A 52,610-nucleotide genomic window follows, 5' to 3' on the forward strand; every position below is an offset into this window, starting at 1 on the left:
ATCCCTTTTCCTGCGGAAAAGGGATCTGACCCCGGAAGCCGCCGGCTGTTGCCTTTGTTTCTGCACTCTTTTTTTTTGATCTTCCGTGGCTGGCGCACACGGAACCTGTCAAAGGCCGGGTGGGGTGGGTTCGCGGGGGTGTCCGCGGCATGGATGCCGCGACCGAGCTTACATGGACGTACTTGCAGCGGCCCCTGCGCAGTCCATCCCGCCCGGCCAAGCACGGCTGTTGCTTTCACGCCCCCCAGCCAGCCACGAGGGGCTCCGCCGTTGGCCGTATCCGCGCCGAAGGCGCGATAATGACCGTATGGAAACTGTCCGCATCGCTACCCGCAAGAGCCCGCTCGCCCTCTGGCAGAGCGAACACGTCGCCGACCGCCTGCGCCAGGCCCACCCCGGCCTGCACGTGGAACTGGTGCCGATGAGCACCCGCGGTGACGAGGTGCTGGACCGCTCGCTGGCCGCCATCGGTGGCAAGGGCCTGTTCCTGAAGGAACTGGAGCTGGCCATGCTGCGGGGTGAGGCCGACTGCGCCGTGCACTCGCTGAAGGATGTGCCGATGGAACTGGACGCGCCCTTCGCGCTGCCGGCGATGCTGACCCGGCACGACCCGGCCGATGGTTTCGTCTCCAACCTGTACGCCTCGCTGGACGCGCTGCCGATCGGCGCGCGGGTCGGCACCTCGTCGCTGCGCCGCCAGGCCCAGCTGCGCGCGCTGCGCCCGGACCTGGAGCTGCTGGACCTGCGTGGCAACGTCAACACCCGCCTGGCCAAGCTCGACAACGGTGGCTACGACGCCATCGTGCTGGCGGTGGCCGGCCTCGAGCGCCTGGGCCTGGGCGAGCGCATCGTCGCGCGCCTGCAACCGCCGCAGTGGTTGCCGGCGCCGGCGCAGGGCGCGGTGGCGGTAGAGTGCGACGGAGGCAACACGCGCCTGATGGCGCTGTTCGCCACGCTTGATGACGCCGCCACGCGCGCCTGCGTGGAAGCCGAGCGGGCCATGAACCGCGCGCTGCATGGCAGCTGCCACGTGCCGGTGGCGGCGATCGCGCAGTGGCAGGGCGACGACCTGCACCTGCAGGGCCTGGTCGGCAGCGCCAGTGATGGCCGCGCCGTGCGTGCCGAAGCGGTGGGCCCGGCCCGTGATCCGGAAGCGCTGGGCCAGCGGGTGGCGAAGCTGCTGCTGGACGCTGGTGCTGGCGAACTGCTGAACGTCTGAGGCACCGCAGGTAGTGCCGGCCGCTGGCCGGCAACCTCATGCCGCCGATTGAACGCTGTTGCCGGCCAGCGGCCGGCACTACCGAAATGAAGAACGGGCGCCCTGGGCACCCGTTCTGCTTATTTGAACTTGTAGACCACGTTCATCGTGGTCAGCGTATCGGTCTTGCGCTTGTCGACAGCGACGTCGCTGTTGTAACGCGCCTGCCAGCCGGCCTTCAGCGCCAGGTGCTCGTTCATGCTCACCGATACACCGAAGTCGTTCTGGCCGAAGGTGTTGTACGAACCGGACTCGACCAGCAGCGTGTTCACCAGGTCGGTGTTGTCGGTCAGCGAGTACTTCAGGTCGAACAGGCCACGGCCGATCATGCCGGTACGGGTGCGGTCATCCTCGGTGCTGTGCGTACGGCGCACGCCGGGGCCGATCTGCGCGTCGAACGAGAAGCGCTCGGTGTTCCACAGGCGGGTGCCGTAGCCCAGACCGAACGAGCTCTGGCGGTCGTAGGTGGCGAAGTCGTCGCGCTCGGTACGCACCGTGGCGGTCAGCTGGCGGTGCTCGCCCAGCTGCAGCGCGCTGCCCGCACTGCCGGTGTAGCGGTTGGCGGTGGTGTTGCTGCGGCGGGTGGTGGTGCCGTCGTCGTTGGTCTCGGTCACCTTGGAGCTGGAGCGCAGGCCGAACAGGTCCATGCTGTGCACCCAGTCGCCGTCGGTGTAGCGCAGGCGCAGGCGGCCGTTGAAGCTCTCGGTGCTGCTGTTGCCGCGTGCCGAGGCAAAGCCGAGCTCGCCGCCGCTGCCACTCCACGGCGAGGACATCGCCGCCAGTTCGGAGGCATCCTGCGCGTATGCGAGCGGCGCACACAGCAGCAGGGGGATCAGCAGGGACACGCGCAGGGACATCGAGGCTTCTCCGGAACGGTTAACAGCCGGTGATGATACTGGAAGCGTGATGGCGGTCCGAATCGATCCAAAGCGTGCTTCAGCGAACGTTGCCGCGATCGCCTATTCAGGGCAGATCGACACGCAATGCGGGGTCGTTGAAGCGCGAATAGCGCAGGCGCAGCTGGAAGCTGCGGCCATTGCTGCTGCCGCTGCGCACGATCTGGCGTGGCAGGCCCTGGGCATCCACCCAGTACTCCAGGCGTTCGCCGGGCTGGTTGCCGCGCAGCCGGTAGTGACGGGTCTCGACCCCGTCCAGCGCCTGGCTGCCGAGATCTTCGGCCTTCAGGTCGGCGGGCAGGGCGTCGGCCGGCAGCGGGTTGCGCCACTGCTCGAGCAGGCCGGGCGGGGCCGGCACCTGGCGGATCGCACCGTCGGCCTGCAGGAACAGGGTGTCGCCGATGATGGTCTGCGGCCCGGCCGGGGTCTCCACCCGGAAACGGTCGGGTGCAACGAAGTCCATGGCGCTGCGTACCCGCTGCGGCGCGCCCAGCACTTCCAGTTCGGCGTGGAAGCTGCGCAGGGCGGCGAAACGCTGGCTGGCACCCAGCACCGCCTGTGCCGGATCGGCGGCGGGTACCGGGGCCTCGGTGCGCGCCGGCGCCGGCGCGCGATCGCAGGCGGCCAGCAGCAGGCAGGCCAGCAGGGACAGGGCAGGCAACCGGCGCATCGGGCATTCCATGGGGTGGGGGCGACCACGATAGCCCAAACGTCCCACACAAGACCCGCGACTCGGACATAATCGGGGGTATGGACCGATACGAACGCATCACCGCCCTGCATCGTCTGCTCAAGTCCGCGCGCTATCCGGTGACGGTGGCGACCCTGCAGGACAAGCTCGGTTGTTCCCGTGCCACCGTCTACCGCGACCTGGCCTTCCTGCGCGATGCGCTGATGGCACCGATCGAGGGCGACGGCGAGGCCGGCTTCCGCTACCAGGCCGACGAGAGCGATCGCTTCGAGCTGCCCGGCCTGTGGCTCAGCTCGGAGGAGCTGCATGCCCTGCTGGCCTCGCAGCACCTGCTGGCGCGTACCGGCGGCGGCGTGTTGTCGTCGGTGCTGGCCCCGCTGCAGCAGCGCATCGAGAGCCTGTTGGCAGCCCAGGCCGGTGTCTCCAGCTGGCCGGTCGACCGCGTGCGGGTGATTCCGCACCGTGGCCGCAAGTTCGATGAAGGCAGCTTCCGCAGCGTGGCCTCGGCGGTGCTGGAGCGCCGTCAGCTGGCGTTCGAGTACCGCGCCCGCTCCACCGACGAGCCGACCAAGCGCACCGTCTCGCCGCAGCGCCTGACCCATTATCGCGACAACTGGTACCTGGATGCCTGGGACCATGACCGCGAGGCGCTGCGCAGTTTCGCGGTGGACCGCATCCACAAGGCACGGGTAATCGACAGTGCCGCCCGCGATGTCGCCGACAGCGAGCTGGACGAGCAGCTCGGCGCCAGCTATGGCATTTTTTCGGGTGCGCCGAAGGGCTGGGCGACCATCCTGTTCAGCGCCAAGGCTGCGCGCTGGGTGGCCGACGAGCACTGGCATTCCAAGCAGCAGGGTCGTTTCCTGGCCGATGGCCGCTACGAACTGAAGGTGCCGTACAGCGTCTCGCGAGAGTTGCTGATGGACGTGCTGCACTATGGTTCGGATGCCGAGATCATCGAGCCGATCATGCTGCGCGAGCAGGCCAAGGCGCTGCTTGAGCTGGCCCTGAGCAACTACGAAAAATCCTGACACTCCCCCCGAGAACCCCGTCCCCCATGAAGAAGACCCTGTTGCTGTCCCTGCTCGCCGCTGCGCTGGCCCTGACCGCCTGCGGCAAGTCCGGTGAGCCCTCGCAGAAGCTGGTGGTGGCCGCCACGGCCGTGCCGCATGCCGAGATCCTCGAGGTGGTCAAGCCGATCCTCAAGCAGGAAGGCGTGGACCTGGACGTGCGCGTATTCAACGACTACGTGCAGCCCAACGACCAGCTGGTGCAGAAGCAGGTGGACGCCAACTACTTCCAGACCGAGCCGTACCTGGATGCCTACAACCGCGACCGCAAGACCGACCTGGTGAAGGTGATCGGCGTGCACATCGAGCCGTTCGGTGCGTACTCGCGCAAGGTCAAGTCGCTGGCCGAGCTGCGCGACGGTGCCGACGTGGTGATCCCGAACGATCCGAGCAACAACAGCCGCGCGCTGATCCTGCTGCACAAGGCCGGCGTGATCGAGCTTAAGGACCCGGCCAACGCGCTGTCGACCCAGCGTGACATCACCGCCAACCCGAAGAACCTGAAGTTCCGCGAGCTGGACTCGGCGATGCTGCCGCGCGTGCTGGACCAGGTCGATCTGGCCCTGATCAACACCAACTATGCGCTGGACGCCGGCCTCAACCCGACCAAGGATGCGCTGGCGATCGAGAGCAAGGATTCGCCGTACGTGAACTTCCTGGTCGCGCGCCCGGACAACAAGGACGACGCCCGTGTGCAGAAGCTGGCCAAGGCCCTGACCAGCCCGCAGGTGAAGGCCTTCATCGAGAGCAAGTACAAGGGCGCGGTGCTGCCGGCGTTCTGATTGCGGCTGATCTGTTGATTTGAATGGTGGGTGTCGACCTTGGTCGACACTGCCTGCCCTGTAGAGCCGAGCCCACGCTCGGCTCTGCTGTTTCCGGCATTTCACCAACGGCAGCCGAGCATCGCTCGGCTCTTCCGTGTCACTCCACGTGCCGCAGCAGGGCAGGGCATTGCAGTTTCAATCGACGTGGAAGGCGAGGGTGGCGGCAACTGCCTGCTGCCATCCCGCATACAGCTTCTCGCGCCGCGACACCTCCATCTGTGGCTCGAAGCGCCGGTCCAGGCCCCACTGTGCAGCGATCTGTTCGCGGCTTGACCAGAACCCGACGGCCAGGCCGGCCAGATAGGCCGCACCGAGCGCGGTGGTTTCGGTCAACCGCGGCCGCAGCAGCGGCACACCGAGGATGTCTGCCTGGAAGCCGGCCAGGAAGTCGTTGCCGATCGCACCGCCATCAGCGCGCAGCTCGGTCAGTGCGATGCCCGCATCGGACTGCATGGCATCGAGCACGTCGCGCGTCTGGTAGGCCATCGCTTCCAGCGCGGCGCGCACGAGATGCGCCTTGCCCGTGCCACGGGTCAAGCCAAACATCGCACCGCGCACATCACTGCGCCAATAGGGCGCACCCAGGCCGACAAACGCCGGCACCAGATAGGCGCCGCCGCTGTCGGGCACCTGCGCGGCCAGTGCCTGGCTGTCGCTGGCGCGTTCGATCATGCGCAGTCCGTCGCGCAGCCACTGCACCACCGAGCCGGCGATGAAGATCGACCCTTCCAGCGCATACTCCACGCGCCCGTCCAGGCCCCAGGCAATGGTGGTCAGCAGGCCGTTGCGCGACCGCACCGCCTGCGCGCCGGTATGCATCAACATGAAGCAACCGGTGCCATAGGTGTTCTTGACCATGCCCGGCTGGAAACAGGCCTGGCCGAACAGTGCCGCCTGCTGGTCACCGGCGATGCCGGCGATCGGGATCGGGTGGTCGAAGAAGAACTGCGGCCGGGTGTGTGCGTACACCGCACTGGAGTCGCGCACCTGCGGCAGCATCGCGCGCGGGATGTCGAGCAGGGCCAGCAGATCGTCATCCCAGTCCAGCGTGTGGATGTTGAACAACAGCGTGCGCGCCGCGTTGCTGTAGTCGGTCACATGCGCCTGGCCACCGCTGAGGTTCCACACCAACCAGGTGTCGATGGTGCCAAACAGCAGCTCGCCACGTTCGGCGCGCTGCTGCGCACCTTCCACGTGGTCGAGGATCCAGCGCACCTTGGTCGCAGAGAAATAGGCATCGATCAGCAGGCCGGTCCGCTCGCGGATCAGCGCTTCATGGCCTTCGGACTTCAGTCGTTCACAGATGGCGTGGCTCTGCCGCGATTGCCAGACGATGGCGTTGTGGATCGGCTGGCCGGTGGCACGGTCCCAGACCACGGTGGTTTCGCGCTGGTTGGTGATGCCCAGTGCGGCGATATGGCGCGGGTCGATCTGCCCGCGACTGAGCAGTTCGGTCAGCGTGGCATAGACGCTGGTGAGGATCTCGCGCGGGTCATGCTCGACCCATCCGGGTTGCGGGAAGATCTGCGCGAACTCGCGCTGCGCGCTGCCGATGATGTCGCCGGCACGGTCGAACAGGATCGCGCGCGAACTGGTGGTGCCCTGGTCGATGGCCAGCACGTAGCGGGGCGTCATGCAGCGTCTCCGGTAGAGCAGTCAGGGTAACTTACCTTTCTCTGTAGAGCCGAGCCATGCTCGGCTGCATTTGCACAACGCAGCCGAGCATGGCTCGGCTCTACAGAGTGGAGTGTTCGATCCACGCCTGCAGCCGTGTCACCTGCGCAGCGTCCAGCCGCAACCCCAGCTTGCTCCTTCGCCACAGCACGTCCTCGGCAGTGCGCGCCCACTCATGCTCGCGTAGAAAGGCCACTTCCCGGGCATGCAGGCCGCCGCCAAACGCCTCGCCAAGATCGTGCAGGCCCCGTACACCCTGCAGCAGTTCCGCGCTTCGACTGCCATAGGCCCCGGCCCAGCGTCGCGCGATACCTGCGGGCAACCAGGGTGCCGATACCTGCAGATGCGCGCCCGCCTGCGCGGCGTCGCCCCAGTCGCTGCCTGGCAGCGGGTCCCCGTGTGCTGTCCACGCCGCTCCCATCTGCGGCAGGGCGGGCCGCAGCAGCTCCAGCGCTTCCTCGGCCAGCACCCGGTAGGTGGTCAGCTTGCCGCCCAGCACATGCAGCGCCGGTGCCGGGTCCACCTGCAGCTGCAGGCGGTAATCGCGGCTGAGTCTTGCCGCGCGCGGATCGGGATCAGCCAGCAGCGGGCGGACACCGGCGAACTGCCAGACCACATCTTCCGGCGCGATGGGTTCATGCAGGTAGCGGTTGGCCGCTTCGCACAGGTACGCCACCTCTGAAGGCAGCACGCTGCAGTGCGCCGGGTCGCCGCGATAGTCGGTGTCGGTGGTGCCAACCAGCAGGTGGTCGTGGGCGAAGGGCAGCAGGAACACCACGCGTCCATCGGGTTGCTGCAGCAGGCACGCGCTGTCATCGGGCCAGGGCCGGCGCAGGACGATGTGGCTGCCTTGTACCAGCCGCAGCGCGGGGCCGCCACTGCGTGCCTCCATCCGTTCCAGCAGGCCGCCGGCCCACGGCCCTGCCGCATTGGCGACGGCGCGCGCGGTCACCTGCTGCTGGCCATCAGCGGATTCCAGCACCGCCTGCCACCGGCCCGGCAAGGGCTGCAGGTCGACGCAGCGGCTGCGCACACGCACCTGTGCGCCCCGCTGCGCGGCATCCAGAGCGTTGAGCAGCACCAGTCGCGCGTCATCGACCTGCGCGTCGGCGTAGCTGAAGGCCTGCCGCAGATCCGGGGAAAGCCAGGGGCCGAGCGGATCGCGCTGAAGGTCCAGGGCGCGCGAGGCGGGAAATGCCGGGCTGCGACGGCCCAGGTGGTCATACAGCCACAGTCCCGCGCGTAGCATCCAGCGTGGGCGCAGATGGGGTTCCCACGGCAGCACGAAGCGCAATGGATGGACCAGATGGGGCGCCTGCCGGCGTACCACCTCGCGTTCGCCCAGCGCCTTGCGCACCAGCCCGAGCTCGCCCTGTTCCAGGTAGCGCAGGCCGCCGTGGATCAGCTTGCTGCTGGCGCTGGAAGTATGCGCGGCAAGGTCGTGCTGCTCGCACAGCAGCACGCGCAGGCCGCGGCCGCTGGCGTCACGGGCGATGCCGGCACCGTTGATGCCGCCACCGATCACCAGCAGGTCGACGTCGTCCATCGTGTCTTCGCGTCCTGTGTCTGTGTGGAGCCGAGCCGCGCCACCATTGACCGTGGGCGCCATTGAACGTAACGCATCGCAATGCGCGCGGAGCCCGCCGCTCGACTCGGGATAGGGGCTTGGCTCGACTCTACATAAAAGGCAGTCGGGCTTGGCTCGACTCTACAGACAGCGGGTGACGGAAACGACGACGGGCCCCGAAGGGCCCGTCGCGTTGCATCAGTGAAGCAGGTGCAGCCTGGATCAGAAGCGGGCGCCGATGCCGAAGCCGACGGTCCACGGATCCATCTTGGCTTCGCCGATCTTCTCGCCGCCAACCTTGATGTCCGGGCGGGCGCGCATGTAGCGGGCGTCAGCACGGGCGAACCAGGTGGAGTTGATGTTCATGTCGACGCCGACGGTGCCGATCACGCCCTTGGCATCCTTGAAGCGGATGTCGGTGTCAGCGCCGTTGCCCAGCTTCTCGTTGCTGAAGCTCGACTGGTAGTAGCCGACGCCCACGAACGGACGGAACACGTTGTCAGCCTGGCCGAAGTGGTACTGGCCGCTCAGCGCGACCGGCTGCTGCTCGACCGAGCCCAGGCGGGCATTGTTCGGGCCCTTGAACTTGTTGTCGAACTTGTCAGCGGCGCCCCACAGTTCAACGGCCCAGTTGTCGTTGATGTAGTAGCTGAAGCTGACGGTCGGCGCCGGGCCACCATCGGTCTTCTTCACGCCGGAGATCGGGTCGTTCTTCGGTTCCAGCAGCGAGATGCCGCCAACAACGGCAAAATGCTTGCCCGACGCGGTGTCGGTGCTGCTGCTGTCCTGGGCGAAAGCGGCCGGCGCGAAGGCGGCGGAGGTCAGCAGGGCGAGACTCAGGATACGGATGGAGCGCATGGGGGTATCTCCTAATGTTTCTTGTTTTGGGCCCCCGGTTGCGGGGCGAGCACACCGTAGTCGCCCCAACATGAATCGAATCCGACGCACGTTAAAAAATAGTTTTCCTTGTTCAGCGACGGGTACGGAACGCCTGTATTCATGGGGTTTCTGGCGCTCGGGGACATTCATGCAGTTGGAGAAGATGTGAGCACAGCAACGTTGTGCATTGGCCTGCAAGCGCAGGTGAACGTGGAGTGCAGGGTGCTGCTGCTGGGCTCGATGCCGGGCGTGGCGTCCCTGCAGGAGCAGCGCTATTACGCCCATCCGCGCAACCGCTTCTGGCCGCTGATGGCCGACATCTGTGGTTTCGACGCGGATCTGGCCTACGCCGCGCGGCTGCAGGCATTGAATGCCGCGGGCATCGGTCTGTGGGATGTGATCGGCCGCTGCGAGCGCCGAGGCAGCCTGGACGCGGACATCGTGCGTGGCACGGAAGTGGCCAATGCACTGCCGGAACTGATCGCCACGTTGCCTGAGCTGACGCTGATCGGCTGCAATGGCGCTGCATCATGGCAGGCGTTCCAGCGCTGGGTGCTGCCGCAGCTGCTGGAGGCCCCGCCACAGGTGGTTGCATTGCCCTCGACCAGCCCGGCCAATGCGGCGTGGTCGTTGCCGCGCCTGCGCCAGGCCTGGCAGCCGGTTGCAGACGCACTGGCGACATGAAGCGGACATCGTCCGGACAATACGCTACCGACTGGTCGCGGCCGGGACCCGTGGGCAACAGCCTGTCCCGGCTGCGTGCGTACTGAAAACACCTGTAACGGTTGGCGCTGGACCCCGCTGGCCGCACAATAGACGTTTCCCTACACCAGATTGCCGGAGTTATCCCCATGGCCGAAATCAAGGAAGCACTTGTCCCCGATATCGGTGACTACAGCGATATCCCGGTAATCGAGGTGCTTGTCGCCGTCGGCGACACGGTCAAGAAGGACCAGGGCCTGGTCACGCTGGAAAGCGACAAGGCCACGATGGAGGTGCCGTCGTCAGTGGCCGGTGTGGTCAAGGAGATCAAGGTCAAGGTGGGCGACAACCTGTCGCAGGGCGACGTGGTTGCCATCATTGAAGCCGAAGGCGCTGCCGCGCCGGCACCGACCAAGGCGGCGGCTGCCGCTGCTCCGGCTGCCGCCGAGACCGCCACCAAGGTCGAGCCGGTCGCTGTGCCGGCACAGCCGGACAAGCTGGCGGCGCGCGAGATCGCTTCGGCCGGCACCCCGTCCAGCCCGCCGGTGCAGTTCAACGCCGATGGCGTGCTGCCGGCCAAGGTGCCGTACGCCACCCCGGCGGTGCGCGTGTTCGCCCGCGAGCTGGGCGTGGACCTGCTGCAGATCAACGGCACCGAGAAGGGGGGCCGCATCACCAAGGCTGACGTGCAGAAGTTCGTCAAGGCCGCGCTCAGCGGTGGCGTGCCGGCTGCCGGCGGTGCTGCCGTCGCTGCCGGTGGTGGCCTGAACCTGCTGCCGTGGCCGAAGGTCGACTTCAGCAAGTTCGGCGAGACCGAAGTCCAGCCGCTGTCGCGCATCAAGAAGATCTCCGGCGCGAACCTGGCCCGCAACTGGGCGATGATCCCGCACGTCACCCAGTTCGACCAGGCCGACATCACCGACCTGGAAGCGCTGCGCGTGGCGCTGAACAAGGAGAACGAGAAGGCCGGCATCAAGCTGACCATGCTTGCTTTCCTGATCAAGGCCAGCGCCGCGGCGCTGAAGAAGTTCCCGGAATTCAACGCCTCGCTCGATGCCAGCGGCGAGAACCTGACCCTGAAGAAGTACTTCCACATCGGCTTCGCCGCCGACACGCCGAACGGCCTGGTCGTGCCGGTCATCCGCGACGTGGACAAGAAGGGCGTGGTGCAGATCGCGCAGGAAACCGGCGAACTGGCCAAGAAGGCGCGCGACGGCAAGCTGGGCCCGGCCGACATGAGCGGCGGCTGCTTCTCGATCAGCTCGCTGGGCGGCATTGGCGGCACCGCGTTCACTCCGATCGTCAATGCACCGGAAGTGGCCATCCTGGGCGTGTCCAAGTCCTCCATCCAGCCGGTCTGGAATGGCAAGGAGTTCGCGCCGAAGTTGATGCTGCCGCTGTCGCTGAGCTACGACCACCGCGTCATCGACGGCGCCCTGGCCGCACGCTTCACCACGTACCTGTCGCAGGTGCTGGCCGACATGCGCCGCGTGCTGCTGTAAGGCATCGCTTTGCCCCCACCGTGCGGCCGCTGCCCCTGGCGCGGCCGCGTGAACAGATGCAGTGACAGCCCGCCGGTCATGCCGGCCGGGCACAAGGAAAACCACCATGGCCACGATTGAAGTCAAGGTTCCCGACATCGGCGATTACAGCGATGTTCCGGTGATCGAAGTGTTGGTCGCCGTCGGCGACACGGTGAAGAAGGACCAGGGCCTGGTGACCCTGGAGTCGGACAAGGCCACCCTGGAAGTGCCGTCCTCGGCGGCCGGCGTGGTCAAGGAGATCAAGGTCAAGCTGGGCGATACCCTGTCCGAAGGCGCCGTGGTCGTGGTGCTGGACGCTGAAGGCGCCGCCGATGCCCCGGCCAAGGCCGCTGCGCCGGCTCCGGCTGCGGCTGCGGCCGCTCCGGCCAGCAAGCCGCCGGTGACCCCCTCGCACCGCGCCCCGGCCGAGCCGGTTGCACCGAAGCCGGCGCTGTCCAGTGGCAAGCCGGCCGACATCGAGTGCGAAATGGTCGTGCTGGGCTCCGGCCCGGGCGGCTACACCGCCGCCTTCCGCGCCGCCGACGTCGGCCTGGATACGGTGCTGGTCGAGCGCTACGCCAGCCTCGGCGGCGTCTGCCTCAACGTCGGTTGCATTCCGTCCAAGGCGCTGCTGCACGCTGCCGCGGTGATCGACGAAGTGGCCCACGCCGGCGATTTCGGCGTCGAGTTCGGCAAGCCGACCATCACCCTGGACAAGCTGCGCCAGTACAAGGAAAAGGTCGTCAACCAGCTGACCAAGGGCCTGGCCGGCATGGCCAAGCAGCGCAAGGTCCGCAACGTGCAGGGCGTCGGCAGGTTCCTCTCGGCCAACGAACTGGAGATCACCGCCGCAGACGGCAGCACCCAGCTGCTGCGCTTCCAGAAGTGCATCATTGCCGCTGGTTCGCAGGCGGTGAAGCTGCCGAACTTCCCGTGGGACGACAAGCGCGTGATGGATTCCACCGACGCGCTGGAGCTGGCCGAAGTGCCGGGCTCGCTGCTGGTCGTCGGCGGCGGCATCATCGGCCTGGAAATGGCCACTGTGTACAGCGCACTGGGCAGCAAGGTCACCGTGGTCGAGTTCATGGACCAGCTGATGCCGGGCGCCGACAAGGACCTGGTCAAGCCGCTGGCCGACCGCCTGAAGAAGCAGGGCATCGAAGTGCACCTGAAGACCAAGGCCTCGGGCGTCACCGCCGATGCCAAGGGCATCACCGTGACCTTCGAGGCGGCCGAGGAAGGCCAGGCACCGGCGCTGGCGCAGGGCACTTTCGACCGTGTTCTGGTGGCCGTCGGGCGTTCGCCGAACGGCAAGAAGATCGATGCCGAGAAGGCCGGTGTGCAGGTCACCGAGCGTGGCTTCATCCCGGTTGATCGCCAGATGCGCACCAACGTGCCGCACATCTTTGCCATCGGCGACATCGTCGGCAACCCGATGCTGGCCCACAAGGCAACGCACGAAGGCAAGCTGGCTGCTGAAGTGGCTGCTGGCCACAAGAAGGAATGGGTCGCCCGTGTGATTCCGTCGGTGGCCTACACCAACCCGGAAATCGCCTGGGTGGGCGTGACCGAGACCGAAGCCAAGGCCAAGGGCCTGAAGGTCGGCGTGGCCAAGTTCCCGTGGGCCGCCAGCGGCCGCGCGATCGGCATCGGTCGCACCGAGGGCTTCACCAAGCTGATCTTCGATGAGGAGACCCACCGCATCATCGGCGGCGCGATCGTCGGCGTGCATGCCGGTGACCTGCTGGCGGAGATCGGCCTGGCCATCGAGATGGGTGCCGAAGCCGAAGACATCGGCCACACCATCCATGCGCACCCGACGCTGAGCGAATCGGTGGCGATGGCCTCGGAAATCTACGACGGCACGATCACCGATCTGTACATGCCGAAGAAGAAGTAAGGCGCCCGCGCCGTTCCGAACGAAAAGCCCCGGCATCTGCCGGGGTTTTTTGTTGAGCTTCGATCACTCTCATTGCGAGCGTTCGGGCCACCCACGCAGCGGCTCGGCTTGCGGGTAGTCGAGAGCCACTGCCTGGGCCGCCTGGATGCCTGACACGCGGAGGGAGCGGGGGCTGGGTGCGAAGTAAAGGAGGAGGTGACGGCCGCAGGCCGGCGCCGGGGGACATTCGCACGCAAGCCCCTCTGCCCCCCGCGCTCGACCAACCCGCTTCTGCTTGACCGTGCAATCAAAAAAGCGCGGCCCCGATGTTCCGGAGGCCGCGCCAGGAGAGAGAGTGCCGTGGAAGGGGCGGGTGTCAGAACACGAAGCTGACGCCGGCCACCGGGCCCTTGAACTCCTGCTTCAGGCCGATGGTGCCGTCGCTGCCCTTCTTGTCCGCATCGAGCTTGAACCAGTCGTAGCCGGCGAACACACCGAAGTTCCTGGTGAAGCGGTAATCGACGATGGCGTTGGCGCGGCTCAGATCGCCCTTGTAGTCATCGAAGCTGCCCCAGCGCGTGTTGAGGTACTGGCCCTGCAGGGTGATCATCCACTTCTCGGACGGGGTGAAGCTCAATCGCGCACCGACCACCGGCGCCACGCCATCGGTCTTCTCGTTGAGGAACTGGCCTTCGTACACGGTGCCGAGGTCGGCGTAGGCCTTGGTGCTGACCTTGGCGTACTCGGCACCCAGCTGCAGGCCGAGGTCGAACGTATCAGTGTCCACCACCGAGTAGTCATAGACCAGGCTGGCCACCTGGTACTTCAGTTCGCCCTTGACGAAGCTGCCGGACGGCACGTTGACGTCACCGAAGGAGATGTCCTGGCCGAGGGTCTCGCGGCGGTCCTTGTCGTACTTGAAATAGTTGAACAGCAGGCGCTGGCGGTTGCTGATGCGGAACATGCCGTCAATGCGCGGCTCCCACTCCTTGCCACCCAGCTTGAAGTCCTCGGAGAAGCCGATGTCCTGCCCGGCGACATTGGTCTTGCCGCGGAGCGTGTTGTCCGAGTCGATGTTCATCGCACCCAGGCGCAGGGCAAAGCGGTCGTCGCCTTCGGCGGCGTGGGCAGCGGTGGCGAACGAGGCGCCGGCGGCGATCAGGGAGAGAGCGAGCAGGGTGGGTACGGGGCGCATCGAAGAGTCCTTGCAGTGGTTCATCAGAATGAAGACCACTGTGCCGGACAGGCCCGTCCACCATCCGTGAACGTATGGTCCACGGCATGTGCACGGTTCAGTGCTGTCGCGACGATGCAAAAAGATGGCCCCGGAGACGGGCTTCGGGGCCATCGTGGGACCTGCGGGGTGGAGCCGACGAGGATGCTGCAGGCAGGTCGAAAGATCGGACCCGCGCATCCGGCGAAAGTTCCTCGCCTGCGACCAAAGTTCAATACTGCGGTGCAGCATCATGCGGACGTCATTGTCCCCCGGGTGGTACGCAAAAATGTAACCGTTACCGCAACTTGCGGCTTCCCGGGATGAACAGGCAGCGGTTGTCTCGCAAATTGTCCCATTGCTATAATTTGGCGGCTCGATGAGGCCCCCCTGCTGTAGCCGCCTCAGCCTTCCACTTGCAACCACGCGGGACGTCCTGTGCTGAACTCCGTTGATGCGGGTCGGCGACTGATGCTGCGCGCCGCGGTCTACCCGCTGGCCGCGGTCGCTGTCCTGGCCCTGGCCTTCCTGCTGGTCGGTCCGAAATATGCCCTCGGCGCGCTGGCGTCCGGTGTGGCCATTTCGGCCGGTGGCTGGGTGGCGGCAAGGATGGCGCTGGGGGGTGGTGCGGTGGCCGCAGGATCGGCGATGGCTCGCCTGATCATTGCGATCGTGGCCAAGTGGGTCGTGGTTTTCGGCGTCCTGCTGGTGGGGTTCCTGGTCTTCAAGCTGCCTGCATTGGCGCTGTTGGCCGGTATCGCCGTCGGCTTGATGTTCCAGGTCCTGGCGATGGCCAGGCGTTGACAGAATTCAATTAACTGAAGGTTCCGGACACATGGCGGGCGAGGCTCTAACCCCTACCAGCTACATCCAGCATCACCTGCACAACCTGACCGCGCCGGTCGGCAAGGGTGAGGGTATGTTCTGGCATATCCACGTCGATACCTTCCTCACCGCGGTCCTGATGGGCCTGGTGATCGTTGTCGCGTTCTGGCTGGGCACCCGCAAGGCCACCGCCGGCGTGCCGGGCAAGTGGCAGGCCTTCGTCGAGATCTGCCTGGAGTTCGTCGACCGCCAGGCCAAGGACACCTACCACGGCAAGAGCAAGCTGGTCACGCCGATCGCCATCACCATCTTCTTCTGGATTCTGCTGATGAATCTGCTGAAGATGATCCCGGCCGATTTCATCGCCAAGCCGCTGGAATGGGCGGGCGTGCACTACTGGAAGCCGGTCCCGACCGCTGACGTCAATGCCACCCTGGGCATGGCCATCAGCGTGTTCTTCCTGATGCTGTTCTTCGCACTGAAGTCGAAGGGCCTGGGCGGCTTCATCAAGGAATTCCTGACGGCGCCGTTCGGCAAGTGGATGATGCCGTTCAACCTGATCCTCAACATCGTCGAGTGGCTGAGCAAGCCGATCTCGCTGGCGATGCGACTGTTCGGCAACATGTTCGGCGGCGAAATCGTGTTCCTGCTGATCTGGGTGCTGGGTGGTGCCGGTTTCTTCGGTGCCATTGCCGGTGGTGTGTTCGGCCTCGGCTGGATGCTGTTCCACCTGCTGGTGATCCCGCTGCAGGCCTTCATCTTCATGATGCTGTCGATCGTGTACCTGAGCCTGTCGGAAGACGCTCACTGAGTTTCAAGCTTCAACGCGTTTCAACCTTCATCCGTTTCATCACCCTTAGCAACTTAAGTTCCTGGAGATAACCATGTACTTCGCCGTCCTGACCAACTTCGCGCAGATTCAGAGCTCCACCGCCCTTGCCGTCGGCATCATGATCGGCCTGGCCGCGCTGGGCGCCGGTCTGGGTCTGGCCATCATGGCTGGTAAGTTCCTGGAGTCGGCCGCCCGCCAGCCGGAACTGATCCCGGTCCTGCAGGTCCGCATGTTCATCACCGCCGGCCTGATCGACGCCGCGTTCATCATCTCGGTCGCCGTTGGCCTGCTGCTGGCCTTCGCCAACCCGCTGTCGGCTGCCTTCGCTGGCGCCGTCACCAAGGCTCTGGCCGGCTGATACAGCGGTTTGAGACGACCGGGTGCTGATGCACCCGGTTTCGGATGAAGGCCGGATGTGCCGCTTCGGCGGCGCGTCCACCCCGAAACCAGCGATCGAGCTAACCATGAATATCAATTTCACCCTTCTTGCGCAGGCGCTGGCCTTCGCTGGTCTGATCTGGATCATCGCGACCAAGATCTGGCCGCCGCTGATGAACGCGATCGAAGAGCGCCAGCAGAAGATTGCTGAAGGCCTCGCTGCTGCCGACCGCAGCCAGAAAGATCTGGCCCAGGCGCAGGAGAAGGTCAACGAAGCGCTGAAGGAAGCCCGCACCAAGGCCAACGAGATCATCGATCAGGCCCATGCGCGTGCCAACCAGATCGTTGATGCTGCCCGCAACGAAGCGATCACCGAAGCCACCCGTCAGAAGGAACTGGCCCAGGCTGAAATCGACGCCGCCGCCAACCGTGCCCGTGAAGATCTGCGCAAGCAGGTGTCCGCGCTGGCCGTGACCGGTGCCGAAAAGCTGCTCAAGCGCGAAATCGACGCCAACGCCCACAAGGCGCTGCTCGACGAGCTGGCCTCGGAGATCTAAGGATGAGCCAGGCCCTCACGCTTGCCCGCCCGTACGCCCGCGCCGCGTTCGCGACCGCGCGCGACGAAGGCGCGTTCGCGCCGTGGTCGGACGCCCTGGCGTTCTCCGCCCACGTCGCCGCCGACCCGCGCGTGGCGGCCCTGCTCGCCAACCCGGAGCTGGGTCGTGACGACGCCGTCGCCCTGCTGGCGCCGGTGTCCCACGGCGAGACCTACTCGCGCTTCCTGGCCATCCTGGCCGAATCGCATCGTCTGCCGCTGCTGCCGGAAATCTCCGGCATGTTCGACGCCCTGCGCGCCGAAGCCGAGCACGTGGTCAAGGCCACCGTCACCTCGGCTGCCGAGCTGTCGGCCGGCGAGCTGGACGCGATCAAGGTCGCGCTGCGCAAGCGCTTCAACCGCGAGGTCGACGTGACCACTGCGGTCGATGCTTCGCTGATCGGCGGCGCCGTGATCGACGCCGGCGACGTGGTCATCGATGGTTCGCTGAAGGGCAAGCTGGCCCGTCTGCAGACCGCGCTCGCTAACTGAATTCATTTAACGTCCGGCCCCGCTGCCGGCACTAGGACTTGACGATGGCAACCACGCTCAACCCCTCCGAAATCAGCGAACTGATCAAGAACCGCATCGAGAAGGTCAAGCTGGCCGCGGAATCGCGCAACGAAGGCACCGTGACCAGCGTGTCCGACGGCATCGTGCGCATCTTCGGTCTGGCCGACGTGATGCAGGGCGAAATGATCGAACTGCCGAACAACACCTTCGCCCTGGCCCTGAACCTGGAGCGCGACTCGGTCGGCGCCGTGGTCCTGGGTGACTACGAGCACCTGCGCGAAGGCGACGTCGCCAAGACCACCGGCCGCATCCTGGAAGTGCCGGTCGGTCCGGAACTGCTGGGCCGCGTCGTGAACGCGCTGGGCGAGCCGATCGACGGCAAGGGCCCGCTGGGCACCGACCTGACCGCTCCGGTGGAGCGCGTTGCTCCGGGCGTGATCTGGCGCAAGTCGGTCGACCAGCCGGTGCAGACCGGTTACAAGTCGGTCGACTCGATGATCCCGATCGGCCGTGGCCAGCGCGAGCTGATCATCGGTGACCGCCAGACCGGCAAGACCGCCATGGCGATCGATGCGGTGATCAACCAGAAGGGCACCGGCATCAAGTGCGTGTACGTTGCGATCGGCCAGAAGGCGTCGACCATCGCCAACATCGTGCGCAAGCTGGAAGAGAACGGCGCGCTGGCCCACACCATCGTGGTGGCCGCGACCGCTTCCGAATCGGCTGCCATGCAGTACATCAGCGCCTACTCGGGCTGCACCATGGGTGAGTACTTCATGGACCGCGGCGAAGACGCGCTGATCGTGTACGACGATCTGTCCAAGCAGGCCGTCGCCTACCGCCAGATCTCCCTGCTGCTGAAGCGTCCGCCGGGCCGCGAAGCCTACCCGGGTGACGTGTTCTACCTGCACTCGCGCCTGCTGGAACGCGCTGCCCGCGTGTCCGAGGAATACGTCGAGAAGTTCACCGAAGGCAAGGTCACCGGCAAGACCGGCTCGCTGACCGCGCTGCCGATCATCGAAACCCAGGCCGGCGACGTGTCCGCCTTCGTTCCGACCAACGTGATCTCGATCACCGACGGCCAGATCTTCCTGGAAACCGACCTGTTCAACGCCGGCATCCGCCCGGCCGTGAACGCCGGTATCTCGGTGTCGCGCGTCGGTGGCTCGGCCCAGACCAAGATCATCAAGAAGCTGTCGGGCGGTATCCGTATCTCGCTGGCCCAGTACCGTGAGCTGGCTGCGTTCGCGCAGTTCGCCTCGGACCTGGACGAAGCGACCCGCAAGCAGCTGGAGCGTGGCCAGCGCGTCACCGAGCTGATGAAGCAGAAGCAGTACGCGCCCATGTCGATCGCCAACCAGGCGCTGTCGATCTACGCCGTCAACGAGGGCTACCTCGATGACGTGCCGGTCAACAAGCTGCTGGCGTTCGAAGAAGGCCTGCACGCCCACTTCGCCAATACCCAGGGCGAGCTGATCAGCAAGGTCAACGCTACCGGCGGTTGGGACAACGACATCGAAGGTGCCTTCAAGAAGGGCATCGCCGAGTTCAAGACCACCGGCAGCTGGTAATCGCGGTCCTGTAGAGCGGAGCCCCAGGCTCCGCTGGACCAGATGACAAACGGTTGAACAACGCGGGGCATCAGCCCCGCGCCACGGGAAACAAGAGATGGCAAGCGGACGCGAAATCAAAACCAAGATCAAGAGCGTGCAGAACACCCGCAAGGTGACGCGCGCCCTGGAAATGGTCTCGGCCTCCAAGATCCGCAAGGCGCAGGATCGGATGAAGACCTCGCGTCCGTACGCGCAGGCGATGAAGCAGGTGATCGGTCACCTGGCCCAGGCCAGCACCGACTACCAGCATCCGTTCCTGGTCGAGCGTGAGCAGGTCAAGCGGGTCGGTTTCATCGTGATCTCCTCCGATCGCGGCCTGGCCGGCGGCCTGAACAACAACCTGTTCCGCAAGATGCTGGGCGAAGCCAAGGCATGGCAGGACAAGGGTGCCGAAGTGGACCTGGTGACCATCGGCCAGAAGGCTTCGACCTTCTTCCGCCGCGTGAAGGTCAACATGGTCGGCAGCGTGACCCACATCGGCGACGTGCCGAAGCTGGAATCGCTGATCGGTGTGATCAAGGTCATGCTCGACGCCTTCACCGAAGGCAAGATCGACCGCGTGTACCTGGTCTACAACCGCTTCGTGAACACCATGGTGCAGAAGGCCAGCTTCGATCAGCTGCTGCCGCTGCCGCCAGCCGAGAAGCAGGTCGCTCACCACGACTGGGATTACCTGTACGAACCCGATGCCGCGACCGTGCTCGAGCACGTGATGACGCGTTACATCGAGTCGCTGGTGTACCAGGCACTGCTGGAAAACGTCGCCTCCGAGCATGCCGCACGCATGGTCGCGATGAAGGCGGCGAGCGACAACGCCAACAAGCTGATCGGCACCCTGCAGCTCGTCTACAACAAGGCGCGCCAGGCAGCGATCACCCAGGAAATCTCCGAAATCGTCGGCGGCGCGGCAGCAGTCTGACCGCGTTCGTTCAAAGCACACATTAGAGGATGCAGCAATGAGTCAGGGCAAGATCGTTCAGATCATCGGCGCGGTCGTCGACGTCGAATTCCCGCGTGAATCGGTGCCGAAGGTGTACGACGCACTGAAGGTCGAAAACACCGAGATCACCCTCGAAGTCCAGCAGCAGTTGGGCGACGGCGTGGTGCGTACCATCGCCCTCGGTTCCACCGACGGCCTGAAGCGCAACCTGGTTGCCGTCAACACCGGCCGCGGCATCTCGGTGCCGGTCGGCGCCGGCACCCTGGGCCGCATCATGGACGTGCTGGGCCGTCCGATCGACGAAGCCGGCCCGGTCGCTGCCAGCGACAACTGGGAAATCCACCGCGCTGCGCCGTCGTATGAAGACCAGTCCCCGGCCACCGAGCTGCTGGAAACCGGCATCAAGGTCATCGACCTGATGTGCCCGTTCGCCAAGGGCGGCAAGGTCGGCCTGTTCGGCGGCGCCGGCGTCGGCAAGACCGTCAACATGATGGAGCTGATCAACAACATCGCCAAGGCGCACAGCGGCCTGTCCGTGTTCGCCGGCGTGGGTGAGCGTACCCGTGAGGGCAACGACTTCTACCACGAAATGAAGGACTCCAACGTCCTGGACAAGGTGGCGATGGTGTACGGCCAGATGAACGAGCCGCCGGGCAACCGCCTGCGCGTCGCGCTGACCGGCCTGACCATGGCCGAGTACTTCCGCGACGAGAAGGACGAAAATGGCAAGGGCAAGGACGTCCTGTTGTTCGTCGACAACATCTACCGCTACACCCTGGCCGGTACCGAAGTGTCGGCACTGCTGGGCCGTATGCCGTCCGCGGTGGGTTACCAGCCGACCCTGGCCGAGGAAATGGGCGTCCTGCAGGAGCGCATCACCTCGACCAAGAACGGCTCGATCACCTCGATCCAGGCCGTCTACGTTCCCGCGGACGACCTGACCGACCCGTCGCCGGCGACCACCTTCGCCCACCTGGACTCGACCGTCACCCTGTCGCGTTCGATCGCCTCGCTGGGTATCTACCCGGCCGTCGATCCGCTGGACTCCACCAGCCGCCAGATGGATCCGCTGGTCATCGGCCACGAGCACTACGACACCGCCCAGCGCGTCCAGCAGACCCTGCAGAAGTACAAGGAACTGAAGGACATCATCGCGATCCTGGGCATGGACGAACTGTCCGAAGAGGACAAGCAGGCCGTGTCGCGCGCCCGTAAGATCGAGCGCTTCTTCAGCCAGCCGTTCCACGTGGCCGAAGTGTTCACCGGTTCGCCGGGCAAGTACGTGCCGCTGAAGGACACCATCCGTGGCTTCAAGGCCATCGTCGATGGCGAGTACGACCACCTGCCGGAGCAGGCGTTCTACATGGTCGGCGGCATCGAAGAAGCGGTCGAGAAGGCCAAGAAGATGGCCGAGAAGGCCTGATCCGGGACGGGCGGGAGCGATCCTGCCCGACCTGACGCCGGCGCCGGGCAACCGCCCGCGCCGGTGGACCCCCACGGTGGCATTGCGCCGCCGCGAACAGCGAAGAGATTTGCATGAGCACGATCCGTTGCGACATCGTCAGCGCCGAGCAGGAAATCTTCCGTGGCGAAGCGACCCTGGTCGTGGCCACCGGTGAGCTGGGTGAACTGGGCATCGCGCCCAAGCACGCCCCGCTGATCACCCGCCTGAAGCCGGGCAAGGTGGTGGTCACCACGCCGAACGGCGAGCAGCTGGATTTCGCCATCTCCGGCGGTATCCTGGAAGTGCAGCCGCAGGTGGTGACCGTGCTGGCCGACACCGCGATCCGCGCGCAGGACATCGACGAAGCCTCGGTCCGCAAGGCCAAGGAAGAAGCCGAACGCATCCTGGCCAACCGCGGCGAAGCGATGGAAGTGGCCGAAGCCCAGCAGAAGCTGGCCGAAGCCGTCGTCCAGCTGCAGGCACTGGAACGCCTGCGCAAGAATCTCAAGCACTGAGGTTCGCGCTGCATCCACGAGAACGCCGGCCCTGTGCCGGCGTTTTTGTTTGGGGCGGGGCAGGGCCGATTGGGTAGAGCCGACGGGGTAGAGTCGACTGTCAGTCGACTACCGCGCGCAGCGCGGGATTTTCGCGACCTCACGGAAGAGCAGTCGACTGACAGTCGACTCTACCGTTCCGGTTCCCGCCCCCAATCCGGCATCCCGATTCCCGCCTCGTCTCAGCGATACACCACGTAGCGCATCAACAGGAACGACACGCATGCCAGCCCGCCTTCCACCAGCGGCTTGGCCAGCCACGTGAATTGCAGGCCCAGCGCCTGGTCGACCAGGCTGACCAGCAGCGTGCTCGTCGCCGTCAGCAGCAGCCACAGCCCGAAGAAACGTGCAAAGCGCTTCCATCCCAGCTTGCGGGTGCCGGCCTCGGCAAAGGTGTAGCGGCCGTTGAGCCAGAAGCCCAGCAGCATGCCGGCCAGGCGACCGGCGATGTTGGCCGGCGCGACCGGCATGCCCAGCGCGGTGGCGACCACGAACACCAGCCAATCGACCAGCAGCTGCACGAGCCCGATCACGAGGTAGGTGCTTCCCTGGCGGAGCAGGCTCATCGGCGTGGTGAAGGAGGAGGGATGCCCATGTTAACGGCCCACGCTCTAGAATCACCGGCAACGAACTACGGACTGCTGCTCCCATGACCCAAGCCCTGCACGTCATCATCCTCGCCGCCGGCGCCGGCAAGCGCATGAAGTCGGTGCTGCCGAAGGTGCTGCAGCCGATCGCCGGCCAGCCGATGCTGGCGCACGTGATCGATACGGCCCGCGAGCTGCAGCCGGCGGCCATCCACGTGGTTTACGGCCATGGTGGCGAGGCGGTGCGTCAGTACTTCGCCGGCCAGCCCGACCTGCAGTGGGCCGAACAGGTCCAGCAGCTCGGTACCGGCCACGCAGTGGCGCAGGCAATGCCGCAGGTTCCCGACGCTGCGCAGGTGCTGGTGTTGTACGGCGATGTGCCGCTGATCCGCGCGCAGACCCTGCGCGACCTGCTGGCGCAGCCGGGCCGGCTGGCAGTGCTGGTGGCCGATGTCGATGACCCGAGCGGTTACGGCCGGGTGCTGCGCGATGCAGAGGGCAAGGTGGGCTCCATCGTCGAGCAGAAGGACGCCACCGACGACCAGCTGCGCGTGCGCACGATCAACACCGGCATCATCGCCGCAGAGTCGACCGCGCTGCGCCGCTGGTTGTCGCAGCTGTCCAACAGCAATGCGCAGGGCGAGTACTACCTTACCGATGTGTTCGCGTTCGCCGCGCATGAGTACACCCCGGCCGAGATGGCCCTGGTCGCCGATGCACAGGAGGCCGAGGGGGCGAATGATCCATGGCAGCTGTCGCAGCTGGAGCGCGCCTGGCAGCGCCGTGCGGTGCGTGCACTGTGCGCTCAGGGCGCGCGCGTGCGTGACCCGGCACGACTGGATATCCGTGGCACCGTCACCGTGGGCAGCGATGTACTGATCGATGTCGACGTTGTTCTTGAAGGCAACGTCGTGCTCGGTGACGGCGTTACCGTAGGCCCGTTCAACCGGCTGAAGGACGTCAACCTGGGGCCCGGCACCGAAGTGCGCGCGCATTGCGACCTGGAAGGCGTGGTGACCGAAGGTGCCGCGCAGATCGGCCCGTTCGCACGCTTGCGGCCGGGTACCGTGCTGGCCGATGGCGTACACGTCGGCAACTTCGTCGAAACCAAGAAGGTCACCCTCGGCGTCGGCAGCAAGGCCAACCATCTCACCTACCTGGGTGACGCGGTGATCGGCAGCAGGGTGAACATCGGTGCCGGCACCATCACCTGCAACTACGATGGCGTGAACAAGTCGACCACCACCATCGGCGACAACGCCTTCATCGGCTCCAACAGCTCGCTGGTGGCGCCGATCACCATCGGCGAGGGCGCGACCATCGCTGCCGGGTCGGTCATCACCCGCACCGCGCCGGACGGCAAGCTGACGCTGGCACGTGCACGACAGGAAACCATCGATGGCTGGAAGCGCCCGGTCAAGAAGTCCTGAGCCACGGGTTCCGCGCACCGACGAGCTGGGTGTGCTGCCGGCGATCGAACAACGTGCCGGCGAACTGCTGAGGGGTCACGAGGCCTATCCGGTGTTTGCCAGCCACGGCCTGGACCTGCCGACGCTGCAGGAAGGCCTTGAGCGTGGGCAGCTGTGGGTGGTGGATGGCGCCGCCGGCGGTGTTGCCGGCTACCTGCTGGCCGGCGACCTGGCAGGCGAGTTCCATGTCCTGCAGATGGATGTGGATCCAGCGCACGCGCGTCGTGGCCATGGCCGTGCATTGCTGCGGCATGCCTTGGCGCAGGCCAGGGCCACTGGCTTTGCTGCAGCGGTGCTGACCACCTTGAGCGATGTGCCGTGGAATGCAGCCTTCTACGCCAGCGAAGGGTTCGAGGTCGTGCCCGAGGCGCAGTGGAGCGAGGGCCTGCGCGCGGTGATGGCCGAAGAGGCCGCCCTGGGATTTCCAATGCATCTGCGGGTGGCGATGCGGCAGGTCTGGTAGGTGCCGACCCTGGTCGGCACATCCACGCATGGCGTGGCTCTACTGACAGACCGAGCCAAGTCGGCAACTCACCCCACCGGCAACAGGATCGACACGCACAGCCCGCCATCACCGCGGTTCTGCAGCGACACCCGCCCACCGTGTGCCTCCACGATCTCGCGGGTCAGTGCCAGTCCCAACCCGGTACCGTTGCGCTTGGTCGAATAGAACGGCATCAGCGCGTTCTGCAGCACCTGCTCGTTCATGCCCTTGCCACGGTCCAGCACATCCAGGCGCAGCCATTGCGGCAACCGCGTCAGCTGCACCTGCACGTCATCATTGGGCGGATCGGCTTCGGCACAGGCTTCATGCGCGTTCTTCAGCAGGTTCAACAGCGCCTGCCCGAACTGCGCGATGTCGATCCGGCTGCTCAGTTCCTCGTCCGGTTCACGTTCCATGCCGAACGGAATCTGCTGGCGCAGGCTGGACAGGAAGGGCGCCCAGTGCACGGTCTGCAGTTGCGGTTGCGGCAGCTTGGCGAAGCGCGCATAGCCACGGATGAAGCCTTCCAGGTGGCGCGCGCGGTCTTCGATGGTGGTGAAGATCTCCGGCAGCCGATCGAAGCGCTCGCGCTGTACCAGCACGCCGCCGGAATGGGCCAGCGAGGCGATCGGCGCCAGCGAGTTGTTGAGCTCGTGGCTGATCACCCGGATCACCTTCTTCCACGTCTGCACTTCCTGGCGGCGCAGTTCGGCGGTGAGCAGGCGTACCAGCAGCAGGTCGTGCGGGCGGCCGTTGAGCTGGAAAGATCGGCGTGAGAGGTGATAGACCTGTTCGTCGTCCTCATCGCCGTCTTCGCCTTCCGCATGTACCGCGAACAGGCTGTCGCCGCCACGGGCGATGGCATCGCGCAGCTCCACCGGCACCTGCTCCAGCACCTCTTCCAGGCGCTGACCTTCCAGCTTCCAGCCGCCATGCAGCAGCTTGCGCGCGGCCAGGTTGGAGAACACCACGCGGGCGATGCCATCGCCGCCGGAAGCAATCAGCAGCATCGCCACCGGGGTGTTCTGTACCATGGTGTCCAGCAGCAGTTCGCGCTGCACCAGGCCTTGCCGCTGCTCGCGCAGCACGTCGCCCAGTTCGCGGTGCGCCTGCACCAGGTCACCCAGTTCGTCGTTGCCTGGCCAGTACACACCGAAGTTGTACTCACCGTCGCGGTAGCTGCTGGTGGTGCCGGCCAAGGCGCGCATCAATGAACGTACCGGCGCGGTTGCACGGCGCAGGGTCCACCACATCAGCGACAGCAGGATCAGCGCCGACACCGTGGTCACCACCCAGCCATGGTCCATCCAGTAGGCCAGCAGCCACGGCAACGCGGCGGCCAGCGCCAGCACCGGCAGCAGGCGCAGGAACAGGCGGAAGGTGAACGAGCGCCGTTTCATTCGCGTGGGATGCCGTGCCGGTCCATGCGCCGGTACAGTGCCTGGCGGCTCAGGCCGAGTTCGGCGGCGGCCTGGGCGATGACGCCGTGGTTGCGCGCCAGCACATCCTCGATGCGCGCACGGTCAGGATCATTGCCGGCACTGGCTGCCGGTCGCGGTGCAGGTGCGGCACGCGGCAGGTTCAGGTCGGCCACTTCGATGCGGTTGCCGGTCGCCAGCAGCTCGGCCCGCTGGATCACGTTGCGCAGTTCGCGCACGTTGCCGGGCCAGGGGTGCCGTTGCAAGGCCGCGGTGGCGGCGCTGGAAAGTGGCTTGCCGGCGGTCAGGAAGCGCTCGGCCAGGGGCACGATGTCGCCCGGGCGCTCGGCCAATGGTGGCAGTACCAGTTCCACCGTATTGAGGCGGTAGTACAGGTCTTCGCGGAAGGTGCCGTCGCGGATCATCGCCGGCAGGTCGGCATTGGTCGCGCTGACCACACGGACTTTGACCTGGCGCTCGCGATTGGAGCCAAGACGCTCGAAGCGCCCTGTTTCCAGCACACGCAGGAGCTTCATCTGGCCGCCCAGCGACAGGTTGCCGATCTCATCCAGGAACAGCGTGCCGCCGTCGGCGGCTTCGAACTTGCCCTCGCGTGCCTTGTTGGCGCCGGTATATGCGCCGGCTTCGGCACCGAACAGTTCGGCCTCGATCAGTTCCGAGGGCAGGGCGCCGCAGTTGACCGTGATGAACGGGCCCTTGGCCACCAGCGAGTTGGCCTGGATGATCTGCGCGATCTTCTCCTTGCCGGCACCATTGGGACCGGTGATCAGCACCGGCAGGTCGGAGCGCGCGACCTGGCAGGCCAGGGCAATGACGCGCTCGCTGGCCGGATCGGCGAAGACCGCACCACACAGCTCGTACTTTTGTTCCAGCGCATTGCGCTGGCGCAGCTCACGGCTGCGGCGGCGGTCCAGCTCGCGCCGCGCCTCGGACAGCTCGAGCAGGTTGTTGACCGTGGTCAGCAGCTTGCGGTCGTCCCAGGGCTTGGCCAGGTAGTCGGCGGCACCGGCCTTGACCAGGTCCACCGCGCTGCTCAGGTGGGTCCAGGCGGTGAGCAGGATCACCGGCAGGTCCGGGTGGCGCGCGCGGATCTGTGCGAACAGGTCTTCGCCTTCTTCGCCGGAGGTGGTGTCCTCGCTGAAATTCATGTCCTGGATCACCAGGTCGACCGGCTGCGACTCGAGCAGGGCCAGCCCTTCAGCCGGGCTCTGCGCCTGCAGGGTGTCGATGTCATGCAGGGAGAACAGCACGTCCAGCGCGGTGCCCACGCTGGCGTTGTCGTCGATGATCAGGATCGAAGGCATCAAGCAGTTCTGCAGAAAGGGATGGGCGGCGCCGATGGAGCCGTGTTCGTATCCATACGCCGGGAGAGCCCGGCGCCACCCATCAAGCATAGCCAAAGCCGTGGCGACGAGGGCGGGCTGGTCTCAGCGCCGCGCTGGTGGAGGCGGTGGTGCCGGCGGTGGCGGAGCGGCCAGCGCCAGCCGCCATGAGGCGGCGTCCACCGGGACGGTGAGCTCGCGTTTGTCGCGGCGCAGCAACAGGTACGCAGTCGGGGCACTGGAATGCCGCAGTGCATCGGCAAGATGCTCGATCCGCCGCACGGCCGTATCGTCCAAGCGCAGGATGCGGTCGCCGCTGCGCACGCCGAAGCGGGCTTCCGGACGCACGGCTTCCACCCGTACCTGGCCCTCGGTCGAACGGAGCGCCAGGCGGGCATCATCCTGGCGCCATTCCAGCGTCTGCGAGCTGCCACCGCCGGCCAGCGCCGGCAGTGGCAGCAGTGCCATCAACAGCATTCGGCAGGCACGCACCTCACGCGCCCCGCGTGGCAACTGCGGGCGGGACCGCCGCCGCGCGCCGGGCCGGTCCGAACACCGCGACCTGGCCCAGCCCCCACAGCAGCAGCGCGCCCAGCGGCAGGTAGTACAGGGGCATGCGCGGCAGCTCGTACAGGTTCATCAGTGCCAGATTGATCGCGTAGGCCGCCAGCATGCCCAGCACGATCCCCAGCGAGGCCAGCAGGAAGTTCTCGGTCTGGAAGTAGCGCAGGATCTGCCCGCGGGTGGCACCGAGCGCGCGGCGGATGCCGATCTGCTTGCTGCGCTGCTGCACCCAGAAGCTGGCCAGGCCGATGATGCCCAGTGCGGTCACCACCAGCAGCGAGATGCACACGGTGATCAGCAGGCCGACCATGGCCCTGTCGTTCTTGAAGTAGTCATTGCGCTGCGCCTCATAGGTCAGCTTTTCACGCACCAGCCGGTTGGGATCGTTACGTTCAAGCGCGGCGATCGCACCCTTTAGCACTTCCTCGCGCCGATCTGGGGAGGTACGCAGGACATACGGTCCCTGGGTGAAATCAGTCCGCACCGGCAGCACGATCGACAGCGTGGTGTTGTTGTTGTAGTCGGTGGGCGTTGCCAGTGCGGCGACGATGCCGACTACGTGCAGCGGCTGCTTGCCCATGTAGAACGTCTTGCCCAGTGCATTCTCGCCCGGGTACAGCTTGTCGGCGAGGGTGCGGCTGATGATCACCGAGGACGCCGTATTGGACGAAGCGTTCTTCTGTGCGTCCTCGAAGTTGCTGTACTCGCTTGACTGGAAGTCACGGCCGGCGGTCAGCTGCAGTCCGAGCGTGGGCAGTCCACCCTCGCCGAACATGTACATGGTGACGAAGGCGGTCGGACGCTCCTGTTCCTGTTTAAGCGAAACGCTGGTGTTGGAGGAGTTCGGGCGGAACGGCAACTGGTTGACCTTGGCTGCGGCAGTCACGCCGGGCACCGCACGCAGGGCAGACAGGTCTTCCAGGGTGCGGGACTGACCGTTGGTCTGCTTGCCGATGCCGCTGACCCGGACGAACACCAGTTCGTTCTCGGCCAGGCCGCTGCTCTGGCTGATCCGTTCAACGCGCTGGGTGACCAGGAACAGGGCATTGCAGACGATGGCGCAGGTCAGGGCGACTTCCAGCACGATCAGGGCGGCGGCCGTCTTGTGCCGGCGCAGGGTGCTGAGGATGGGGCGGATGTCCATGGGAGGTCCTCGTACTCGTGCTTACTGCGACTTGAGCTGGATGGCCGGGGTAACCTGCATCGCGCGCCAGGCGGGCAGGAAACCAGCGGCGAGGCTGGCGAACAGGGTCAGGCCAATGGCCAGCAGCAGCATGCTGCCGTCCAGGTGGGCCAGGTTCGCGTAGTCCACGGGTTGCTGGCGTACCGCATACAGGCCGAGCAGGGCCAGGCCGATGCCGAGCACGCCGCCGGCAACGCCGATCGCACCGGCTTCAACCAGGCATTGCAGGAAGATCTGCCCACGACTGGCACCGAGGGCGCGGCGCACACCGATCTCGCCACTGCGGCGCAGGAACTTCGCCAGCAGCAGCCCCACGGTGTTGACCAGGCAGACGCCGAGAAAGCCCAGTGCCAGCCACATCTGCAGGCGCACGTCGCTGGGCACGGCGTTCTTGAACGTCAACCACTCCATCACCGGGCGCAGACGCACGTTGGTGGGGCGCTCGAAACGGCCCGCCGCGCGCTGCTGGTCCGAGTAGTTGACCAGGTAGTTGCGGTAGTCCTCGACCTTGGCCGGGTCCAGCTCCACCCAGTACTGGATCCAGCTGCAGGGCGCGCTGATCGAGTTGCTGCTGCCATCCGGATTCTCGCCGAAGCAGTTCATGTTGCCGTTGCTGCCGAACTCCAGGTCCATCGCAGTGGAGAACGGCACCAGCAGGTCTTCATCCTTGCCGTAGTTGCCGGTGGTCAGATCGAAGAAGTGGGGTTCGGGATTCCACTTCTTCATCACGCCGATCACCCGCAGTGAATGGCCACTCAGGCGGATCTCGCGACCGGTGCTGTCAGCACCCTGGAACAGCTTGTCGTTGATCGCTTTCGACAGCACCACCACGCGGCTGCGATTGTCATCATCGCTGCTGCTCCAGGCACGCCCGTACTGCATCGGTACGTCGAACATCGGGAAGAAATCGGCCGACGTCCAGCGCGTATCCACCGAGAATGGCTTGAGCGTGCTGAGCTCCGGTTCCACCGTGCCTCCGCCCGCACTCATCATCGCCTGGCGGATGCCGCGCTTCTCGCGCAGCAGGGTCTCGGCGTCGCGCCGTGTCATCTGTTCCTCAGGCTCCTCACCCGGGGTATAGCCGCCGCGCGGGCGCGGATCGACCTGCACATAGAACAGCCGGTCACTCTTGCCGGGAATCGGGTCACCGGACAGCACATGGAACACGGTCAAGGTGGTCATCGAGGCACCGATGCCGAGCGCGATGGCCACCACCATCAGCGCGGTCAGGACCTTGTTGCGGCGGAAGCTGCGTACCGCCAGTCGGGCGTAGTAGGCGAACATGGCCGGGCCCTCACTCGTTGACGGCGACGATGTGGCGCGGCGTGGCCAGCACCGGCTCGCGCACCAGGTCGGTGACCTGGCCGTCGACGATGTGCACGTTGCGCTGCGCACGCGCGGCCAGTTCCGGGTCGTGGGTGACCATTACGATGGTGGTGCCGGCGGCATTGATCTCCTCCAGCAGTTCCATCACGCCACGCGCCATCTGCGTATCCAGGTTGCCGGTCGGTTCGTCGGCCAGCAGCAGGCGCGGGCTGCCGGCCAGTGCACGCGCGATCGCCGCACGCTGCTGCTGACCGCCGGACAGCTCATTCGGGTAGTGCTTCATGCGCGAGCCCAGGCCGACCTGGGTCAGCGCCTTCTCGATGCGTTCGCGGCGTTCGTTGGCGCTCATCTTCCGATAGCGCAGCGGCACGTCGACGTTGTCGAACAGGTTGAGGTCGGGGATCAGGTTGAAGCCCTGGAAGATGAAGCCGATCTTCTGGTTGCGCAGGCGGCTGCGCGCATCATCGCCCAGCGTGCTCACGTCCTGGCCGTCGAGCATGTAGGTGCCGCTGGTGAAGGTTTCCAGCAGGCCGGCGATGTTGAGGAAGGTGGTCTTGCCAGAGCCGGACGGACCGGTGACGGCGACGAACTCGCCTTCCTTGACCTGCAGTTCCAGGGAGCGCAGCGCGTGGGTTTCCACCTGTTCGGTGCGGAAGACCTTGGCGACCGAACGCATTTCGAGCATGTACATGGGGTGTCCTCTCTCCAGGATTCAGGTATCAGTTGACGGAGACGCGTTCGGCGTCCTTGAACAGGTCGCTGCCGGAGACCACGATGCGGTCGCCCGGCTGCACACCCGACTTGATTTCCACTTCGCCCAGGCTGCTGACGCCCAGTTCCACCGGACGGCGCACGGCGGTGCGGCCATCCATCACGTAGGCCATGCCGTTGCCCTGTTCGACGAACGGGCCGCGCTCGACCTTCAGCACATCCTTGCGGGTATCGAGCAGCACGCGCACCGACATCCGCTGGCTCTGGCGCAGGCCTTCCGGCTGCGCGCTGGCGAAGCGCACGCGGGCGTTGACCTCGCCGTTGACGACTTCCGGTGATACCGCGCTGATCTCGCCCGGGAACGGCTGGCCGTTGCCGCCGGTCAGCTGGGCCGGCATGCCGATCGCCAGGTCGCGGGCGAAGCTCTCCGGCACCTTGATCTCGACCTCGAACTTGGACAGGTCGACCACGCCCAGCACCGGCGCGTTGGCGGCCAGGTTGGTGGACTGCACCGCCTGGACCTGGCCGACCTGGCCATCGAACGGGGCGCGCAGGGTCAGTGCATCGACCTGGCGCTGCACTTCGGCCACCACGGCCTTCTGGCGGTCGGCCAGCAGGCGCTTGTTGCGGGCATCCAGGTCGGCGCCCTGGCTCTGCAGGCGCGCGTCGGTGGTGGCGTTGGCCAGGGTGATGTCGGCCTTCTTCAGCGAGTCCTTCGCCTTGGCCAGGTCGATCTGCGGCACCGCACCGCCGTCGTAGCCGCGCTGGTAGCGCTGCAGGTCGCGGTCGGCGGCCTGGCGCTCGATCGTGGCCTGGTCGGTTTCCTTGCGTGACTTGGCACGGGCCAGGGTCGCGTCCAGCGCGGCGCGGCTGGCCTCGGCTTCCAGGCCGGCCAGCGTTGCCTGTTCCTGGGCCAGCTTGCTGCGCAGTTCCGGGCTGTCGATGATCGCCAGCTCCTGGCCCTTCTTGACCACGTCACCGGCGACGACCTTCAGGTCCACGGTACCGGCCGAGATCGCGTACAGGATCGGGCTGTTGGCGGCGATCACGCGGCCGTCGGCGGCGATGTCACGGACCAGGTCGCCCCGCTTCACCTCGGCGATGCGCACGCGGCTGCTGTCGAAGGAGCGGCTGGCATTGGACCAGGCATGGACCGCCCAGCCGATGCCGGCGAGCAGCGCAATGGCGCCCAGCGCCGGCCAGCGGTAGCGATGCCAGCTTGCGCGGGTGGTGCCGGCCGGGGCGGAGGAAACGATCTGGTCCTGTGCGGAAGTGTCGCGGATCATCGGGTGCGTGCCTGACGGTGGTAGCCAATACCAAGCACGTAGCGTGCCAACTTTATTTCCTTTCAGGTCAATGGGTTGGGGATTTCGGGGGAGTGTCCGGGTGTCCGCGGACACCTTTCCGGACACTTTCATTAAGCGGACAGGAGGGGGAAGCCAGGCAGGCGGGCTAGAATGCGCCGATCGTCTCCAAGGAATCGCGTGACATGTGTGGAATCGTGGGTGCAATCGCCGATCGCGATGTGGTGCCGGTACTGATCGAAGGCCTGAAGCGGCTCGAGTACCGTGGTTACGACTCCTCGGGCATCGCAGTGATCGACCACGCCGAGCGCCCCGAAGTCCGTCGCGTCCGTCGTACCGGTCGAGTGTCGGAAATGGCCACGGCGGCCGAGGCCGAGGGCTTCAATGCGGTGCTGGGCATCGGCCACACCCGCTGGGCCACCCACGGCGGTGTCACCGAGGCCAATGCACATCCGCACATCAGCCACGGTGTGGCGCTGGTGCACAACGGCATCATCGAGAACCACGAAGAGCAGCGCGAGAAGCTGCGCGCGCTGGGCTACACGTTTGAATCGCAGACCGACACCGAGGTCATCGCGCACCTGATCCACCATCATCTGAAGGGCGGCGACGACCTGCTGGTGGCGCTGCAGCACACGGTGAAGGAGCTGACCGGTGCCTACGCGCTGGCCGTGGTCAGCCGCGCCGAGCCGGAGCGCTTCGTCTGCGCGCGCATGGGCTGCCCGCTGCTGGTCGGCCTGGGCGAGGGAGAGAACTTCGTCGCCTCCGACGTCTCGGCCGTGATCTCGGCCACGCGCAAGGTGATCTTCCTGGAAGAGGGCGACACCGCCGAGATCCGTCGCGACGGCGTGCGCATTTTCGATGAGCACGACCAGCCGGTCGAGCGCGACGTGCACCTGTCCGACGTGTCGCTGGCATCGCTGGAGCTGGGCCCGTACCGCCACTTCATGCAGAAGGAAATCCACGAGCAGCCGCGCGCGCTGGGTGACACCATCGAGGCGGCGATCGATGCCGGTGGTTTCCCGGCCGGGCTGTTCGGCAAGAACGCCGAAGCGGTGCTGTCGGGCATCGAAGGCGTGCAGATCATCGCCTGCGGCACCAGCTACTACTCGGGCCTGACCGCGCGCTACTGGATCGAGGCCATCGCCGGCCTGCCGTGCAGCGTGGAAATCGCCAGCGAGTACCGCTATCGCGCGGCCTACGCGAACCCCAAGCATCTGATCGTGACCATCTCGCAGTCCGGCGAAACGCTGGATACGATGGAAGCGCTGAAGTACGCCAAATCGCTGGGCCACAAGCACACGCTGTCGATCTGCAACGTGCCGGAAAGTGCGATTCCGCGCGCCAGCGAACTGGTCTGCTACACCCGCGCCGGCGCCGAGATCGGCGTGGCCTCGACCAAGGCCTTCACCACCCAGCTGGCCGCACTGTTCCAGTTGACCATGGTGCTGGGCAAGCTGCATGGCCGCATCGACGCGGCGCAGGAAGCGGACTATCTGGAACAGCTGCGCTTCCTGCCGGGCAGCGTGCAGCACGCGCTGAACATGGAGCCACAGATCGCCGCCTGGGCCGAGCGTTTCGCGCGCAAGAGCAGCGCATTGTTCCTGGGCCGCGGCCTGCATTACCCGATCGCGCTGGAGGGCGCGCTCAAGCTCAAGGAAATCTCCTACATCCACGCCGAGGCCTATCCGGCGGGCGAGCTGAAGCATGGCCCGCTGGCGCTGGTGGACGAGGACATGCCGGTGGTGGTGATCGCCCCCAACGACAGCCTGCTGGAGAAGGTGAAGTCGAACATGCAGGAAGTGCGTGCGCGTGGTGGCGAGCTGTTCGTGTTCGCCGACCAGGACAGCAACTTCAACGCGTCCGAAGGCGTGCACGTGATCCGCACGCCGCGCCATGCCGGCGTGCTCAGCCCGATCGTGCACACCATCCCGGTGCAGCTGCTGGCCTACCACACCGCGCTGGCGCGCGGCACCGACGTGGATAAGCCGCGCAACCTGGCCAAGAGCGTGACGGTGGAGTAAGGCATTCCCGGAGCTGTGGGATGCTGCATGCGAAAGGGGCCTGCGAGGCCCCTTTCGTTTGTGCCGGACGCAGTGCGAAGTGGGACAGCCGCCGGGCGTTCTGTCCGTCGTCGGCAGCAGGTAGTCATTCTTTAATGCGCGAAGCCGCCTGTATTCAGCGGCGGTTTCAGCCGCGGTGCCATTCTCTGGATCGTCAGTTGGTTCCCACGACGAACTGTCCTATCGATGCCGGTAGTGACCGAGGGTCGCAGTCGTAGAATCGATCTGGCCGAGGTTCGGGTTGAGTCGTTGAACCCGCCTCGTTCGCGTTGCAGCATGTCGTCTGCCGAGCCATTCCAAGCGGCAGCCGGGTGCGCCAGACGTGCGCTGAAAGGTCTGTTCCCGGGGAGGGGGCGTATCGGAAGAGCACACTTTTTTGACTTCAGTGACCTGCACCAGGAAACAAGAATGAACGTCCGCGAACTCCTGCAATCCAAGAAAGAAGCTGTCATCACCATCGATGCCGAAGACACGATCGGTGCCGCCGCCCACAAGATGAGCGCGAACAGGATCGCTGCGCTGGTGGTGATGAAGGACGATGCCCCGGTCGGCATCATTTCCGAGAAGGACATCGTGCGCACCCTGGCCGACGACGGCCCGCAGGCCGGCCGCCGGGTGATTTCCAGCCTGCCGTCCACCGGTCTGGAGGGCATTGCGCCGGAAGCCACGCTGAAACAGGCCATGTCGTTGATGACGTACTCGCGGCGCCGTCACCTGATGGTCACTGAAGGCACTCGCCTGGTCGGCATCCTCAGCCTGGGCGATATCGTGAAGAACCTGCTGGGCGAGCTGGAACTGGAAAAGGCGGTGCTGCAGGACATCTACATGGCCGCCCACTGAGGGCCGCAGCGCTGGAAGCAGAGAAGCCGGGCATTGCCCGGCTTCTTCGTTCACGGCACCGGTGATATCAGAAAGTGACCTTCACCGAGTCGGCGCTGTAGTTCGCCGGCCCGTGATAGACCACTTCGATGTTGTTGCCATCGGGGTCGAGCACGAAGGCGCCGTAGTAGCCCGGGTGGTAGGGGCGTTCGCCTGGCGCGCCATTGTCGGTACCGCCGGCGGCGATCGCGGCAGTGTGGAAGGCATCAACGGTGGCGCTGTCGCGGGCCTGGAAGGCGAGATGGTGGCGGCCGGTCAGCTGGCCGGCGGCGGCACGGCTGCTGGCACTGGAAATGAACAGCTCGTCGGCCCAGAAGAAGTCTGGCCCTTCGCCGCCCAGTGGGATGCCGATCGTATCGAACACTGCCTGGTAGAAGCGGCGGCTGGCGGCCAGGTCACGCACCACCAGCTGGATGTGGTCGATCAGGCGGCCACGGTGCAGTTCCATCGTTTCCATACGAACCTCACAGAAAAAGGGGACGGAGTTGGTAGCGCTGGGCCGTGCCCGGCGAGCGCGCAGCGCGGCCTGCTCAAGGCCGCCGGGCATGGCCCGGCGCTACCGGAATTGTGCCCCTTTCCGGGTCAGACGTTGGCGATGATCTCGACCCAGTAGCCGTCCGGGTCCTTGATGAAGGCCAGGTTCTTCATGCGGCCGTCGGTCAGTCGCTTCTGGAAGGTTACCCCGAGGTCCTCGAAGCGCTGGCAGGCCGCCTCGATGTCCGGCACCGACACGCAGATGTGGCCGAAGCCGCGCGGGTCGCTGTTGCCGTCGTGATAGACCGCACCGTCCTGGGTTTCCGTGCCGTGGTTATGGGTCAGTTCCAGCACGCCCGGCAGGCCGGCCATCCACACGCGGCGCTGGCTGTCGTCTTCCGGTACCACCACGCCGGCAGGGACGTAGGCCAGGAAGTACAGGCTGAACTGGGCCTCCGGGAAGTCGCGCTTGTCGATCAGCTGGTAGCCGAGCACGCGGGTGTAGAAGTCCAGCGAGGCGGTGATGTCCTTCACCCGCAGCATGGTGTGGTTGAACACGAAGCCGGTGGTTTCGGCCGGGGCCTGGGCGGCGGCGCCGGGGACATCGCGCAGGGCGGGAATGGTCATGGGGGAGGTCCTTCAGACAGGGCCGTTGCCGGCCGGATGGGGGCATTCTACCGGCCAGCACCTGACGGTACCGCGACGTACAATGGCCGGATCGCACCGTTCCGTCCTGACAACGATTGCCCGCCATGTCGCAGCGTGAATGGGTGGCCGCCGCCATCCGCAAGATTGAAGCCGATTTCAACCGCTCCGCCGATACCCACCTGATCCCGCTGGCGCTGCCCGGGTTCGAGGGCATCGATGTGTACCTGAAGGATGAGTCGAGCCATCCCACCGGCAGCCTCAAGCACCGGCTGGCGCGCTCGCTGTTCCTGTATGCGCTGGCCAATGGCTGGCTGCGCGAAGGGCGACCGGTGATCGAAGCGTCCAGCGGCTCGACGGCGGTGTCCGAAGCCTATTTCGCGCGCCTGCTCGGCCTGCCGTTCATTGCAGTGATCCCGGCCACCACCTCGCCTGAAAAGATCGCCGCGATCGAGTTCCAAGGCGGCCGCTGCCACCTGGTCGAACGTGCCTGCGACCTCAACTGTGATTCGGAAAAGCTGGCCCGTGAAACCGGTGGCCACTTCATGGACCAGTTCACCTACGCTGAGCGCGCGACCGACTGGCGCGCCAACAACAACATCGCCGAGTCCATCTTCAAGCAGATGGCCGAAGAGCCCAGCCCGGTCCCGGAATGGATCGTGTGCAGCCCCGGCACCGGCGGTACCGCCGCCACCCTGGGCCGCTATGTCAGCTACCGCCGCCACGATACCCGCATCCTGTGCGCGGACCCGGAAGTGTCGGTGTTCTTCGACGGCTACCGGGCCGCCGTGGCCGGTGGACAGGACTGGCGCGACCTGACCTGCAGTGGTGGTTCGCGCGTGGAGGGCATCGGCCGGCCACGGGTGGAGCCGAGCTTCATCCCGACCAGCGTCGATGCGATGGTCAAGGTACCCGACGCGCTGAGCCTGGCCGCGATGCGCCATGTCAGCCGCCAGCTCGGCCGCCGCGTCGGTGGCTCCACCGGCACCAACTTCATCGGCGTGCTGCAGGCCGCGCAATGGATGCGCGAGGCGGGCCACCAGGGCAGCATCGTCAGCATCCTGTGCGACAGCGGCGAACGCTACGCGCAGAGCTATTACGACCCGGCGTGGTACCTGCGCCAGGGCATCGATGTCGACGGCGCCGATGCACAGCTGGCCGCGGCGGTGGCCGGGCAGGGGTTGCCCGAGCTGCCGTGGTGCAGCCTGGAAGCGCTGTAGCATGGACGACGCTCTCGCCGGGCCATGCCGGCGATGCCAGGGGGCACCGCAGAGGCGTGCGTCGATTGGTAGAGTCGACTGTTAGTCGACTGCTCTACGTTCAGGTCGCGAAAATCCCGCGCTGCGCGCGAAATTCAACTGACAGTCGACTCTACCCGGTCGCCGGGGCGTCTCAATATCCCGCCGCGGTGAAGGCGTCGAGCACCGCGTCGCGCAGTGCATCGGGCAACGCCTCGATGTCCATCGCACGGTCATCCAGGTGCAGGGTGGGATCCAGGATGCTGGCGCGGCCCTGGGCCAATGCCTGCAACCACAGCAGCACGCAGATCACGAACTCGCGCTCATGGCCCAGCTGCAGCTGGCTGGCGCCGCGCTCGACTACTTCGAACGGGTACCACTCCTGGCTTTCATTGAACGTGCCGCCCTGCTGCAGCACCGCCTGCAACTGCTGCAGGTGGCGCGGGGCGTCGTCGCCGGCATCGCACAGCGCGGCGATCCAGGCCAGTTCGGCCGCGCTGGCAGACAGTGCCAGCGACCGCGCCGGTGAGGCGGATGCAACTGCAGCCAGACCTTCCATGTGGGGCCTCGTTCGGTACGTGCCGCTGCGGACTCCCCCGCACCCAGAGCTTCGGGGGGCGCGCGTAAGGCCGATGTGAATGCCGTGCCCCCTTGTCAGCGATGCCTGGCAGCGCCATATCTACCGGGCTGCCCGCCTGCCGGGCCCGTACTCTGGAGACCTGCCGTGACCGTTGCCAACCCCCTGCTCGATTTTTCCGGCCTGCCGCGCTTCGAGGCCATCCGCCCCGAGCACGTGGCGCCGGCGCTGGATGTGCTGCTGGCCGAGGCCGAAGCCGCCGTCAGCGCAGCCGAGCAGGTGCAGCCGGTCACCTGGCAGACCTTCGTGACCCCACTGGACGATGCCACCGAGCGCCTGTGGCGCGCCTGGGGCCTGGTCGGCCACCTGCAGGGCGTGGTCAACACCCCGGAGCTGCGCGAGGCCTACAACAGCAACCTGCCGCGGGTGACCCGCTTCGCCAGTGCGCTGGGGCAGAACCTGGCGCTTTACCGCCAGTACCAGGCGCTGGCCGCCAGCCCGGAGACGGCGCATTTCGATGAAGCCCAGCGCAAGGTGCTGGACAACACCCTGCGCGACTTCCGCCTGGGCGGCGCCGAGCTGGCGCCCGACGCGCAGCAGCGATTTGCTGCGATCAAGGAAGAACTGTCGGCGCTGTCGGCGAAGTTCTCGCAGAACGTGCTCGACGCCACCGACGCCTGGTCGCTGATCATCGAAGACGAAGCGCGGCTGAAGGGCCTGCCTGATGATGTGAAGGCCACCGCGCATGCCGCAGCACAGAAGGACGGCAAGGCCGGCTGGAAACTGACCCTGCAGATGCCGTGCTACCTGCCGGTGCAGACCTGGGGCGAGGACCGCGACCTTCGCGAGATCCTGTACCGCGCCAGCGCCCAGCGTGCGTCCGAATTCGGCGATGACGCACTGGACAACAGCGGCAACATCGACCGCATCCTTGCCCTGCGCGCCGAACTGGCTGCGTTGCTCGGCTTCGATTCGTACGGCCATTACTCGGTGGCGACCAAGATGGCGCAGGACCCGGCCGAAGTGCTCGGTTTCCTGCGTGACCTGGCCGCGCGCGCCAAGCCGTTCGCCGCCAGGGACCGCGCCGAGCTGGAGCAGTTCGCGCGCGAACAGCTCGGCATCGACAGCCTGCAGGCCTGGGACCTGGCCTTCGCCGCCGACCGCCTGAAGCAGGCGCGTTACAGCTATTCCGAGCAGGAGGTGAAGCAGTATTTCACCGAGCCGAAGGTACTGGGCGGCCTGTTCTCGGTGATCGAGCAGCTGTACGGCCTGCGCGTGCAGGAGGACAGCGCGCCGGTGTGGCACGAGGATGTGCGCTTCTTCCGGTTGGTCGATGCGCAGGGTGCGCTGGTTGGCCAGTTCTACCTGGACCTGTACGCCCGCGAGGGCAAGCGCGGCGGGGCGTGGATGGATGATTGCCGCAACCGTCGCGTGCGCACCGACGGCAGCGTGCAGACGCCGCTGGTTTACCTGGTGTGCAACTTCGGCCGCGGTGCCAACGGCAAGCCGGCCACCTTCAGCCACAACGAAGTGACCACGCTGTTCCATGAGATGGGCCACGGCCTGCACCAGCTGCTGACCCGCATCGGCGAACTGGGCGTCGCCGGCATCAACGGCGTGGAATGGGATGCGGTGGAGCTGCCCAGCCAGTTCATGGAGAACTTCTGCTGGGAATGGGATCACCTGCAGGCGATGACCGCGCACGTGGACAGCGGCGAGCCGCTGCCGCGCGCGCTGTACGAGCGCATGCTGGCCGCGCGCAACTTCCACAGCGGCATGGCCACCGTCCGCCAGCTGGAGTTCGGCCTGTTCGACATGCTGCTGCACAGCCAGTTCGAACCAGCGCAGGACAGCGTGCTGGCACTGTTGGACCGCGTGCGCGCGGAAGTGGCGGTGAACCACCCGCCGGCCTGGAACCGCTTCCCGCACCAGTTCAGCCACATCTTTGCGGGCGGTTACGCCGCGGGTTACTACAGCTACAAGTGGGCCGAGGTACTCAGCGCCGACGCCTATGCCGCTTTCGAGGAAGCGCCGCAGGCACTGGCTGAAACCGGTGCACGCTTCCGTGATGAGATCCTGTCGCGCGGTGGCAGCCGCCCGGCGGCGGACAACTTCAAGGCCTTCCGCGGCCGTGCTCCGCAGATCGATGCGCTGCTGCGCCACTCGGGCATGGCGTAATCCATGGTGGTGGGTGCCAACCTTGGTTGGCACTTCACTGCCATCCACGCATGGCGTGGATCTACCGGAATGCCGGCCAGCGGCCGGCACTACCGGTGGCGGGTCATTCGGCGTAGATCATCTTCCGGGTCATGCCGCCGTCGACGATGAAATCCTGGCCGGTGCTGAAACCGGACAGTGATGACAGCAGGTATACGGCCAACGCACCGATGTCCTCCGGCTGGCCGACGCGGCCGACCGGGTGTTGCGCATGGTCGGTGGCCGAATACTCCGGTGCGTGTCGCCGTGAGGGTGCCTGCCACTCGCAGGTGCCGATCCAGCCGGGACTGATGCTGTTCACCCGCACCGCCGGGCCGCTGCTGATCGCCAGCGCATGGGTGAAGGCCACCAGCCCGCCCTTGGCTGCGGCATAGGCTTCGCTGTGTGCTTCGGATTGCCAGGCGCGGGTCGAGGCGATGTTGATGATCGCACCGGCGGCGCTGGCGGTCAGCGCCGGCAACGCATGCTTGCTGCACAGGAACGCGCCGTGCAGCGAAGACAGCCGGCGCTGCCACTCGTCCCAGTCCATGTCCTGCAGCAGCGTGCCGTGCGGGCTGGCAATCCCCGCGTTGTTGACCAGCCCGTCGATGCGGCCGAAACGCTGCAGGGCCACGGCGATGAAGGCGCGCACGCTGGCTTCGTCGGTGATATCCAGGCGCTGGAACACGGCATCCTCACCACGCTGCCATTCCGCCAGGCACGCCTCGCCGGCCTCCATGTCGAGGTCGCCGATCAGCACGCGGCCACCGGCGCCGAGCACGGCCTGCGCGATGCCACGGCCGATGCCGTTGGCACCGCCGGTGACCAGCACCACCTTGCCCGACAGCGGCGCGGCCGGCCAAGCGGCAATCGGCGGTACCGTGCTCACGACAGGTCTTCGCCACGCAGGCGGCGATGCCAGCCGTCCACGCCGATGCGGTCCAGGGTCTGGATGTTGCGCTCGACGATCACATCCGGATCCGGATAGACGTCCACCGCGCGCGCCACGCTGTCTTCGCGCAGCAGGTGCAGGGTGGGGAAGGGCGCGCGGTTGGTGTAGTTGCTGGCGTCGTCGGCAGCCACGCCCTCGAACTGGTAATCCGGATGGAAGCTGGCCACCTGCAGGATGCCCTGCAGGTCCAGCGCCTCGATCGCCGCGTCGGCGTTGTCGAGGAAGTCGTTGTAGTCGAGGAAATCGGTCAGCACCTGCGGATGCACGATCAGCGTGGTATCGATCTGCTCGGCCGGCGTATCACGCAGCAGGACCAGCTCCTCGGCCAGCTGCTCAACCAGGGCTTCGGTCGTGGTCGCATCGCTGAGCACGATGCGGACTTGATCCTTCACGTAGACCGCCTTGGCGAACGGGCACAGGTTCAGGCCGATGACGATGCGTTCCAGCCACAGGCGGGTGGCGGCGATCGGGTCCTCGGTGGGCAGTTGGGCGTCGGTCATGGCGGGCACGTCGGCTGGCGGGGCGGACATTGTAGGCGCGTCGCTGGCAACGCGCCGTCGTACCTGCCGCTGGCAGCGCCGGGCCATGCCCGGCGGATGCCTCAATCGCGGAAATTGTTGAACTGCAGCGGCAGCTCGAACTTGCCGGCCTTGAGCACGGCGATGGCGTCCTGCAGGTCATCACGCTTCTTGCCCTGCACGCGCAGCTTGTCGCCATTGATCTGGCTTTCAACCTTCAGCTTGGCCTCCTTCAGCGCAGCGGCGATCTTCTTGGCGATCTTCTGCTCGATGCCCTGCTTGACGGTGATCTTCTGCCGGGCCTGGGCCAGGTTGGTCTCGATGTCGCCGAACTCCAGGCTGAGCACATCGATGCCGCGCGCGGCCAGGCGTGCACGCAGGATGTCGTTCATCTGCTTGAGCTGGAACTCGGTCGGCGCGAACTGGTTGATCACATCGCCATCGCGTTCGAACTTGGCATCCACGCCCTTGAAATCGAAGCGGGTGGCCAGTTCGCGGTTGGCCTGGTCGATGGCGTTGGTCAGTTCGTGGGTGTCGACTTCGGACACGACGTCGAAGGAAGGCATGGGCGATGCTCCGCAGGATTCAGTGGCAGCCATTCTATCGCGAGGGCCCCATGCCCGCCGTTTGCAGAACCGAGCCCACGCTCGGCTGCTCTTCACAACGCAGCCGAGCGTGGGCTCGGCTCTACAGAAGGCGACGACCGGGCGATAATGGGCCATGAACGTGCAACGCTCCCCCTCTCGCGCGGTGGCCTGGATGGTCGCTGCGGTCGCGTGCTTCTCGCTGATGGATGCTGGCATGAAGCAGCTGTCGGCCAGCTACCCCACCCTGGAAGTAACCTTCCTGCGCGGCGCGGCCTCGTTGCCGTTCGTGCTGGTCTGGGTGCTGGCCAGCGCCGGGCCACGTTCGCTGGTGCCGCGCCGCTGGGGGCTGCACCTGCTGCGTGGTGCGCTGGGCATGGCGATGATCGGCTGCTTCGTGTTCGCCCTGCGCGATCTGCCGTTGTCCACTGCCTACACCATCTATTTCGTTGCCCCGCTGCTGATCGCCGCATTGTCGGTGCCGCTGCTGGGCGAGCGGGTCGGGCCACGGCGCTGGGTCGCCATCGGGATTGGCCTGGTCGGCGTACTGGTGGTGCTGCGGCCGGGCGTCGATGGCTTCATCTCGGTGCCGGGGCTGATGGTGCTGGCCGCGGCCACCGCCTATGCCATTGCGGCGATCACGGTCAGCCTGCTGACCCGCACCGATACCTCGCAGTCGATGGTGGTCTGGTTCCTGGTGATCATGGCCATCGGTGCCGGCCTGCTGGCCCTTCCCGGCTGGGTGCCGCTGCAGCTGGCACATGCGCCGCTGATCGGTGGCATGGGCCTGGCCGGGGCGCTGGGCCAGATCGCCCTGACCAGGGCCTTCCAGCTGGGCGAGGCCTCGATGATCGCGCCGTTGGAGTACAGCGGGCTGGTCTGGGTGATCGGTTGGGACCTGGCCTTCTGGGGCCAGCTGCCCGATGGCTATACCTGGGTGGGCGCGGCGATCATCGTGGCTTCGGGGCTTTACCTGCTGCACCGCGAGCGGGTCAACCGGCAGGAACCACCGAAGCCGCTGGACCATCCCTGAACCGGTTTGGCAGGGAAGCGGGGTCAGAGCCCCTGCGGGGATCCGACCCCGGAACCCGCGCCGGAGCAGGTGCTTTAGAACCAAAAGGAATAACATTCTGGCCCATGGCGCGGGCGCGCGACCGCCTGCGCTGGTAGGCTGCACGCCCCCTTCCGTCACCCAGCCGGTGAGCCACGCCCGTGATCGAGTTCCAGCGCCTGCACAAATCCTATGCCGTTGCCGGCCGCGAGATCAGCGCGCTGCAACCGTTGGACCTGACCATCGAGGCCGGTGAGGTTTTCGGCATCATCGGCCATTCCGGTGCCGGCAAGTCGACCCTGATCCGCATGATCAACCGCCTGGAAGAACCCAGCGGTGGCCGGCTGCTGATCGGTGGCGAGGATGTCACCGCGCTGGACGTGGACGGGCTGCGCGCGCTGCGCCGGCGCATCGGCATGATCTTCCAGCACTTCAACCTGCTGTCGTCGCGCACGGTGGCGGGCAATGTCGCCTTCCCGCTGGAACTGGCCGGCACGCCGAAGACGGAAATCGACGCGCGCGTGGCCGAGCTGCTGCAGACCGTGGGCCTGGAAGCGCATGCGCAGAAGTATCCGGCGCAGCTGTCCGGTGGCCAGAAGCAGCGCGTCGGTATCGCCCGCGCGCTGGCGACCCGTCCACAGATCCTGCTGTGCGACGAGGCCACCAGTGCGCTCGATCCGCAGACCACCGCTTCGGTGCTGTCGCTGCTGTCAAAGATCAATCGCGAGCTCGGCCTGACCATTGTGCTGATCACCCACGAGATGGACGTGATCCGGCGTGTCTGCGACCGCGTTGCGGTGCTCGATGCCGGCCAGATGGTCGAAACCGGTCCGGTCACCCGGGTGTTCCTGCACCCGCAGCATCCGACCACCCGCCGTTTCGTCAGTGAGTCGGAGCATGTGGACGAGGGGGCGCTGCACCGTGATTTCGATGCCGTTGGCGGCCGTATCGTGCGCCTGACCTTCCTCGGTGGCGACACCTACGAACCCCTGCTCGGCAGTGTCGCGCGGCAGACCGGGGTCGACTACAACATCCTGTCCGGCCGCATCGACCGGATCAAGGACACCCCGTATGGCCAGCTGGTGGTCGCCCTGGTGGGCGGTGACCAGTCCGCCGCGCAGGCCGCGTTCGTGGCCGCCGGCGTGCATGTTGAGGAACTGCGTCGATGATCATCGCTACTGCCGGCGGCTTCTTCCGCCACCTGGATGCGGGCAAGTGGGCCGACATCGGCCAGGCCACCATCGACACCCTGCTGATGCTGCTCGGTTCGCTGCCGCTGACCCTGGCCATCGGCCTGCCGCTGGGTGTGCTGCTGTACCTGTTCGGCGCACCGCAGATGAAGCGCCGGCCGTTCGCCTATGGCGTGCTGGCGCTGGTGGTGAACCTGCTGCGTTCAGTGCCTTTCATCATTCTGATGATCGTGCTGATTCCGGTCACCATGTTCCTGATGGGGACGTCGCTGGGCGTGCGTGGTGCGATCGTGCCGCTGGTTATTGGTGCCGCACCGTTCTATGCGCGCCTGGTCGAGACCGCGTTGCGCGAGGTTGACCGCGGCGTGATCGAAGCTACCCAGGCAATGGGCGCCACCACCTGGCAGCTGGTTACCCGCGTGTTGCTGCCGGAAGCGCGCCCGGGCCTGATCGCCGGTGCGACGGTGACCACCGTCGCGCTGATCGGTTTCACCGCGATGGGCGGCGCCATCGGTTCCGGCGGCCTGGGCGATCTGGCGTTCCGCGACGGCTACCAGCGTTCGCACACCGACGTGGCCCTGGTCACCGTGGTCCTGCTGCTGGTCCTGGTGCAGCTGCTGCAGATGCTCGGCGACCGCCTGGTCGCGCATTACAGCCGCAAGTAACAGAGTGCCGGGCGGCGCCCGGCATCGTTCGGGTAGTGCCGGCCGCTGGCCGGCAATCCCACGACCCGGTCAACGCGCGTTCGGTACTTCGTAGCCCAGCTTGCCGACCTGTTCCGGATGCTGCGGCACGCGCTTGAGCTTGTCGGTGTTCACGCCGTACTCGTCGCGCAGGCGCTCGGCCAGCTCCTTGTACAGCGCTTTGTCCATGTCCGGCGTGCGCGAGAAGATCCAGGCCATCTCGCGGCCCGGGTAGCCGATCAGTGCCCACGAATAATCCGGGGCGACGTCCAGCACCCGGGAGTGGGTCGGCACCACGCGGTAGAACCAGGTGCGCCAGCCGTGGTTGCCGCTGTCCGGGTCGACGCTGGCGCGTGCACGGATCTCCTGCAGGGGTTCGCCGAAGCCGTCGCGGTAGCGGTAGGTGATGCCGACCTTGTGCTCGTCGCGCAACTCGTACTCGTTGACGCTGGCGACGTGCCCGCGTTCGATGAAGTTCGGCACGCGGCCGATCACGTACCAGGTGCCCATGAAGCGCTTGAGGTCGATCGGGGCATCCGGATCGGCGCGCGGGACGCTGGCACGGGGTGATGGCGGCTCACCGACCGCCATGGCGGGGCCCGCCAGGGACAGGGCCAGCAACACGGCGCAGAGCGGGCGGATCGAAGTCATGCGGGAGCGGGCTCAGGAGGGCTTTGCCTGAGCATGGTCGACTGAGCGTGCGCGATCCGTCAATGGTGTCGCAATCTGTGAGAAGGGGCTTGCCCAAGCTGTGTTGCATTGTCTACCGGAGAAGGCCCATGAACACACGTTCCGTCCGTCACCCTGCAACTGAACGCATCATCGAACGCGCCGACCCGCGCCTGCTGCGTGGCGTGCGGCAACTGGCGCTGGCCGGACTGGCGCTGGTACTGGTCTGGCCAGCGGCACGTGGCAGCAGCGCGTGGTTGGGCTGGCTGCCGATGTGGCTGATCGGCATGCCGCTCGCGGCCTGGTGGGCGCTGCTGCGCTTCCCGCTGCCGCGCCTGTCGGGGCTGCCGAAGGTGCGGCGTACCGGTGGACAGGCGCGTCGCCGGCGCGGCCCGGCGGCCACGGCCTGACCTTCGACACGGGGGAGGCCGCGGCATTCCGTGCTAGCGTTCCACGGCTTATGACTGCCTGGAGCTGCAATGTCACGACTCGCTTCCGCCTGCCTGTTGGCCGGCATGATGACCGCTGCCTCGGTGGGGACCGCCGTGGCCGCTGAGGATACCGACCGCTACGCCTGGCTGGAGGACGTCACCGGCGACAAGCCGCTGTCCTGGGTCAAGGAACAGAATGCCAAGTCCGAGGCGCGCCTGGCGCAGACCCCGGCCTTCAAGCAGATGGAGACCCGCATCCGCGAGGTGCTCGACTCCGATGCCAAGATTCCGGGCGTGCAGAAGATCGGCGACTACTACTACAACTTCTGGAAGGACCAGCAGCACGAGCGCGGCCTGTGGCGGCGCACCACCCTGGCCGAGTACCGCAAGGCGTCGCCGCAGTGGGAGACCGTGCTCGACCTGGATGCACTGAACAAGGCCGAGGGTGAGAACTGGGTCTGGCACGGCGCCGATTGCCTGCGCCCGGACTACAGCCGTTGCCTGATCGCGCTGTCGCGCGGCGGCGCCGACGCCGACGTCACCCGCGAGTTCGACCTGGCCAACAAGACCTGGATCAAGGACGGCTTCTTCCGCCCGGAGTCGAAGGGGGGCCTCAACTGGGTCGATCGCGACACCGTGTTCGTCTACACCGACTTCGGTGCCGGCACGATGACCACGTCCGGCTATCCGCGCGTGGCCAAGCTGTGGAAGCGCGGCACGCCGATGGCCTCGGCCACGACGGTGTACGAAGGCAAGCCGGAAGACATGTACATCGCGGCGATGCACGATGACACCCCGGGCTTCGAGCGCAACCTGGTCAGCCGCACGCTGGCGTTCTACAACAACGAGCTCTACCTGCGTGGCGACGACGGCACGCTGACCAAGATCGACGCGCCGAACTCGGCCGAGAAGGGCCTGCACAAGCAGTGGCTGACCCTGGAACTGCGCGATCCGTGGACCGTGGGCGGCAAGACCTATGCGTCCGGTTCGCTGCTGGCGACGAAGCTGGACGACTTCCTGGCCGGCAAGCGCGACTTCGAGGTGCTGTTCACCCCGACCGCGACCACCTCGCTGGCCAGCGCCACCTGGACCAAAAGCCACCTGGTGCTGAACGTGCTGGACGACGTCAAGAACCGCCTGTCGGTGCTGACCCCGGGCGCCAATGGCTGGCAGGCCAGCCGCTTCGTCGGCGCCCCGGCCTTCGGCACGCTGGGCGTGGCTGCAGTGGACAGCAATGACAGCGACGCGGTGTGGCTGACCGCCACCGACTACCTGACCCCGACCACGCTGGCGCTGGCCGAGATCGGCCAGGCCCCGGAAACACTGAAGACCATGCCGGCCTTCTTCGACGCCAAGGGCAAGGTGATCGAGCAGCATTTCGCCACCAGCAAGGACGGCACCCGCGTGCCGTACTTCGTGGTGCACGACAGGGCGATGAAGCTCGATGGCTCCAATCCGACGCTGCTGTACGGCTACGGTGGCTTCGAGATCTCGCTGACCCCGAGCTATTCCGGTGGCATGGGCCGCGCCTGGCTGGAGAAGGGCGGCGTGTACGTGGTGGCCAACATCCGTGGTGGCGGCGAGTACGGCCCGCGCTGGCACCAGGCGGCGCTGAAGCAGAACCGCCACAAGGCCTACGAAGACATGGCCGCGGTGGCGCGGGACCTGGTCAAGCGCAAGATCACCAGCGCCAAGCACCTGGGCGTGCAGGGCGGCAGCAACGGTGGCCTGCTGACCGGCAACATGCTGACCCAGTACCCGGAGCTGTTCGGTGCGGTGGTGGTGCAGGTGCCGTTGCTGGACATGAAGCGCTACAGCCACCTGTTGGCGGGTGCCTCGTGGATGGCCGAGTACGGCAACCCGGATACCAGTGACTGGGAGTTCATCAAGACCTTCTCGCCGTACCACCTGTTCAACGCGAAGAAGAACTACCCGCCGGTGCTGTTCACCACCTCGACCCGCGACGACCGCGTGCACCCGGGCCATGCCCGCAAGATGGCGGCGAAGATGATCGACGCCGGCAAGGACGTGACCTACTACGAGAACATCGAAGGGGGTCACGGCGGCGCCGCCAACAACGCGCAGGCCGCGCACATGTCGGCACTGGCCTACAGCTTCCTGTGGGAGCGGTTGGGCGGCAAGTAAGCAGAACGGAAAACGCCGCCCCCCGGGGCGGCGTTTTCCGTTATCGGGTAGCGCCGAGCCATGCCCGGCGAGCGCGTAGCGCGGCAAGATGCCGCCGGGCATGGCCCGGCGCTACCGGAAATGCTTCAATCCGCGCGCAATCCGCGCCACCGCCTCCTGCAATCGCGGTACCTCCTGGGTATAGGCCAGGCGCACGTGCTGGTTGGCACGATGGAAGCCGAAATCCAGGCCCGGGGTGAACGCCACGTGCTCGGTTTCCAGGAAATGCGCGCAGAATGCCTGCGCGTCGTCGGTGAACGCGCTGACGTCGGCGTACAGGTAGAACGCGCCCTGTGGCTCGACTTCGATACGGAAGCCCAGCTCGCGCAGTGCCGGCAGCAGGAAGTCGCGGCGCTGGCGGAACGCGTCGCGGCGCTGCTCGAAGATCGCCATCGATTCCTCGCTGAAACAGGCGAGGGCGGCATGCTGGGCGATGCTCGAGGCGCTGATGTACAGGTTCTGCGCCAGCTTCTCCAGATCCGGTACTGCTGACGGCGGCGCTACCAGCCAGCCCAGCCGCCACCCGGTCATGCCGAAATACTTGGAGAAGCTGTTCAGCACGAACGCGCTGTCATCCACCTGCAGCACGCTGGGCGCATCCAGGCCATAGGTCAGGCCGTGGTAGATCTCGTCCACCACCAGGTGACCACCGCGCGCGTGCAGGGTCTTCGACAGTGCCGCCAGCTCGGCGGCGGAAAGCACGGTGCCGGTCGGGTTGGCCGGCGAGGCGACCAGCGCGCCGACGCTGTCGGCATTCCAGTGCTGTTCCACCAGCGACGGGGTCAGCTGGTAGGTGGTCTCCGGCCCGACCGGTACCAGTTGCGCACCGCCTTCCACCAGGCGCAGGAAGTGGCGGTTGCACGGATAGCCGGGGTCGGCCAGCAGCCAGTGGCGGCCGGGATCGACCAGCAGGCTGCTGGCCAGCAGCAGCGCACCGGACCCACCCGGGGTGACCAGGATGCGTTCAGGATCGATGTCCAGACCGTAGTGGCTGCGATAGAAACCGCTGATCGCCTGGCGCAGGGCCGGCAGGCCACGTGCGGCGGTGTAGCGGGTATGGCCGGCGGCCAGAGCGGCCTGGCCGGCCCGCACGACCGGTTCGGCGGTAGTGAAGTCCGGTTCGCCGATTTCCAGGTGGATCACATCGTGGCCGGCCTGTTCCAGCGCCTGCGCGCGGGCCAGCAGGGACATCACGTGGAACGGGGCGATTTCATGGCTGCGCCGGCTGTAGCCCGGCGGGTGGGGCAGGGTACTCATGTGCCCATGGTACGCCGGCCGGCACGACCCATGACGATCCGCAGGGTTGCCGCATTGCGGGGATTGGGGTCAGATCGCTTTTCGGGAAAAGGGATCTGACCCCGCCGAAGACCATTGCATTGATGCGCCAGGAACCCTACTTCATGAAGTCCACCCTCTGCCTGTTGCTCGCCAGCCTGATGACCACGACTGCTACCGCCGCCACTCCGCCCGTTCCGCCGGACGCCGCCAGGCATCCGCACGTGGTCAAGGCGCCGTTCGGCGCGACCCGCAACGATGACTATTACTGGCTGCGCGACGACAAGCGCGAGAACAAGGACATGCTGGCCTACCTGCAGGCCGAGAATGCCTACGCCGACCAGCTGCTGGCACCGCTGAAGCCACTGGAAGACACCCTGTACAAGGAGATCGTCGGCCGCATCAAGCAGGACGATTCCAGCGTGCCGGCGCGCGAGCGTGGCTACTGGTACTACAGCCGTTTCGAGACCGGCCAGGACTACCCCATCCACGCACGCCGCAAGGGCAGCATGGAGGCCGCCGAGGAAATCCTGCTGGACGTCAATACGATGGCTGCCGGCAAGGGTTACTTCAGCGTCGGCTCGATGGAGGTCAGCCAGGACAACCAGTTGCTGGCCTGGGCCGATGATGATGTCGGCCGCCGCCAGTACACGATCCGCTTCAAGGATCTGACCACCGGCAAGGTGCTGCCCGATGTGATCACCGGCAGCTCCGGCGACCTGGTCTGGGCCGACGACAACCGCACCGTGCTGTATGTCGAGAACGATCCGGAAACGCTGCTCACCGTGCGCGTGAAGAAGCACGTGCTGGGCACTCCAGCCAGCGCCGACACCGTCGTCTACGAAGAGAAGGACGACAGCTTCTACATGGGCATCGGCCGCACCCGCGATGATCGCTTCATCACCATCGGCGTGCACAGCACCGTCTCCTCGGAAGAGCGCTACGCACCGGCCAGCGATCCGACCACCTTCACCGTGCTGGCCCCGCGCCAGCGTGACGTCGAGTACGACGCCGACCACTACGACGGCCGCTGGGTGATCCGCACCAACGACGGTGCGAAGAACTTCAAGCTGGTCACCGCACCGACCGATGCCACCTCGCGTGCGCAGTGGAAGGACTGGATTGCGCATGACGATGCGGTGTTCATCGAAGGCTTCGAGCTGTTCGACAGCTACACCGCCATCGCCGAACGTTCCGAGGGCCTGGAGCGCATCCGCCTGCTGTACAAGGACGGCCGCAGCGACTACGTGAAGGCCGACGAGCCGGCGTACTCGATGGGCCTGGGCGACAACACCGAAGCCGATACGCCGTGGCTGCGCTACGTCTACACCTCGATGACCACCCCGACCACCGTGTTCGAACTGAACACCGCCACCGGCGAGCGTCGCCAGCTGAAGGTACAGCCGGTGATCGGCTATGACGCGTCGAAGTACGAAACCGACCGCGTCTGGATCACCGCGCGCGATGGCGTGAAGGTGCCGGTGTCGCTGGTCTACCGCAAGGGCTACCAGAAGGATGGAAAGGGCGCACTGTTCCAGTACGCCTATGGCAGCTACGGGATGTCGATGGACCCGTACTTCAACCAGACCGCGGTGAGCCTGCTCGACCGCGGCGTGGTGTATGCCATTGCCCATATCCGCGGTGGCCAGGAAATGGGCCGCGACTGGTACGAGAACGGCAAGCTGCTGCACAAGCAGAACACCTTCAACGACTTCATCGACGTCACCCGCGGCCTGGTCGCACAGGGCTGGGCGGCGAAGGATCGCGTCGCTGCGTCCGGCGGCAGCGCCGGTGGCCTGCTGATGGGCGCGGTGGCCAACCAGGCCCCGCAGGATTACCGGGTGATGGTGGCGCAGGTCCCGTTCGTCGACGTGGTCACCACCATGCTCGACCCGACCATTCCGCTGACCACCAACGAATACGATGAGTGGGGCAACCCGGAGCAGAAGCCGTATTACGACTACATGCTGTCCTACTCGCCCTACGACAATGTGAAGCAGCAGGCGTACCCGGCGCTGTTCGTGGGTACCGGCCTGTGGGATTCGCAGGTGCAGTACTGGGAGCCGGCCAAGTGGGTGGCCAAGCTGCGTGATCACAACACCGGCCCCTACCCGATCCTGTTCCGCACCAACATGGAAGCCGGCCACGGCGGCAAGTCGGGGCGCTTCCAGCGCTACCGCGAGCTGTCCGAGTCGTACGCGTTCGTGCTGCAGCAGCTGGGCATCGCCCAGCCGTAACGGCGAAGGGGTGCCGGGCGTTGCCGGGCACCCCGAACCGTTATCCTTGCGGCCATGAGCCTGCCCGAGCCCTCCGCATCCCGCGATACCGCCACGCCACCGCGCGTGGTGCGTTTCCGCTGGGCGTGGTGGCTGCTGGCCTACGTCAGCCTGGGCACCGGCATCGTCGGCATCTTCGTGCCGGGCCTTCCGACCACCGTATTCATCCTGATCTCGGCGTGGGCTGCATCACGTGGGTCCGAACGCCTGCACACCTGGCTGCTGCAGCACCCGCGCTTCGGCCCGGCCATCGCCAACTGGCAGGCACACGGGGCGGTCAGCCGCTATGGCAAGTGGATGGCCACGATCACCATGGCGGTGTGCGCCGCCATCATGCTGTGGTGCGTGCCGATCGCCTGGGTAAAGTGGTTCTCGATCGGCAGCATGACCGTGGTCGCAATCTGGCTGTGGACGCGGCCGCTGCCACCAAAGCAATGATCGCCCGCCGGGCATGGCCCGGCGCTAC

At 66.3% G+C, this 52,610-nt stretch carries 49 protein-coding genes and 1 pseudogene; 28 read left to right on the forward strand and 22 right to left on the reverse strand.

Going from position 1 to position 52,610, the window contains the following annotated elements; genetic code table 11:
* The first annotated feature begins 307 nt into the window (after positions 1 to 307).
* Positions 308 to 1,219 (forward strand): hydroxymethylbilane synthase, encoded by a 912-nt coding sequence (gene hemC / locus HMPREF3114_RS14570; RefSeq protein ID WP_053500673.1) that lies wholly within the window; start codon positions 308 to 310, stop codon positions 1,217 to 1,219.
* Between the two features lie 119 nt (positions 1,220 to 1,338).
* Here hemC and HMPREF3114_RS14575 read toward each other — a convergent pair whose 3' ends face one another.
* The gene (locus HMPREF3114_RS14575) at positions 1,339 to 2,115 is read right to left on the reverse strand and encodes a DUF481 domain-containing protein (RefSeq protein ID WP_049413237.1); all 777 of its coding nucleotides are present in this window, start codon (positions 2,113 to 2,115) and stop codon (positions 1,339 to 1,341) included.
* A 106-nt stretch (positions 2,116 to 2,221) separates the two neighbouring features.
* Positions 2,222 to 2,824 (reverse strand): LolA-like protein, encoded by a 603-nt coding sequence (locus tag HMPREF3114_RS14580; RefSeq protein WP_053500671.1) that lies wholly within the window; start codon positions 2,822 to 2,824, stop codon positions 2,222 to 2,224.
* A gap of 80 nt (positions 2,825 to 2,904) precedes the next feature.
* Here HMPREF3114_RS14580 and HMPREF3114_RS14585 point away from each other — a divergent pair, with 80 nt between their 5' ends.
* Together HMPREF3114_RS14585 and HMPREF3114_RS14590 are read left to right on the forward strand one after the other, a co-directional pair.
* Entirely contained in the window at positions 2,905 to 3,876 is a 972-nt protein-coding gene (locus HMPREF3114_RS14585; RefSeq protein ID WP_005419539.1) for a helix-turn-helix transcriptional regulator, read from the forward strand.
* Between the two features lie 26 nt (positions 3,877 to 3,902).
* On the forward strand, positions 3,903 to 4,697 hold the full coding sequence (locus HMPREF3114_RS14590) for a MetQ/NlpA family ABC transporter substrate-binding protein (protein WP_053500668.1): 795 nt from the start codon (positions 3,903 to 3,905) through the stop codon (positions 4,695 to 4,697).
* A 177-nt stretch (positions 4,698 to 4,874) separates the two neighbouring features.
* Here HMPREF3114_RS14590 and glpK read toward each other — a convergent pair whose 3' ends face one another.
* The 3 genes from glpK to HMPREF3114_RS14605 all read right to left on the reverse strand — a co-directional run bounded on the left by glpK (position 4,875) and on the right by HMPREF3114_RS14605 (position 8,838).
* Positions 4,875 to 6,374 (reverse strand): glycerol kinase GlpK, encoded by a 1,500-nt coding sequence (glpK, locus tag HMPREF3114_RS14595; protein ID WP_053500667.1) that lies wholly within the window; start codon positions 6,372 to 6,374, stop codon positions 4,875 to 4,877.
* 100 nt (positions 6,375 to 6,474) lie between these two features.
* Positions 6,475 to 7,959, reverse strand: a complete 1,485-nt coding sequence (gene glpD, locus HMPREF3114_RS14600; RefSeq protein ID WP_053500665.1) for a glycerol-3-phosphate dehydrogenase — start codon at positions 7,957 to 7,959, stop codon at positions 6,475 to 6,477.
* A gap of 243 nt (positions 7,960 to 8,202) precedes the next feature.
* Positions 8,203 to 8,838 (reverse strand): OmpW/AlkL family protein, encoded by a 636-nt coding sequence (locus HMPREF3114_RS14605; RefSeq protein ID WP_005419535.1) that lies wholly within the window; start codon positions 8,836 to 8,838, stop codon positions 8,203 to 8,205.
* Between the two features lie 186 nt (positions 8,839 to 9,024).
* Between HMPREF3114_RS14605 and HMPREF3114_RS14610 the strand changes: the two genes are divergently transcribed.
* The 3 genes from HMPREF3114_RS14610 to lpdA all read left to right on the forward strand — a co-directional run bounded on the left by HMPREF3114_RS14610 (position 9,025) and on the right by lpdA (position 12,984).
* Positions 9,025 to 9,543, forward strand: a complete 519-nt coding sequence (locus tag HMPREF3114_RS14610; RefSeq protein WP_053500663.1) for a DNA-deoxyinosine glycosylase — start codon at positions 9,025 to 9,027, stop codon at positions 9,541 to 9,543.
* A gap of 167 nt (positions 9,544 to 9,710) precedes the next feature.
* Positions 9,711 to 11,063, forward strand: a complete 1,353-nt coding sequence (gene aceF, locus HMPREF3114_RS14615) for a dihydrolipoyllysine-residue acetyltransferase (protein ID WP_083297604.1) — start codon at positions 9,711 to 9,713, stop codon at positions 11,061 to 11,063.
* A gap of 106 nt (positions 11,064 to 11,169) precedes the next feature.
* Complete coding sequence (lpdA, locus tag HMPREF3114_RS14620) at positions 11,170 to 12,984, forward strand: dihydrolipoyl dehydrogenase (RefSeq protein ID WP_070489940.1); 1,815 nt, start codon at positions 11,170 to 11,172, stop codon at positions 12,982 to 12,984.
* Positions 12,985 to 13,339: 355 nt separating this feature from the next.
* Here the strand turns inward: lpdA and HMPREF3114_RS14625 are convergent, their stop codons facing one another.
* Positions 13,340 to 14,158, reverse strand: a complete 819-nt coding sequence (locus HMPREF3114_RS14625) for a hypothetical protein (RefSeq protein WP_005419516.1) — start codon at positions 14,156 to 14,158, stop codon at positions 13,340 to 13,342.
* Positions 14,159 to 14,614: 456 nt separating this feature from the next.
* Here HMPREF3114_RS14625 and HMPREF3114_RS14630 point away from each other — a divergent pair, with 456 nt between their 5' ends.
* The 9 genes from HMPREF3114_RS14630 to HMPREF3114_RS14670 all read left to right on the forward strand — a co-directional run bounded on the left by HMPREF3114_RS14630 (position 14,615) and on the right by HMPREF3114_RS14670 (position 21,831).
* Complete coding sequence (locus HMPREF3114_RS14630) at positions 14,615 to 14,980, forward strand: hypothetical protein (RefSeq protein WP_014648497.1); 366 nt, start codon at positions 14,615 to 14,617, stop codon at positions 14,978 to 14,980.
* Positions 14,981 to 15,011: 31 nt separating this feature from the next.
* Positions 15,012 to 15,812: a F0F1 ATP synthase subunit A gene (gene atpB, locus HMPREF3114_RS14635; RefSeq protein ID WP_005411134.1), complete on the forward strand. Its 801-nt coding sequence runs from the start codon at positions 15,012 to 15,014 to the stop codon at positions 15,810 to 15,812.
* A 73-nt stretch (positions 15,813 to 15,885) separates the two neighbouring features.
* Positions 15,886 to 16,191, forward strand: a complete 306-nt coding sequence (gene atpE / locus HMPREF3114_RS14640; protein WP_005411133.1) for a F0F1 ATP synthase subunit C — start codon at positions 15,886 to 15,888, stop codon at positions 16,189 to 16,191.
* A 106-nt stretch (positions 16,192 to 16,297) separates the two neighbouring features.
* Positions 16,298 to 16,768 (forward strand): F0F1 ATP synthase subunit B, encoded by a 471-nt coding sequence (locus HMPREF3114_RS14645; RefSeq protein WP_005419512.1) that lies wholly within the window; start codon positions 16,298 to 16,300, stop codon positions 16,766 to 16,768.
* Positions 16,769 to 16,770: 2 nt separating this feature from the next.
* The gene (locus HMPREF3114_RS14650) at positions 16,771 to 17,298 is read left to right on the forward strand and encodes a F0F1 ATP synthase subunit delta (protein WP_005411131.1); all 528 of its coding nucleotides are present in this window, start codon (positions 16,771 to 16,773) and stop codon (positions 17,296 to 17,298) included.
* 44 nt (positions 17,299 to 17,342) lie between these two features.
* Positions 17,343 to 18,890, forward strand: a complete 1,548-nt coding sequence (gene atpA, locus HMPREF3114_RS14655; RefSeq protein ID WP_005419511.1) for a F0F1 ATP synthase subunit alpha — start codon at positions 17,343 to 17,345, stop codon at positions 18,888 to 18,890.
* A gap of 97 nt (positions 18,891 to 18,987) precedes the next feature.
* Positions 18,988 to 19,851 carry a F0F1 ATP synthase subunit gamma gene (gene atpG, locus HMPREF3114_RS14660; RefSeq protein WP_005411129.1) on the forward strand — a complete coding sequence of 288 codons (864 nt, stop codon included), beginning with the start codon at positions 18,988 to 18,990 and terminating at the stop codon, positions 19,849 to 19,851.
* Positions 19,852 to 19,888: 37 nt separating this feature from the next.
* The gene (atpD, locus tag HMPREF3114_RS14665) at positions 19,889 to 21,295 is read left to right on the forward strand and encodes a F0F1 ATP synthase subunit beta (protein ID WP_005419510.1); all 1,407 of its coding nucleotides are present in this window, start codon (positions 19,889 to 19,891) and stop codon (positions 21,293 to 21,295) included.
* 113 nt (positions 21,296 to 21,408) lie between these two features.
* Positions 21,409 to 21,831 (forward strand): F0F1 ATP synthase subunit epsilon, encoded by a 423-nt coding sequence (locus tag HMPREF3114_RS14670; RefSeq protein WP_005419509.1) that lies wholly within the window; start codon positions 21,409 to 21,411, stop codon positions 21,829 to 21,831.
* Positions 21,832 to 22,052: 221 nt separating this feature from the next.
* Here the strand turns inward: HMPREF3114_RS14670 and HMPREF3114_RS14675 are convergent, their stop codons facing one another.
* A complete protein-coding gene (locus HMPREF3114_RS14675; protein ID WP_005419508.1) occupies positions 22,053 to 22,436 on the reverse strand; it encodes a GtrA family protein in 384 nt (127 codons plus the stop codon).
* A gap of 83 nt (positions 22,437 to 22,519) precedes the next feature.
* Here HMPREF3114_RS14675 and glmU point away from each other — a divergent pair, with 83 nt between their 5' ends.
* Both glmU and HMPREF3114_RS14685 read left to right on the forward strand, forming a co-directional pair.
* On the forward strand, positions 22,520 to 23,887 hold the full coding sequence (gene glmU / locus HMPREF3114_RS14680; RefSeq protein WP_005419506.1) for a bifunctional UDP-N-acetylglucosamine diphosphorylase/glucosamine-1-phosphate N-acetyltransferase GlmU: 1,368 nt from the start codon (positions 22,520 to 22,522) through the stop codon (positions 23,885 to 23,887).
* Positions 23,856 to 24,389 (forward strand): GNAT family N-acetyltransferase, encoded by a 534-nt coding sequence (locus HMPREF3114_RS14685; protein WP_053497585.1) that lies wholly within the window; start codon positions 23,856 to 23,858, stop codon positions 24,387 to 24,389. Before glmU ends, HMPREF3114_RS14685 begins: the two co-directional genes overlap by 32 nt.
* A gap of 68 nt (positions 24,390 to 24,457) precedes the next feature.
* Here HMPREF3114_RS14685 and HMPREF3114_RS14690 read toward each other — a convergent pair.
* The 7 genes and pseudogenes from HMPREF3114_RS14690 to HMPREF3114_RS14720 all read right to left on the reverse strand — a co-directional run.
* Positions 24,458 to 25,882: pseudogene (locus HMPREF3114_RS14690) on the reverse strand (HAMP domain-containing sensor histidine kinase); the annotation flags it as partial.
* The gene (locus HMPREF3114_RS14695) at positions 25,807 to 27,153 is read right to left on the reverse strand and encodes a sigma-54-dependent transcriptional regulator (protein WP_053497581.1); all 1,347 of its coding nucleotides are present in this window, start codon (positions 27,151 to 27,153) and stop codon (positions 25,807 to 25,809) included. The pseudogene HMPREF3114_RS14690 and the gene HMPREF3114_RS14695, both read right to left, overlap by 76 nt.
* A gap of 123 nt (positions 27,154 to 27,276) precedes the next feature.
* A complete protein-coding gene (locus HMPREF3114_RS14700) occupies positions 27,277 to 27,648 on the reverse strand; it encodes a PDZ domain-containing protein (protein WP_053497579.1) in 372 nt (123 codons plus the stop codon).
* Between the two features lie 16 nt (positions 27,649 to 27,664).
* On the reverse strand, positions 27,665 to 28,879 hold the full coding sequence (locus HMPREF3114_RS14705) for an ABC transporter permease (protein ID WP_053497577.1): 1,215 nt from the start codon (positions 28,877 to 28,879) through the stop codon (positions 27,665 to 27,667).
* A gap of 21 nt (positions 28,880 to 28,900) precedes the next feature.
* The gene (locus tag HMPREF3114_RS14710; RefSeq protein ID WP_053497575.1) at positions 28,901 to 30,202 is read right to left on the reverse strand and encodes an ABC transporter permease; all 1,302 of its coding nucleotides are present in this window, start codon (positions 30,200 to 30,202) and stop codon (positions 28,901 to 28,903) included.
* 10 nt (positions 30,203 to 30,212) lie between these two features.
* Positions 30,213 to 30,935, reverse strand: a complete 723-nt coding sequence (locus tag HMPREF3114_RS14715) for an ABC transporter ATP-binding protein (protein WP_005419487.1) — start codon at positions 30,933 to 30,935, stop codon at positions 30,213 to 30,215.
* A 28-nt stretch (positions 30,936 to 30,963) separates the two neighbouring features.
* Positions 30,964 to 32,241, reverse strand: coding sequence for an efflux RND transporter periplasmic adaptor subunit (locus HMPREF3114_RS14720; protein WP_053497573.1), 1,278 nt, complete (start codon positions 32,239 to 32,241; stop codon positions 30,964 to 30,966).
* Between the two features lie 203 nt (positions 32,242 to 32,444).
* On the opposite strand from HMPREF3114_RS14720, the gene glmS reads away from it, so the two are divergent.
* Positions 32,445 to 34,283 carry a glutamine--fructose-6-phosphate transaminase (isomerizing) gene (glmS, locus tag HMPREF3114_RS14725; protein ID WP_053497571.1) on the forward strand — a complete coding sequence of 613 codons (1,839 nt, stop codon included), beginning with the start codon at positions 32,445 to 32,447 and terminating at the stop codon, positions 34,281 to 34,283.
* A 447-nt stretch (positions 34,284 to 34,730) separates the two neighbouring features.
* A complete protein-coding gene (locus HMPREF3114_RS14730; protein ID WP_005411115.1) occupies positions 34,731 to 35,162 on the forward strand; it encodes a CBS domain-containing protein in 432 nt (143 codons plus the stop codon).
* Positions 35,163 to 35,229: 67 nt separating this feature from the next.
* On the opposite strand, the gene HMPREF3114_RS14735 is transcribed toward HMPREF3114_RS14730, so the two are convergent.
* Together HMPREF3114_RS14735 and gloA are read right to left on the reverse strand one after the other, a co-directional pair.
* The gene (locus tag HMPREF3114_RS14735; protein WP_019660719.1) at positions 35,230 to 35,658 is read right to left on the reverse strand and encodes a VOC family protein; all 429 of its coding nucleotides are present in this window, start codon (positions 35,656 to 35,658) and stop codon (positions 35,230 to 35,232) included.
* A gap of 125 nt (positions 35,659 to 35,783) precedes the next feature.
* The gene (gloA, locus tag HMPREF3114_RS14740) at positions 35,784 to 36,302 is read right to left on the reverse strand and encodes a lactoylglutathione lyase (RefSeq protein ID WP_070489941.1); all 519 of its coding nucleotides are present in this window, start codon (positions 36,300 to 36,302) and stop codon (positions 35,784 to 35,786) included.
* Between the two features lie 125 nt (positions 36,303 to 36,427).
* Here gloA and HMPREF3114_RS14745 point away from each other — a divergent pair, with 125 nt between their 5' ends.
* On the forward strand, positions 36,428 to 37,540 hold the full coding sequence (locus HMPREF3114_RS14745) for a PLP-dependent cysteine synthase family protein (RefSeq protein ID WP_005419477.1): 1,113 nt from the start codon (positions 36,428 to 36,430) through the stop codon (positions 37,538 to 37,540).
* A gap of 172 nt (positions 37,541 to 37,712) precedes the next feature.
* Here the strand turns inward: HMPREF3114_RS14745 and HMPREF3114_RS14750 are convergent, their stop codons facing one another.
* Positions 37,713 to 38,117, reverse strand: a complete 405-nt coding sequence (locus HMPREF3114_RS14750) for a hypothetical protein (protein ID WP_005419475.1) — start codon at positions 38,115 to 38,117, stop codon at positions 37,713 to 37,715.
* Between the two features lie 165 nt (positions 38,118 to 38,282).
* On the opposite strand from HMPREF3114_RS14750, the gene HMPREF3114_RS14755 reads away from it, so the two are divergent.
* Positions 38,283 to 40,313, forward strand: a complete 2,031-nt coding sequence (locus HMPREF3114_RS14755; protein ID WP_053497566.1) for a M3 family metallopeptidase — start codon at positions 38,283 to 38,285, stop codon at positions 40,311 to 40,313.
* A 103-nt stretch (positions 40,314 to 40,416) separates the two neighbouring features.
* Here the strand turns inward: HMPREF3114_RS14755 and HMPREF3114_RS14760 are convergent, their stop codons facing one another.
* From HMPREF3114_RS14760 to HMPREF3114_RS14770, 3 genes are all read right to left on the reverse strand, one after another.
* On the reverse strand, positions 40,417 to 41,220 hold the full coding sequence (locus HMPREF3114_RS14760; RefSeq protein WP_053497564.1) for an SDR family oxidoreductase: 804 nt from the start codon (positions 41,218 to 41,220) through the stop codon (positions 40,417 to 40,419).
* Positions 41,217 to 41,783 (reverse strand): DUF1415 domain-containing protein, encoded by a 567-nt coding sequence (locus HMPREF3114_RS14765; RefSeq protein ID WP_033834530.1) that lies wholly within the window; start codon positions 41,781 to 41,783, stop codon positions 41,217 to 41,219. Before HMPREF3114_RS14765 ends, HMPREF3114_RS14760 begins: the two co-directional genes overlap by 4 nt.
* 101 nt (positions 41,784 to 41,884) lie before the next feature.
* Complete coding sequence (locus tag HMPREF3114_RS14770) at positions 41,885 to 42,367, reverse strand: YajQ family cyclic di-GMP-binding protein (RefSeq protein ID WP_005419468.1); 483 nt, start codon at positions 42,365 to 42,367, stop codon at positions 41,885 to 41,887.
* A gap of 154 nt (positions 42,368 to 42,521) precedes the next feature.
* Between HMPREF3114_RS14770 and HMPREF3114_RS14775 the strand changes: the two genes are divergently transcribed.
* From HMPREF3114_RS14775 to HMPREF3114_RS14785, 3 genes are all read left to right on the forward strand, one after another.
* A complete protein-coding gene (locus HMPREF3114_RS14775; protein ID WP_005419466.1) occupies positions 42,522 to 43,418 on the forward strand; it encodes a DMT family transporter in 897 nt (298 codons plus the stop codon).
* A 179-nt stretch (positions 43,419 to 43,597) separates the two neighbouring features.
* Entirely contained in the window at positions 43,598 to 44,605 is a 1,008-nt protein-coding gene (locus tag HMPREF3114_RS14780) for a methionine ABC transporter ATP-binding protein (RefSeq protein WP_053497562.1), read from the forward strand.
* On the forward strand, positions 44,602 to 45,291 hold the full coding sequence (locus tag HMPREF3114_RS14785) for a methionine ABC transporter permease (RefSeq protein WP_070489942.1): 690 nt from the start codon (positions 44,602 to 44,604) through the stop codon (positions 45,289 to 45,291). Before HMPREF3114_RS14780 ends, HMPREF3114_RS14785 begins: the two co-directional genes overlap by 4 nt.
* A gap of 69 nt (positions 45,292 to 45,360) precedes the next feature.
* On the opposite strand, the gene HMPREF3114_RS14790 is transcribed toward HMPREF3114_RS14785, so the two are convergent.
* Entirely contained in the window at positions 45,361 to 45,960 is a 600-nt protein-coding gene (locus tag HMPREF3114_RS14790; RefSeq protein WP_005419460.1) for a lipocalin family protein, read from the reverse strand.
* Between the two features lie 128 nt (positions 45,961 to 46,088).
* On the opposite strand from HMPREF3114_RS14790, the gene HMPREF3114_RS14795 reads away from it, so the two are divergent.
* Both HMPREF3114_RS14795 and HMPREF3114_RS14800 read left to right on the forward strand, forming a co-directional pair.
* Positions 46,089 to 46,388, forward strand: a complete 300-nt coding sequence (locus HMPREF3114_RS14795; protein ID WP_053497560.1) for a hypothetical protein — start codon at positions 46,089 to 46,091, stop codon at positions 46,386 to 46,388.
* 69 nt (positions 46,389 to 46,457) lie between these two features.
* Positions 46,458 to 48,554 (forward strand): prolyl oligopeptidase family serine peptidase, encoded by a 2,097-nt coding sequence (locus tag HMPREF3114_RS14800; protein WP_053497558.1) that lies wholly within the window; start codon positions 46,458 to 46,460, stop codon positions 48,552 to 48,554.
* A gap of 111 nt (positions 48,555 to 48,665) precedes the next feature.
* On the opposite strand, the gene HMPREF3114_RS14805 is transcribed toward HMPREF3114_RS14800, so the two are convergent.
* Positions 48,666 to 49,850, reverse strand: a complete 1,185-nt coding sequence (locus HMPREF3114_RS14805) for a pyridoxal phosphate-dependent aminotransferase (protein WP_053497556.1) — start codon at positions 49,848 to 49,850, stop codon at positions 48,666 to 48,668.
* A 143-nt stretch (positions 49,851 to 49,993) separates the two neighbouring features.
* Here HMPREF3114_RS14805 and HMPREF3114_RS14810 point away from each other — a divergent pair, with 143 nt between their 5' ends.
* Together HMPREF3114_RS14810 and HMPREF3114_RS14815 are read left to right on the forward strand one after the other, a co-directional pair.
* A complete protein-coding gene (locus HMPREF3114_RS14810; protein ID WP_053497587.1) occupies positions 49,994 to 52,105 on the forward strand; it encodes a S9 family peptidase in 2,112 nt (703 codons plus the stop codon).
* A gap of 54 nt (positions 52,106 to 52,159) precedes the next feature.
* Positions 52,160 to 52,582, forward strand: coding sequence for a YbaN family protein (locus tag HMPREF3114_RS14815; RefSeq protein WP_053497554.1), 423 nt, complete (start codon positions 52,160 to 52,162; stop codon positions 52,580 to 52,582).
* The last annotated feature ends 28 nt before the right edge of the window (positions 52,583 to 52,610 follow it).

This window comes from Stenotrophomonas sp. HMSC10F07 (genome assembly GCF_001807895.1).
GTDB classification, from domain to species: Bacteria; Pseudomonadota; Gammaproteobacteria; order Xanthomonadales; family Xanthomonadaceae; genus Stenotrophomonas; species Stenotrophomonas sepilia.

Coding starts and splice junctions, on each gene's coding strand:
- hemC (WP_053500673.1), top strand. CDS start 308: ATGGAAACTGTCCGCATCGCTACCCGCAAGAGCCCGCTCGCCCTCTGG.
- HMPREF3114_RS14575 (WP_049413237.1), bottom strand. CDS start 2,115: ATGTCCCTGCGCGTGTCCCTGCTGATCCCCCTGCTGCTGTGTGCGCCG.
- HMPREF3114_RS14580 (WP_053500671.1), bottom strand. CDS start 2,824: ATGCGCCGGTTGCCTGCCCTGTCCCTGCTGGCCTGCCTGCTGCTGGCC.
- HMPREF3114_RS14585 (WP_005419539.1), top strand. CDS start 2,905: ATGGACCGATACGAACGCATCACCGCCCTGCATCGTCTGCTCAAGTCC.
- HMPREF3114_RS14590 (WP_053500668.1), top strand. CDS start 3,903: ATGAAGAAGACCCTGTTGCTGTCCCTGCTCGCCGCTGCGCTGGCCCTG.
- glpK (WP_053500667.1), bottom strand. CDS start 6,374: ATGACGCCCCGCTACGTGCTGGCCATCGACCAGGGCACCACCAGTTCG.
- glpD (WP_053500665.1), bottom strand. CDS start 7,959: ATGGACGACGTCGACCTGCTGGTGATCGGTGGCGGCATCAACGGTGCC.
- HMPREF3114_RS14605 (WP_005419535.1), bottom strand. CDS start 8,838: ATGCGCTCCATCCGTATCCTGAGTCTCGCCCTGCTGACCTCCGCCGCC.
- aceF (WP_083297604.1), top strand. CDS start 9,711: ATGGCCGAAATCAAGGAAGCACTTGTCCCCGATATCGGTGACTACAGC.
- lpdA (WP_070489940.1), top strand. CDS start 11,170: ATGGCCACGATTGAAGTCAAGGTTCCCGACATCGGCGATTACAGCGAT.
- HMPREF3114_RS14625 (WP_005419516.1), bottom strand. CDS start 14,158: ATGCGCCCCGTACCCACCCTGCTCGCTCTCTCCCTGATCGCCGCCGGC.
- atpB (WP_005411134.1), top strand. CDS start 15,012: ATGGCGGGCGAGGCTCTAACCCCTACCAGCTACATCCAGCATCACCTG.
- atpE (WP_005411133.1), top strand. CDS start 15,886: ATGTACTTCGCCGTCCTGACCAACTTCGCGCAGATTCAGAGCTCCACC.
- HMPREF3114_RS14645 (WP_005419512.1), top strand. CDS start 16,298: ATGAATATCAATTTCACCCTTCTTGCGCAGGCGCTGGCCTTCGCTGGT.
- HMPREF3114_RS14650 (WP_005411131.1), top strand. CDS start 16,771: ATGAGCCAGGCCCTCACGCTTGCCCGCCCGTACGCCCGCGCCGCGTTC.
- atpA (WP_005419511.1), top strand. CDS start 17,343: ATGGCAACCACGCTCAACCCCTCCGAAATCAGCGAACTGATCAAGAAC.
- atpG (WP_005411129.1), top strand. CDS start 18,988: ATGGCAAGCGGACGCGAAATCAAAACCAAGATCAAGAGCGTGCAGAAC.
- atpD (WP_005419510.1), top strand. CDS start 19,889: ATGAGTCAGGGCAAGATCGTTCAGATCATCGGCGCGGTCGTCGACGTC.
- HMPREF3114_RS14670 (WP_005419509.1), top strand. CDS start 21,409: ATGAGCACGATCCGTTGCGACATCGTCAGCGCCGAGCAGGAAATCTTC.
- HMPREF3114_RS14675 (WP_005419508.1), bottom strand. CDS start 22,436: ATGAGCCTGCTCCGCCAGGGAAGCACCTACCTCGTGATCGGGCTCGTG.
- glmU (WP_005419506.1), top strand. CDS start 22,520: ATGACCCAAGCCCTGCACGTCATCATCCTCGCCGCCGGCGCCGGCAAG.
- HMPREF3114_RS14685 (WP_053497585.1), top strand. CDS start 23,856: ATGGCTGGAAGCGCCCGGTCAAGAAGTCCTGAGCCACGGGTTCCGCGC.
- HMPREF3114_RS14695 (WP_053497581.1), bottom strand. CDS start 27,153: ATGCCTTCGATCCTGATCATCGACGACAACGCCAGCGTGGGCACCGCG.
- HMPREF3114_RS14700 (WP_053497579.1), bottom strand. CDS start 27,648: ATGCTGTTGATGGCACTGCTGCCACTGCCGGCGCTGGCCGGCGGTGGC.
- HMPREF3114_RS14705 (WP_053497577.1), bottom strand. CDS start 28,879: ATGGACATCCGCCCCATCCTCAGCACCCTGCGCCGGCACAAGACGGCC.
- HMPREF3114_RS14710 (WP_053497575.1), bottom strand. CDS start 30,202: ATGTTCGCCTACTACGCCCGACTGGCGGTACGCAGCTTCCGCCGCAAC.
- HMPREF3114_RS14715 (WP_005419487.1), bottom strand. CDS start 30,935: ATGTACATGCTCGAAATGCGTTCGGTCGCCAAGGTCTTCCGCACCGAA.
- HMPREF3114_RS14720 (WP_053497573.1), bottom strand. CDS start 32,241: ATGATCCGCGACACTTCCGCACAGGACCAGATCGTTTCCTCCGCCCCG.
- glmS (WP_053497571.1), top strand. CDS start 32,445: ATGTGTGGAATCGTGGGTGCAATCGCCGATCGCGATGTGGTGCCGGTA.
- HMPREF3114_RS14730 (WP_005411115.1), top strand. CDS start 34,731: ATGAACGTCCGCGAACTCCTGCAATCCAAGAAAGAAGCTGTCATCACC.
- HMPREF3114_RS14735 (WP_019660719.1), bottom strand. CDS start 35,658: ATGGAAACGATGGAACTGCACCGTGGCCGCCTGATCGACCACATCCAG.
- gloA (WP_070489941.1), bottom strand. CDS start 36,302: ATGACCATTCCCGCCCTGCGCGATGTCCCCGGCGCCGCCGCCCAGGCC.
- HMPREF3114_RS14745 (WP_005419477.1), top strand. CDS start 36,428: ATGTCGCAGCGTGAATGGGTGGCCGCCGCCATCCGCAAGATTGAAGCC.
- HMPREF3114_RS14750 (WP_005419475.1), bottom strand. CDS start 38,117: ATGGAAGGTCTGGCTGCAGTTGCATCCGCCTCACCGGCGCGGTCGCTG.
- HMPREF3114_RS14765 (WP_033834530.1), bottom strand. CDS start 41,783: ATGACCGACGCCCAACTGCCCACCGAGGACCCGATCGCCGCCACCCGC.
- HMPREF3114_RS14770 (WP_005419468.1), bottom strand. CDS start 42,367: ATGCCTTCCTTCGACGTCGTGTCCGAAGTCGACACCCACGAACTGACC.
- HMPREF3114_RS14775 (WP_005419466.1), top strand. CDS start 42,522: ATGAACGTGCAACGCTCCCCCTCTCGCGCGGTGGCCTGGATGGTCGCT.
- HMPREF3114_RS14785 (WP_070489942.1), top strand. CDS start 44,602: ATGATCATCGCTACTGCCGGCGGCTTCTTCCGCCACCTGGATGCGGGC.
- HMPREF3114_RS14790 (WP_005419460.1), bottom strand. CDS start 45,960: ATGACTTCGATCCGCCCGCTCTGCGCCGTGTTGCTGGCCCTGTCCCTG.
- HMPREF3114_RS14795 (WP_053497560.1), top strand. CDS start 46,089: ATGAACACACGTTCCGTCCGTCACCCTGCAACTGAACGCATCATCGAA.
- HMPREF3114_RS14800 (WP_053497558.1), top strand. CDS start 46,458: ATGTCACGACTCGCTTCCGCCTGCCTGTTGGCCGGCATGATGACCGCT.
- HMPREF3114_RS14805 (WP_053497556.1), bottom strand. CDS start 49,850: ATGAGTACCCTGCCCCACCCGCCGGGCTACAGCCGGCGCAGCCATGAA.
- HMPREF3114_RS14810 (WP_053497587.1), top strand. CDS start 49,994: ATGAAGTCCACCCTCTGCCTGTTGCTCGCCAGCCTGATGACCACGACT.
- HMPREF3114_RS14815 (WP_053497554.1), top strand. CDS start 52,160: ATGAGCCTGCCCGAGCCCTCCGCATCCCGCGATACCGCCACGCCACCG.